This window comes from Marilutibacter penaei, from assembly GCF_014145395.1.
GTDB classification, from domain to species: domain Bacteria; phylum Pseudomonadota; class Gammaproteobacteria; order Xanthomonadales; family Xanthomonadaceae; genus Marilutibacter; species Marilutibacter penaei.
This window is the reverse complement of the sequence record NZ_JACHTE010000004.1, coordinates 225,238-281,323: the sequence shown is the minus strand read 5'-3', so window position 1 is coordinate 281,323 and position 56,086 is coordinate 225,238. Positions and strand designations below refer to the sequence as shown.

General features: G+C 68.2%; 51 protein-coding genes, 1 tRNA gene and 2 riboswitches (2 of these 54 running past the window's edge). Of the genes, 25 read left to right on the top strand and 27 right to left on the bottom strand.

Going from position 1 to position 56,086, the window contains the following annotated elements:
* From H4F99_RS07200 to H4F99_RS07190, 3 genes are all read right to left on the bottom strand, one after another.
* Nucleotides 1–1,129 carry the 5' portion of a sensor domain-containing diguanylate cyclase gene (locus H4F99_RS07200; RefSeq protein WP_182669047.1) on the bottom strand. The gene continues 578 nt to the left of window position 1, outside the view, so only the first 1,129 of its 1,707 coding nucleotides appear in the window; the start codon lies at nucleotides 1,127–1,129; its stop codon lies off the left edge, out of view.
* A 371-nt stretch (nucleotides 1,130–1,500) separates the two neighbouring features.
* Entirely contained in the window at nucleotides 1,501–2,514 is a 1,014-nt protein-coding gene (locus H4F99_RS07195) for a ribonucleotide-diphosphate reductase subunit beta (RefSeq protein ID WP_182669046.1), read from the bottom strand.
* Nucleotides 2,511–4,847: a ribonucleoside-diphosphate reductase subunit alpha gene (locus H4F99_RS07190; protein ID WP_220481078.1), complete on the bottom strand. Its 2,337-nt coding sequence runs from the start codon at nucleotides 4,845–4,847 to the stop codon at nucleotides 2,511–2,513. The genes H4F99_RS07195 and H4F99_RS07190 overlap by 4 nt, the downstream gene beginning before the upstream one ends.
* Nucleotides 4,848–5,213: 366 nt before the next feature.
* Nucleotides 5,214–5,452: riboswitch (cobalamin riboswitch) on the bottom strand.
* A 140-nt stretch (nucleotides 5,453–5,592) separates the two neighbouring features.
* On the opposite strand from H4F99_RS07190, the gene H4F99_RS07185 reads away from it, so the two are divergent.
* The 15 genes from H4F99_RS07185 (at nucleotide 5,593) to H4F99_RS07115 (ending at nucleotide 22,963) form a co-directional block, all read left to right on the top strand.
* A complete protein-coding gene (locus tag H4F99_RS07185) occupies nucleotides 5,593–6,768 on the top strand; it encodes a phosphoglycerate kinase (RefSeq protein WP_182669044.1) in 1,176 nt (391 codons plus the stop codon).
* Nucleotides 6,768–7,415, top strand: a complete 648-nt coding sequence (locus H4F99_RS07180; RefSeq protein WP_182669043.1) for an HAD-IA family hydrolase — start codon at nucleotides 6,768–6,770, stop codon at nucleotides 7,413–7,415. Before H4F99_RS07185 ends, H4F99_RS07180 begins: the two co-directional genes overlap by 1 nt.
* 158 nt (nucleotides 7,416–7,573) lie before the next feature.
* Complete coding sequence (gene pyk, locus H4F99_RS07175) at nucleotides 7,574–9,040, top strand: pyruvate kinase (protein WP_182669042.1); 1,467 nt, start codon at nucleotides 7,574–7,576, stop codon at nucleotides 9,038–9,040.
* Between the two features lie 208 nt (nucleotides 9,041–9,248).
* Nucleotides 9,249–10,259: a class I fructose-bisphosphate aldolase gene (locus H4F99_RS07170; protein WP_182669041.1), complete on the top strand. Its 1,011-nt coding sequence runs from the start codon at nucleotides 9,249–9,251 to the stop codon at nucleotides 10,257–10,259.
* A gap of 175 nt (nucleotides 10,260–10,434) precedes the next feature.
* Entirely contained in the window at nucleotides 10,435–10,614 is a 180-nt protein-coding gene (locus H4F99_RS07165) for a periplasmic nitrate reductase, NapE protein (protein ID WP_182669040.1), read from the top strand.
* Nucleotide 10,615: 1 nt separating this feature from the next.
* Nucleotides 10,616–11,134: a ferredoxin-type protein NapF gene (gene napF / locus H4F99_RS07160; protein WP_182669039.1), complete on the top strand. Its 519-nt coding sequence runs from the start codon at nucleotides 10,616–10,618 to the stop codon at nucleotides 11,132–11,134.
* Nucleotides 11,127–11,429, top strand: coding sequence for a chaperone NapD (locus tag H4F99_RS07155; RefSeq protein WP_182669038.1), 303 nt, complete (start codon nucleotides 11,127–11,129; stop codon nucleotides 11,427–11,429). The genes napF and H4F99_RS07155 overlap by 8 nt, the downstream gene beginning before the upstream one ends.
* Complete coding sequence (napA, locus tag H4F99_RS07150; RefSeq protein WP_182669037.1) at nucleotides 11,426–13,921, top strand: periplasmic nitrate reductase subunit alpha; 2,496 nt, start codon at nucleotides 11,426–11,428, stop codon at nucleotides 13,919–13,921. The genes H4F99_RS07155 and napA overlap by 4 nt, the downstream gene beginning before the upstream one ends.
* A 26-nt stretch (nucleotides 13,922–13,947) precedes the next feature.
* Nucleotides 13,948–14,565: a nitrate reductase cytochrome c-type subunit gene (locus H4F99_RS07145; RefSeq protein WP_246371429.1), complete on the top strand. Its 618-nt coding sequence runs from the start codon at nucleotides 13,948–13,950 to the stop codon at nucleotides 14,563–14,565.
* Nucleotide 14,566: 1 nt separating this feature from the next.
* Complete coding sequence (locus H4F99_RS07140; RefSeq protein ID WP_343064160.1) at nucleotides 14,567–15,166, top strand: cytochrome c3 family protein; 600 nt, start codon at nucleotides 14,567–14,569, stop codon at nucleotides 15,164–15,166.
* A 251-nt stretch (nucleotides 15,167–15,417) separates the two neighbouring features.
* Nucleotides 15,418–16,554, top strand: coding sequence for an efflux RND transporter periplasmic adaptor subunit (locus tag H4F99_RS07135; protein ID WP_182669119.1), 1,137 nt, complete (start codon nucleotides 15,418–15,420; stop codon nucleotides 16,552–16,554).
* Nucleotides 16,555–16,557: 3 nt separating this feature from the next.
* Complete coding sequence (locus H4F99_RS07130; protein WP_182669035.1) at nucleotides 16,558–19,695, top strand: efflux RND transporter permease subunit; 3,138 nt, start codon at nucleotides 16,558–16,560, stop codon at nucleotides 19,693–19,695.
* 131 nt (nucleotides 19,696–19,826) lie between these two features.
* On the top strand, nucleotides 19,827–21,269 hold the full coding sequence (locus tag H4F99_RS07125) for an amino acid carrier protein (protein ID WP_182669034.1): 1,443 nt from the start codon (nucleotides 19,827–19,829) through the stop codon (nucleotides 21,267–21,269).
* Between the two features lie 21 nt (nucleotides 21,270–21,290).
* Entirely contained in the window at nucleotides 21,291–22,130 is an 840-nt protein-coding gene (locus tag H4F99_RS07120; protein ID WP_182669033.1) for a TrmH family RNA methyltransferase, read from the top strand.
* A gap of 167 nt (nucleotides 22,131–22,297) precedes the next feature.
* Complete coding sequence (locus tag H4F99_RS07115; protein WP_182669032.1) at nucleotides 22,298–22,963, top strand: class I SAM-dependent methyltransferase; 666 nt, start codon at nucleotides 22,298–22,300, stop codon at nucleotides 22,961–22,963.
* 17 nt (nucleotides 22,964–22,980) lie between these two features.
* On the opposite strand, the gene H4F99_RS07110 is transcribed toward H4F99_RS07115, so the two are convergent.
* From H4F99_RS07110 to H4F99_RS07095, 4 genes are all read right to left on the bottom strand, one after another.
* Nucleotides 22,981–24,420: a M28 family peptidase gene (locus H4F99_RS07110; protein ID WP_182669031.1), complete on the bottom strand. Its 1,440-nt coding sequence runs from the start codon at nucleotides 24,418–24,420 to the stop codon at nucleotides 22,981–22,983.
* A 125-nt stretch (nucleotides 24,421–24,545) separates the two neighbouring features.
* The gene (gene mscL / locus H4F99_RS07105) at nucleotides 24,546–24,959 is read right to left on the bottom strand and encodes a large-conductance mechanosensitive channel protein MscL (protein ID WP_182669030.1); all 414 of its coding nucleotides are present in this window, start codon (nucleotides 24,957–24,959) and stop codon (nucleotides 24,546–24,548) included.
* A gap of 54 nt (nucleotides 24,960–25,013) precedes the next feature.
* Nucleotides 25,014–25,739, bottom strand: coding sequence for a fumarylacetoacetate hydrolase family protein (locus H4F99_RS07100; protein ID WP_182669029.1), 726 nt, complete (start codon nucleotides 25,737–25,739; stop codon nucleotides 25,014–25,016).
* Between the two features lie 40 nt (nucleotides 25,740–25,779).
* Nucleotides 25,780–26,073, bottom strand: a complete 294-nt coding sequence (locus tag H4F99_RS07095) for a hypothetical protein (protein WP_182669028.1) — start codon at nucleotides 26,071–26,073, stop codon at nucleotides 25,780–25,782.
* An 86-nt stretch (nucleotides 26,074–26,159) separates the two neighbouring features.
* Between H4F99_RS07095 and H4F99_RS07090 the strand changes: the two genes are divergently transcribed.
* Entirely contained in the window at nucleotides 26,160–26,519 is a 360-nt protein-coding gene (locus H4F99_RS07090; protein WP_182669027.1) for a Rieske (2Fe-2S) protein, read from the top strand.
* Nucleotides 26,520–26,534: 15 nt separating this feature from the next.
* On the opposite strand, the gene H4F99_RS07085 is transcribed toward H4F99_RS07090, so the two are convergent.
* From H4F99_RS07085 to thiS, 4 genes are all read right to left on the bottom strand, one after another.
* A complete protein-coding gene (locus H4F99_RS07085; RefSeq protein ID WP_182669026.1) occupies nucleotides 26,535–28,373 on the bottom strand; it encodes an SLC13 family permease in 1,839 nt (612 codons plus the stop codon).
* A 131-nt stretch (nucleotides 28,374–28,504) separates the two neighbouring features.
* Entirely contained in the window at nucleotides 28,505–29,251 is a 747-nt protein-coding gene (trmB, locus tag H4F99_RS07080; RefSeq protein WP_182669025.1) for a tRNA (guanosine(46)-N7)-methyltransferase TrmB, read from the bottom strand.
* Entirely contained in the window at nucleotides 29,251–30,045 is a 795-nt protein-coding gene (locus tag H4F99_RS07075) for a thiazole synthase (protein WP_182669024.1), read from the bottom strand. Before H4F99_RS07075 ends, trmB begins: the two co-directional genes overlap by 1 nt.
* Before the next feature lie 57 nt (nucleotides 30,046–30,102).
* A complete protein-coding gene (thiS, locus tag H4F99_RS07070) occupies nucleotides 30,103–30,303 on the bottom strand; it encodes a sulfur carrier protein ThiS (protein ID WP_182669023.1) in 201 nt (66 codons plus the stop codon).
* 185 nt (nucleotides 30,304–30,488) lie between these two features.
* On the opposite strand from thiS, the gene H4F99_RS07065 reads away from it, so the two are divergent.
* The 6 genes from H4F99_RS07065 to H4F99_RS07040 all read left to right on the top strand — a co-directional run bounded on the left by H4F99_RS07065 (nucleotide 30,489) and on the right by H4F99_RS07040 (nucleotide 36,356).
* On the top strand, nucleotides 30,489–32,300 hold the full coding sequence (locus H4F99_RS07065; protein ID WP_182669118.1) for an autotransporter domain-containing protein: 1,812 nt from the start codon (nucleotides 30,489–30,491) through the stop codon (nucleotides 32,298–32,300).
* A gap of 74 nt (nucleotides 32,301–32,374) precedes the next feature.
* Nucleotides 32,375–32,448 (top strand) — tRNA-Gly (locus H4F99_RS07060).
* An 89-nt stretch (nucleotides 32,449–32,537) separates the two neighbouring features.
* Nucleotides 32,538–32,999 carry an ATP-dependent zinc protease family protein gene (locus tag H4F99_RS07055; protein WP_182669022.1) on the top strand — a complete coding sequence of 154 codons (462 nt, stop codon included), beginning with the start codon at nucleotides 32,538–32,540 and terminating at the stop codon, nucleotides 32,997–32,999.
* 11 nt (nucleotides 33,000–33,010) lie between these two features.
* Complete coding sequence (gene rimK, locus H4F99_RS07050; RefSeq protein ID WP_182669021.1) at nucleotides 33,011–33,925, top strand: 30S ribosomal protein S6--L-glutamate ligase; 915 nt, start codon at nucleotides 33,011–33,013, stop codon at nucleotides 33,923–33,925.
* 405 nt (nucleotides 33,926–34,330) lie between these two features.
* Nucleotides 34,331–35,014 (top strand): response regulator transcription factor, encoded by a 684-nt coding sequence (locus tag H4F99_RS07045; protein WP_182669020.1) that lies wholly within the window; start codon nucleotides 34,331–34,333, stop codon nucleotides 35,012–35,014.
* Entirely contained in the window at nucleotides 35,001–36,356 is a 1,356-nt protein-coding gene (locus tag H4F99_RS07040) for a sensor histidine kinase (protein ID WP_182669019.1), read from the top strand. The genes H4F99_RS07045 and H4F99_RS07040 overlap by 14 nt, the downstream gene beginning before the upstream one ends.
* A 4-nt stretch (nucleotides 36,357–36,360) precedes the next feature.
* Here H4F99_RS07040 and H4F99_RS07035 read toward each other — a convergent pair whose 3' ends face one another.
* Nucleotides 36,361–37,065, bottom strand: a complete 705-nt coding sequence (locus H4F99_RS07035; RefSeq protein ID WP_182669018.1) for a hypothetical protein — start codon at nucleotides 37,063–37,065, stop codon at nucleotides 36,361–36,363.
* A gap of 115 nt (nucleotides 37,066–37,180) precedes the next feature.
* Nucleotides 37,181–38,020 carry a methylenetetrahydrofolate reductase [NAD(P)H] gene (gene metF, locus H4F99_RS07030; protein WP_182669017.1) on the bottom strand — a complete coding sequence of 280 codons (840 nt, stop codon included), beginning with the start codon at nucleotides 38,018–38,020 and terminating at the stop codon, nucleotides 37,181–37,183.
* Between the two features lie 115 nt (nucleotides 38,021–38,135).
* Here metF and H4F99_RS07025 point away from each other — a divergent pair, with 115 nt between their 5' ends.
* The gene (locus H4F99_RS07025) at nucleotides 38,136–38,693 is read left to right on the top strand and encodes a DUF3228 family protein (protein WP_182669016.1); all 558 of its coding nucleotides are present in this window, start codon (nucleotides 38,136–38,138) and stop codon (nucleotides 38,691–38,693) included.
* 67 nt (nucleotides 38,694–38,760) lie between these two features.
* On the opposite strand, the gene H4F99_RS07020 is transcribed toward H4F99_RS07025, so the two are convergent.
* The 7 genes from H4F99_RS07020 to metK form a co-directional block, all read right to left on the bottom strand.
* A complete protein-coding gene (locus H4F99_RS07020) occupies nucleotides 38,761–40,314 on the bottom strand; it encodes a DUF1254 domain-containing protein (RefSeq protein ID WP_182669015.1) in 1,554 nt (517 codons plus the stop codon).
* Between the two features lie 204 nt (nucleotides 40,315–40,518).
* The gene (ahcY, locus tag H4F99_RS07015) at nucleotides 40,519–41,982 is read right to left on the bottom strand and encodes an adenosylhomocysteinase (RefSeq protein WP_182669014.1); all 1,464 of its coding nucleotides are present in this window, start codon (nucleotides 41,980–41,982) and stop codon (nucleotides 40,519–40,521) included.
* A 57-nt stretch (nucleotides 41,983–42,039) separates the two neighbouring features.
* Nucleotides 42,040–42,134, bottom strand: a riboswitch (S-adenosyl-L-homocysteine riboswitch).
* A gap of 57 nt (nucleotides 42,135–42,191) precedes the next feature.
* On the bottom strand, nucleotides 42,192–42,938 hold the full coding sequence (locus H4F99_RS07010; RefSeq protein ID WP_182669013.1) for a proteasome-type protease: 747 nt from the start codon (nucleotides 42,936–42,938) through the stop codon (nucleotides 42,192–42,194).
* A gap of 67 nt (nucleotides 42,939–43,005) precedes the next feature.
* A complete protein-coding gene (locus tag H4F99_RS07005) occupies nucleotides 43,006–44,031 on the bottom strand; it encodes an alpha-E domain-containing protein (RefSeq protein WP_182669012.1) in 1,026 nt (341 codons plus the stop codon).
* Complete coding sequence (locus tag H4F99_RS07000) at nucleotides 44,031–45,470, bottom strand: circularly permuted type 2 ATP-grasp protein (RefSeq protein WP_182669011.1); 1,440 nt, start codon at nucleotides 45,468–45,470, stop codon at nucleotides 44,031–44,033. Before H4F99_RS07000 ends, H4F99_RS07005 begins: the two co-directional genes overlap by 1 nt.
* Before the next feature lie 384 nt (nucleotides 45,471–45,854).
* Nucleotides 45,855–46,634: an Ig-like domain-containing protein gene (locus tag H4F99_RS06995; protein WP_182669010.1), complete on the bottom strand. Its 780-nt coding sequence runs from the start codon at nucleotides 46,632–46,634 to the stop codon at nucleotides 45,855–45,857.
* A 183-nt stretch (nucleotides 46,635–46,817) separates the two neighbouring features.
* A complete protein-coding gene (gene metK / locus H4F99_RS06990; protein ID WP_182669009.1) occupies nucleotides 46,818–48,050 on the bottom strand; it encodes a methionine adenosyltransferase in 1,233 nt (410 codons plus the stop codon).
* Nucleotides 48,051–48,253: 203 nt separating this feature from the next.
* On the opposite strand from metK, the gene H4F99_RS06985 reads away from it, so the two are divergent.
* Nucleotides 48,254–49,075, top strand: a complete 822-nt coding sequence (locus H4F99_RS06985) for a UDP-2,3-diacylglucosamine diphosphatase (protein WP_182669008.1) — start codon at nucleotides 48,254–48,256, stop codon at nucleotides 49,073–49,075.
* Nucleotides 49,076–49,114: 39 nt separating this feature from the next.
* Entirely contained in the window at nucleotides 49,115–50,176 is a 1,062-nt protein-coding gene (locus tag H4F99_RS06980) for a metal-dependent hydrolase (protein WP_182669007.1), read from the top strand.
* Nucleotides 50,177–50,180: 4 nt separating this feature from the next.
* On the opposite strand, the gene H4F99_RS06975 is transcribed toward H4F99_RS06980, so the two are convergent.
* The 7 genes from H4F99_RS06975 to H4F99_RS06945 form a co-directional block, all read right to left on the bottom strand.
* Nucleotides 50,181–50,498: a hypothetical protein gene (locus H4F99_RS06975; RefSeq protein ID WP_182669006.1), complete on the bottom strand. Its 318-nt coding sequence runs from the start codon at nucleotides 50,496–50,498 to the stop codon at nucleotides 50,181–50,183.
* Nucleotides 50,499–50,645: 147 nt separating this feature from the next.
* Nucleotides 50,646–51,659 carry a tRNA dihydrouridine synthase DusB gene (gene dusB / locus H4F99_RS06970; RefSeq protein WP_182669005.1) on the bottom strand — a complete coding sequence of 338 codons (1,014 nt, stop codon included), beginning with the start codon at nucleotides 51,657–51,659 and terminating at the stop codon, nucleotides 50,646–50,648.
* A 118-nt stretch (nucleotides 51,660–51,777) separates the two neighbouring features.
* A complete protein-coding gene (locus H4F99_RS06965; protein WP_182669004.1) occupies nucleotides 51,778–52,113 on the bottom strand; it encodes a YegP family protein in 336 nt (111 codons plus the stop codon).
* 96 nt (nucleotides 52,114–52,209) lie between these two features.
* On the bottom strand, nucleotides 52,210–53,163 hold the full coding sequence (locus H4F99_RS06960) for a ribokinase (RefSeq protein WP_182669003.1): 954 nt from the start codon (nucleotides 53,161–53,163) through the stop codon (nucleotides 52,210–52,212).
* Between the two features lie 9 nt (nucleotides 53,164–53,172).
* Nucleotides 53,173–54,468 (bottom strand): nucleoside transporter C-terminal domain-containing protein, encoded by a 1,296-nt coding sequence (locus tag H4F99_RS06955; RefSeq protein WP_182669002.1) that lies wholly within the window; start codon nucleotides 54,466–54,468, stop codon nucleotides 53,173–53,175.
* Between the two features lie 85 nt (nucleotides 54,469–54,553).
* A complete protein-coding gene (locus H4F99_RS06950; RefSeq protein ID WP_182669001.1) occupies nucleotides 54,554–55,690 on the bottom strand; it encodes a GGDEF domain-containing protein in 1,137 nt (378 codons plus the stop codon).
* 43 nt (nucleotides 55,691–55,733) lie between these two features.
* A protein-coding gene (locus tag H4F99_RS06945) for a TMEM165/GDT1 family protein (protein ID WP_182669000.1) crosses the window boundary here: on the bottom strand, nucleotides 55,734–56,086 show its 3' portion. The gene runs 223 nt beyond the window's last position; only the last 353 of its 576 coding nucleotides appear in the window; its start codon lies beyond the right edge, outside the window — the gene reads right to left on this strand; the stop codon is at nucleotides 55,734–55,736.

The following is a 56,086-nucleotide window of genomic DNA, read 5'->3' as shown; positions in this document are numbered from 1 at the left end:
AGGCGGCCAGGCCGCGCTGCGAGTCGAGCGCCTGGCTGAGTTCGGCATACGCATCGTTGAGGCGGCCGGACAGGTCGCCGATGGCGTCGGCGACCGGCTGGAGCTCGTGGGGCAGGGTGCCGCTGTCGTCCAGCTGCACGCGCGAGCCCAGCGCAAAGTGGCGCAGGCCATCCAGCAGGCGTCCGGTGCCGCGGGCCAGGGCGCGCAACTGGAGCCAGGTGGCGGCAAGGATGCCGAGGCTGACCAGAAGCAGCACCGCGAACAGCGCCAGGCTGCTCTGGCCCACCGACATCAGCACCGGACGGTCCGGCGCGAACAGCACCAGCGTCCAGCCCGTGCGCAGACGCGTGCGCGCGATGTAGGCATTGCTGCCATCGAACACATTGCGCTGGAAGCGCGTCTGCGCCTGGTGCGGCTCGGCGTCGACCGGCAACAGGAGGCGGGCGTCCGTCACCTGGTCGAGAAACCCGTAGGGCAGGCCCGGGGTTGCATGGATCACCCGGTCGCGACGGTCGAGCAAAAGCATTTCGTAGCCCGCTGCGTGGAAGGCATCGCTGCGTTGGCGGACGAAGGTTTCCACGTGGATGGACGCGGACAGGACGCCCAACAGCCTTTCGTCCCGCACGATGGGCGTCGATACCGCCACCAGCGGCTCGCTGCTGACCACGCGTCCATGGAACGCGTCGGACACATGCGAACGCCGTGTGCGGAACGCCGACTGGAAGTAGTCGCGATCGCTCACGTTGGCAGCGGGTGATTTCAAGGCATCGGGTGACGGGAGCGGCGACGCCGCCTGGATCCAGCCATCGGTGTCCACGGCAATCGCGCTGCTCAGCCCGGGGTAGGCCCGTCTGAGCGTGACCAGCCGGTTGTCCCACTGCGCCAACGGTGGGTCGCCGGTCTGTGCGATCAACTGGACCGCGGACAGCCGGCTCTGGATGAACTCGTCGATGCCGTTCGCGGTCAGGCTTGCCGACAGGGCGGTGCGCTGGCCCAGCGCCTGCCGGTCACCCCGGTACTGCTGCCACAGCAAGACGGCGCTGAACGCCAGCGCGGGCACCAGCGCGGCGAAGAGCAGCAAGCGCGTGAAACGGCGACGCAGACTCCATTGGCGGGCAGAGTGGGCCAAGGATGCATCACACCCCCTGTGGATGAACCCCTTAAATTACCGCCGAGGCCGAAAGGCCCACAATCAGGCGATTCCCCATGCTGTCATTGATGTGACAGGCGTCTCGAACGGACCGTGAGGTACAGACGCCCCGCCACGTCAAGATAGCGCCATGGCCGCAAGGCGGCATGCGCGTTGCCGTCGCCGACGCGGGGCGGCATCCGTGCCGCCAGTCGTGCCGTTGGAACAGGGGATGTTCCGCTTCCTTGGTGGCATCCTGCCTTTGATGGCGACAACCGTGTCGCCATGGGGCTCCTGCCGGTTGGCATCCTGCCCGGTGGCGTCCTGCCACCGCACCCCCACGTCCGATGTGGCGGGCCTCCATTATTACGTCAGAATGCCGCATCGAAGGCCACTTCGCCGCTTACGCCGACCTGGTAGGCGGACACGCGGCGCTCGAAGAAGTTGGTGACTTCCTGGACATCCTGGAGGTCCATGAAACCGAAGGGGTTGCTGGCGCCAAAACGCCGTGGCAGGCCGAGTTGGGACAGGCGCTGGTCGGCACAATACTCGAGGTATTGCCGCATGTCCTTCAGCGAAAGGCCGACCACGCCGCCGGACAGCACGTCCTGGGCGAACTGCATCTCGCAGTCCACCGCCTCCTCCAGCATCCTGACGACCTGTTGTTTCAGTTCCGGGTCGAAGAGGGCCGGCTCTTCCTTGCGCACCGTCGCGATCACCTCGAAGGCGAAGGCCATGTGGCAGCTTTCGTCGCGGAACACCCAGTTGGTCCCCGAGGCCAGGCCATGCAGCAGCCCGCGCGAACGCAGGTAGTAGACGTAGGCGAAGGCGGCGAAGAAGAACAGGCCTTCGATGCAGCAGGCGAAACAGATCAGGTTCAGCAGGAACTGCCTGCGCTGTTCGACGGTCTCGATGCGCTGCAGCCCCTGGATCGAGTCCATCCACTTGAAGCAGAAATCGGCCTTGGCGCGGATCGACGGGATGTTCTCCACCGCCGCGAAGGCCTTCGCGCGCGCCACCGGGTCGGGCAGGTAGGTGTCGAGCAGGGTCAGGTAGAACTGCACGTGCAGCGCTTCCTCGTAGAGCTGGCGCGACAGGTACATGCGCGCCTCGGGCGCGTTGATGTGCTGGTAGAGGTTGAGGACCAGGTTGTTGGCGACGATCGAGTCGCCGGTGGCGAAGAAGGCGACCAGGCGCTCGATCAGGTGCTGCTCCGCCGGCCCGAACTTGTGGCGCAGGTCGTTCACGTCCAGCGAGAAGTCGACTTCCTCGACCGTCCAGGTGTTGCGGATCGCGTCGCGGTACATCTCATAGAACTGCGGGTAGCGCATCGGCCGCAGGGTCAGGTCGAAGCCCGGGTCGAGCAGGTGGGCGTCGTGGCTCATTGGCAGGCCTCGCAGGCTTCGGGGTTCTCGAGCGAGCAGGCGACGGCCTCGGCCGGGGCGACGCTGCTGACGGTGGACTTGGCGATCTTCGTCGCCGGGCGTGAGCGCAGGTAATAGGTTGTCTTCAGGCCCTTCTTCCACGCGTGCATGTACATCGAGGACAGCTGACCGATGTTCGGGCTTTCGATGAACAGGTTCAGCGACTGGCTCTGGTCGATGAATGCGCCGCGGTCGGCGGCCATGTCGATCAGCGAGCGCATCGGCAGTTCCCAGGCGGTGCGGTAGACCTGCCGCAGCGATTCGGGGATCGCGTCGATGCCCTGGATCGAGCCCTCCGCCATCTTGATCCGGTCGCGCAGCTCCGGTGTCCACTGGCCGAGCTGCTTGAGCTCCTCGACCAGGTAGCGGTTGACCACGATGAAGTCGCCCGACAGCGTCTCGCGCTTGAACAGGTTGGAGACCTGCGGCTCGATGCATTCGTAGCAGCCGGCGATCGACGCGATGGTCGCGGTGGGCGCGATCGCGATCAGCAGGGCATTGCGCAGGCCATGCTCGCCGATGCGTGCGCGCAGGCCGTCCCAGTCGAGCGCGGCCGAAGGCTCGACGCTCCAGGCCTCGAACTGCAGCTCGCCACGCGAGGCGCGGGTGTCGTCGAAGCCGGGGTGGCGGCCATGTTCCATCGCGATCTCGTTGGAGGCTGACAGCGCGTGGAAGTAGATGTGCTCGGCAATCTCGCGGGAGAGCTGGCGGGCCGGCTGCGAATCGAAGGGAAGGCGCAACTTGAAGAACACGTCCTGCAGGCCCATCGTGCCGAGCCCGACGGGCCGCCACTTCATGTTGGAGCGGCGCGCCGTCTCGATCGGGTAGAAGTTCAGGTCGATCACGCGGTCGAGCTGGCGCACGGCCAGGCGCACGGTCTCGGCGAGCTTTTCGAAGTCGAAGCGCCCGTCCTTGCCGTGCACCGGGCCTTCCTCGAACAGCTCCACATGGTGCGACAGGTTGATCGAGCCGAGGTTGCAGACCGCGGTCTCGTCCTGCGAGGTGACCTCGAGGATCTCGGTGCACAGGTTGGACAGGTGCACCACGTTGCCCTCGCGCAGGGTCTGGTTGCACGCGCGGTTGGATTTGTCCTTGAAGTTCATCCAACCGTTGCCGGTCTGCGCGAGCGAGCGCATCATCCGCGCGTACAGTTCGCGCGCCTTGACCTGCTTCTTCGCCAGGCCGGACGCCTCGGCCGCGCGGTAGGCGGTGTCGAAGGCATCGCCCCACAGGTCAGTCAGCTGCGGCACCTTGTAGGGGTCGAACAGCGACCAGTCGGCGTCGGCCTCGACCCGGCGCATGAATTCGTCCGGGATCCAGTTGGCGAGGTTCAGGTTGTGCGTGCGGCGCGCCTCGTCGCCGGTGTTGTCGCGCAGCTCCAGGAATTCCTCGACGTCGGCATGCCAGGGCTCCAGGTACACGCAGGCGGCCCCCTTGCGCTTGCCGCCCTGGTTGACCGCGGCGACCGACGCGTCGAGCGTCTTCAGCCACGGCACGATGCCGTTGCTCAGGCCATTGGTGCTGCGGATCAGCGAACCGTGCGACCGGATCCGGGTGTAGCTCAGGCCGATGCCGCCGCTGAACTTGCTCAGCTTGGCCACGTCCATGTAGCGCTTGTAGATGCTCTCGAGCGAGTCCTCCGGCGAGTCGAGCAGGAAGCAGCTGGACAACTGTTCGTGGGTCGTGCCGGAGTTGAACAGCGTCGGCGAGGACGGCATGTAGTCGAGCTGCGCCATCTTCCGGTAGAGCGCAAGCGCGTCGCCGACGTCTTCGGTCAGCGCACAGGCGATGCGCAGGAAGAACTGCTGCGGCGTCTCGATCACCGTGCGCGCGGTCGGGTGGCGCAGCAGGTAGCGGTCGTACAGGGTGCGCAGGCCGAAGTAGTCGAAGCGGTTGCTCAGGGCGTTGTCGATCGCACCGTTGAGCTTGCGGGCGTTGGCCTGCACGAAATCGAGCAGGCGGTCGTTGATGACGCCCAGCTCATGGCCGCGCTGCACCGACTGCGAGAACGCGTTGATGTCGATCGCCGCGACTTCCTTCTCGATCACGCCGGACAGCAGGCGCGCGGCCAAACGACCGTACTCGGGCTCCTCGGCGGTCAGCAGCGCGGCGGTGCGGATCGACAGCTCGTCCAGTTCACGGGTGGTCGCGCCGTCGTACAGGCCGGAGATGGTCCGGGTGGCGACGCGCATCGGGTCGACCGAATAGAGGCCTTCGGTGCAGCGTGTCACCGCGCGGACGATCTTGTTCAGGTCGACCGGTTCGCGACGCCCGTTGCGCTTGGTGACCGTCATGGTCAGGTTGGCGGCCGGGGGCGTCAGGGCGAACCCCGGGCTGGCCTCGCTGGACGCTGCCGCGGGGCGGGTGGGCGCGTCTGCGGCCCTGGCGGCCGGGGCGTCGGGTGTGGCGGTGGTCATGGCAGGCTCCAATGCAGGACGCACGGGTCGCCATCCCTCCCTCGGGGACGGCGCACGGGGGTCTGGTGGCGCCACGGCCTGTGCCGTCGCCCCGCCACGCCCCCGCGGGCGCGGAATCCACAGGGTGGAGCGGGGGTGTCGCAGGGGCCGAGACGGACCCCGGGGCGGCGGTCGGGCGACCGCCGCATGCCGCGACACCGACCGTCTCCCCCCGGAGACTCCCTGGCCGGTCACCGCGCGGCGTGCTTCGCGCGGCTGTCGGCAGGTCTTCGGGCTCTGGACGCGGCGCCCGGGGCGCCTCCTACTGGCCGTCGCTTCCCGGACACGTGGTGTCCAGTGCAATGACGGCGGTCGTTTCCACTACCGCTGCGGGGCAGCGCCGGCCTGGGTGCGCCTGCAGGGCGACACCGCACCGGACTTCCCTTTTAAGCCATCGCCCAGGCATTGCCTGCGGCGGCGGCACCGACATGCACAACATATACCGTTCCGGTGTTCCGTCAACCCCATATCTTGGGCTTGCTCCTGTGTCCGCCAAATTGGAGCGGATTTGCCCATGACTCCAGCCAGCCCGACAATAAGGGGCTATGCGCGTTCCGCGCCCCTCGTCCTGCCAGGAGCCCCCATGTCCATCCTCCGCATGTCCGACCTCGACCTCGCCGGCAAGCGCGTGCTGATCCGTGAAGACCTCAACGTGCCGATCAGCGACGGCCGGATCACCTCCGAGCAGCGCATCCTTGCGGCCCTGCCAACGATGCGCCTGGCGCTCGAGAAGGGGGCCGCGGTGATGGTCACGTCGCACCTCGGCCGCCCGACTGAGGGCCAGTGGAGCGAGGCCGATTCGCTGGCGCCCGTCGCGGCGCGCCTGTCCGAGCTCCTCGGCATCGACGTGCCGCTGGTCAAGGACTGGGTCGACGGCGTCGACGTGGCGCCGGGCCAGCTGGTCCTGCTGGAGAACTGCCGCATGAACGTCGGCGAGAAGACCGACGACGAGGCCCTGTCGAAGCAGTACGCCGCGCTGTGCGACGTCTTCGTGATGGATGCATTCGGCACCGCGCACCGCGCGCAGGCCTCCACCCATGGCGTCATCCGCGCGGCGAAGCTCGCCGCGGGCGGCCCGCTGCTGATGGCCGAGCTTGACGCCCTGGCCCAGGCGCTCGACAAGCCGGCGCGCCCGCTGCTGGCGATCGTTGCCGGTTCCAAGGTCAGCACCAAGCTGGAGCTGCTGTCCTCGCTGGTGGGCAAGGTCGACCAGCTGATCGTCGGCGGCGGCATCGCCAACACCTTCATCGCCGCGATGGGCCACAGCGTCGGCAAGTCGCTGGTCGAGATGGACCTGGTCGGTACCGCGAAGCAGATCATGGCCGACGCGAACGCCCGCGGTGCGAGCATCCCGCTGCCGACCGACGTGGTCGTCGCGCCGGCCTTCGCCGCCGATGCGCCTGCGACGGTCAAGCCGGTCGATGCGGTGGGTGCCGAGGACATGATCCTCGACATCGGTCCGGAGACCGCGAAGGCCTATGCCGCGTTGATCGCGGAGGCGGGCACCGTCGTGTGGAACGGTCCGGTCGGCGTGTTCGAGTTCGACGCCTTCGGCCACGGCACCGAGGCGCTGGCACGCGCGATCGCGTCCAGCCAGGCCTTCTCGATCGCGGGCGGTGGCGACACGCTCGCCGCGGTCGACAAGTACGGCATCGCCGATGACGTGGGCTACATCTCCACCGGTGGCGGCGCCTTCCTCGAGTTCCTGGAAGGCAAGGAGCTGCCGGCGGTCGCCGCACTCAAGGCGCGCGCGGCCTGATGGGCGACGCGCGCCCGACGCTGTTCTTCGACCTCGACGGCACCCTGATCGACTCGGCGGACGGGATCACCCGCTGCGTCGCGCATGCACTGAACGCGATGCAGCGGCCGGTGCCGGACGACGCGGCGCTGCGCCGCTGGATCGGCCCCTCGCTGCGCACCAGCTTCGGTCCGCTGTTCGAGGACGCTGCCGAGGTCGAGGCGGCGGTCGAACATTACCGCGATCGTTTCGAACAGGTCGGCTGGACCGAGCACACGGTCTACGCGGGCATCGCCGGGACCGTGGAAGCACTGCACGCCCGCGGCCACCGGCTCGCGGTCGTGACCGCAAAGAACGAGCCGCATGCGCGCAGAATCGTCGAGCACCTGCCCTTCGGCGGCCTGTTCGAGGACGTCATCGGCGCAACGCCCTGTGGCACGCGCAGCGACAAGCCGGAACTCATCGCCGAGGCGCTGGCGCGGCTGGGGCTCGATGCCGGCGACTGCTGGATGATCGGCGACCGGCGGATGGACATCGAAGGCGCGCGCCACCACGGCATGCGCAACATCGGCGTGCTCTGGGGGTTCGGTGGCGAGGCCGAACTGCGCGAGGCCGGCGCGGCCCGACTGGCGTCGACCCCGGGCGAACTGGCGGCACTGCTGGCCTAGCGCCGCGCGCCCGTCGCGCCGCGAGCAGGGGCCGGGCGCCGGCGTGGTCTGTTTTGACCGCGGACATTGCATACCACTTTCGCTTTTTTCCGCGGCGCACCCAAGGGCGTCGCCATGCTGTGCTAGCGTCGCCGGGTTCAATGCCCGATAGATGCCCGATGACCGACCAGCAGCGCCGCACCAAGATCCTCGCCACCCTCGGCCCCGCCACCGACCCGCCGGGCATGCTGGACAGGTTGCTCAAGGCCGGTGTCGACGTCGTCCGCCTCAACTTCTCGCATGGCGACCCGTCCTCGCAGCTGGCGCGCGCGGAAGCGGTGCGCGCCGCGGCCTGCCGGGTGGGCGTCGAAGTCGGCATCCTCGCCGACCTGCCAGGCCCGAAGATCCGCATCGAGCGCTTCGCCGAAGGCAAGGTCGAACTGAGCGCCGGCGACCCCTTCGACCTGATCGCCAGCGAGGACGCACCGGCTGGCAGCAACACCGAAGTCGGCGTGAGCTACCTCGAGCTCCCACAGGACGTCGCGCCGGGTGACACCCTGCTGCTGGACGACGGCCTGATGCAGCTGCGCGTCGACAGCGTCGAGGGCGCGCGCATCCGTTGCACCGTGCTCAACGACGGCGTGCTGTCGGACCGCAAGGGCCTCAACAAGCTGGGCGGCGGCCTGTCGCTGGGCGCGCTGACCGAACGCGACCGCGAGCTGATCAAGGTCGCCGCGGAAGCCGGTGCCGATTTCATCGCGGTGTCGTTCTGCCGCAACGCCGAGGACATGGAGGAGGCGCGCCGCGTCGCCCGCGAGGCAGGCAGCGAGGCGGCGATGGTCGCCAAGGTCGAGCGCGCCGAGGCCATCGAGAACCTGGTCGAGATCGTCGATGCGAGCGACGTGGTGATGGTCGCGCGCGGCGACCTGGGCGTGGAGATCGGCGACGCCGAGCTGCCTGGCCTGCAGAAGAAGATCATCAAGGTCGCGCTGGAGCGCAGCAAGGTCGTGATCACCGCGACGCAGATGCTGCAGTCGATGGTCGAAAGCCCGATCCCCACGCGCGCCGAAGTGCTGGACGTCGCCAATGCGGTGATCGACGGCACGGACGCGGTGATGCTGTCCGCCGAGTCCGCCGCCGGCCGCTATCCGGTCAAGGCGGTCGAGGCGCTGGTCCGCATCTGCCTCGGCGCCGAGCGCCAGTTCTCGCACGACACCGATTTCGAGGCCGCGCCGCGCAACCTGCAGCGCGTCGACCAGGCCATCGCGATGGCGACGATGTTCCTGACCGAGCACATCGGCATCCGCGCGATCGTCGCGATGACCGAATCGGGCGGCACCGCGCGCTTCCTCTCGCGCTTCCGGTCGGGCGTGCCGATCTACGCGTTCTCGCGCCATGCCGGTGCGCGCCGGCGCATGGCGATGATGCGCGACGTGTTCCCGATCGACTACGACAGCCGCGGCCAGACGCCGGGCGAGGCCGGCCGTGGCGCCATCGAGCGGCTCGTCAGGGTCGGTGGCCTGCAGGCCGGCGAACGCGTGGTGTTCACCAGTGGCGAGCGCATGGAGCACCGTGGCTCCACCAATACGCTGCGCCTGCTCGAGGTCGGTCCGGACGGGCAGGCCGTCGGTCTCGGCGAGCTCTAGCCAAAGGCATACCAGCGACGTACCTGTCCGGCTTCCCGGCATCCCCACGACCACGAAGGACGTATGGGCGGGACCGGTTCAGACGGGCTGGGCTGCAACTGGTATTGGATTCCGGGGTGTGGCCCCTGCAAGTCCTTGATTGCCCGTCCCGACGGGCGTCGGCGAGGTCTATAATGGCGGGCTTCCCACCCGCTCCCGCAGGAACCCCATGAGCATCGAACAGCTTGCCGAAACCGCCCTGGCCATGGTCGCCCCGGGCAAGGGCATCATCGCGATCGACGAGTCGACCGGCACCATCGCCAAGCGTTTCGCCGGCGTCGGCGTCGAGAACACGGAAGAGAACCGCCGCGCCTACCGCGAGCTGCTGCTGACCACGCCGAAGCTGTCCGACTATATCTCCGGCGCGATCCTGTTCGACGAGACCCTGCGCCAGTCGACGAAGGACGGCGTGCCGTTCGCGAAGTACATGGCCGACAACGGCATCATCCCGGGCATCAAGGTCGACAAGGGCGCCCAGGCGCTGGCCGGCTGCCCGGGCGAGCTGGTCACCGAAGGCCTTGATGGCCTGCGTGCGCGCCTGGAGGAGTACTACAAGCTGGGTGCCCGCTTCGCCAAGTGGCGTGCGGTCATCAACATCGGCGAGGACATCCCCTCCGGCACCTGCATCGACGCCAATGCCCATGCGCTGGCCCGCTACGCGGCGCTGTGCCAGGAGCAGGGCCTGGTGCCGATGGTCGAGCCGGAAGTGATTATGGACGGCAGCCACGACATCGACACCTGCTACGAAGTCACCGAGGTGACCCTGCGCTCGCTGTTCGCGTCGCTGTACGAGCACAACGTGATGCTCGAGGGCACCATCCTGAAGGCCTCGATGGTCCTGCCGGGCACCACCAGCGGGGATGACGCCTCGGTCGAGGAAGTCGCCGCCGCGACCCTGCAATGCCTGAAGTCCACCGTGCCGGCGACCCTGCCGGGCATCGTGTTCCTGTCCGGTGGCCAGAGCGACGAAGCCGCGACCGCCCACCTCGACATGATGAACCGGATGGGCCCGAACCCGTGGCCGCTGTCGTTCTCGTACGGCCGCGCGATGCAGCAGGCCGCGCTGAAGCTGTGGTCGCAGGACATCGCCGCCAACGTCGCCGCGGCGCAGAAGACCGTGTTCGAGCGTGCCCGCGACAACGGCCTGGCCGCGCTGGGCGAGTGGGTCAAGGCCGCGTAAGCCCGCCTTCGCTGCGTCCCCTGGAACGCCGGCCCCGTGCCGGCGTTCTTCGTTCCGGGCCTTCATGCATCCTTGACGCGGTGCCGACGCGGCCGTCATAGACTGGTGCCGCAGTCCCAGTCCGCCGGCGGGGTGGTTGCCGGCGATCCCCGCAAGGGCGTCTAGAGGGAGCGCAATGGGTACCTCCGGTAGCCAGGCCCGAACGGCCGAGCAACGGAAGGAGCAGCGGTCGGAGCTGGCCGTGTTCCTGCTGATCACCGTGGTGATCTTCCCGGTGATCGCGATCGGCCTGGTCGCGACGATGGGCTTCGCGATCTGGATCTGGCAGATCTTCAACGGACCCCCGACGGGCTGACATGGCGACCGCCTGCGCCCCCGATCTCCAACGCCGCGCGCTGCTGCGCGGGCGCTTCGACGGTGCCACGCCAGTACGACCGCCCTGGGCGCTGGGCGAACCCGGATTCCTCGAGACCTGCACCGGCTGCGACGCCTGCCTCCCTGCATGCCCCGAAGAGGTGCTGGTGCGCGGCGACGGCGGGTATCCCGTGTTCGATCCCCATGCAGGTGAATGCACGTTCTGCGCCGCTTGCGTCGACGCCTGCGAACCGGCCGCGTTGCGGCTTGAAGCCGGGGCGGCCCCCTGGTCCGTGCGTGCCGCCCCGGGTGATGCCTGCCTGTCACGCCACGGGGTGGCCTGCCAGGTCTGCGAGGACGCGTGTCCCGAGCGCGCGATCCGCCTGCCGCCGGTCCTTGGAGGCGCGCGCACGCCGCGCGTGGATCCCTTGGCCTGCACGGGATGCGGCGCTTGCGTGGCGCCGTGTCCGGTCGATGCCATCGCGTTGTTGACCAGCAACCCGGAGGTGGCCGGTGGCTGACGTGCATATCGCCAGTTTCATCGTGCAGCACCGGGTCGAGGCCGCGGCCGCGCTGGATGCGTGCATCGACGGAAACGCGGAGCTGTCGCTGGCGCGCCGCGACGGCAGCCGCAGCATCGTGCTGTGCGAGAGCGACGATCCGCGCGCGCTGATGGAGCGCATCGACCAGCTCCGCGACGTGCATGGCGTGCTGCAGGTGTCCCTCGTCTACCACCACGTCGAAGCCGACGATTCGCTGGATCAACCCCTTGGACAGGCGGCCGCGCCGCCGTCCGGACCCGGAGTGCCCGCATGACCATCACCCGTCGCGAATTCATCCGCAACAGTGCCGTCGCCACTGCCGCGGTTGCCGCTGGCATGTCGACCGGCGGCGGTGCGCAGGAGGTATTGCTCGAAGGCGATCGCACCGGCCTGAAGTGGGACAAGGCACCGTGCCGCTTCTGCGGCACCGGATGCGGCGTGAACGTGGCGGTGAAGGACGGGCGCGTGGTCGCCACCCATGGCGACGTACATGCCGAGGTCAACCGCGGCATCAACTGCATCAAGGGCTACTTCCTGTCGAAGATCATGTACGGCAGCGATCGCCTGACGCGGCCGCTGCTGCGCAAGAAGAATGGCGCCTATGCCAAGGACGGCGAGTTCACGCCGGTGTCCTGGGACGAGGCCTTCGACGTCATGGCCGCCCAGTTCAAGCGCGTGTTGAAGGAGAAGGGCCCCGAAGCGGTCGGCATGTTCGGATCGGGCCAGTGGACGATCTGGGAAGGCTACGCGGCCAACAAGCTGATGAAGGCCGGGTTCCGCAGCAACAACATCGACCCGAACGCACGCCACTGCATGGCCTCGGCAGCGGTGGGCTTCATGCGCACCTTCGGCATGGACGAACCGATGGGCTGCTACGACGACATCGAGGCCGCGGATGCCTTCGTGCTGTGGGGCTCGAACATGGCCGAGATGCACCCGATCCTGTGGACGCGGGTGACCGACCGGCGCCTGTCGCACCCGCACGTCAAGGTGGCGGTGCTGTCGACCTTCGAGCACCGGAGCTTCGAGCTGGCGGACATCCCGATGGTGTTCACGCCGCAGACCGACCTGGTGATCCTCAACTACATCGCCAACCACATCATCCGGACCGGGCGCGTCAACGAGGATTTCGTTCGCAGGCACGTGCGCTTCCGCAAGGGCAACGAGGACATCGGCTACGGCCTGCGCGAGGACCATCCGCTGGAGGTCGCCGCCGCGCACGCGAAGGATGCCGGTGGGGGCGAGGACATCGACTTCGATGCCTTCGCCGCCTTCGTCGCGCCGTACACGCTCGACCGGGCCGTCGAGATGAGCGGCGTCGAGCGTGGCTGGCTGCAACAGCTCGCGGAGCTGTACGCCGACCCCGACATCAAGGTCATGTCGTTCTGGACGATGGGCTTCAACCAGCACACACGCGGGGTGTGGGCCAACAACATGGTCTACAACATCCACCTGCTGACCGGAAAAATCTCGACCCCTGGCAACAGCCCGTTCTCGCTGACCGGACAGCCCTCGGCCTGCGGGACCGCGCGTGAGGTGGGCACCTTCGCGCATCGTCTGCCTGCAGACATGGAAGTGACCAATCCCGAACACCGCGCGCACGCGGAGGAAATCTGGAAGATCCCGCACGGCATCATCCAGGAGAAGCCGGGCTACCACGCGGTCGCGCAGAATCGCGCGCTGCGCGACGGTAAGCTCAATGCGTACTGGGTGCAGGTCAACAACAACATGCAGGCGGGCGCGAACATGCGCGAGGAGACCTGGCCGGGCTACCGCAACCCGGACAACTTCATCGTCGTTTCGGACGCCTATCCCACCGTCACCTGCCAGGCGGCCGATCTGGTGCTGCCCACGGCGATGTGGGTGGAGAAGGAAGGGGCCTACGGCAACGCCGAGCGCCGCACCCATTTCTGGCACCAGTTGGTGGATGCGCCCGGCGAGGCGCGCTCCGACCTGTGGCAGCTGATGGAGTTTTCCAAACGCTTCACCACCGACGAATGCTGGCCGGCGGATATCCTCGCCGCCCATCCCGGATACAAGGGCAAGAGCCTGTTCGAGGTGCTGTTCCGTAACGGCAAGGTCGACGCATTCCCGGCCGATGGGGTCGAGGCGGGCTATGCCAACGACGAGACCGACGCCTTCGGGTTCTACGTGCAGAAGGGCCTGTTCGAAGAGTACGCCGAGTTCGGCCGCGGCCATGGCCACGACCTCGCGCCCTTCGACCGCTACCACCGGGAGCGTGGCCTGCGCTGGCCGGTGGTCGACGGCAAGGAAACCCTGTGGCGCTACCGCGAGGGGGCCGACCCCTACGTCGAAGAGGGCGCGGGCTTCCAGTTCTACGGCCACAAGGACGGCCGCGCGATCATCTGGGCGCTGCCGTATGAGCCGGCCCCCGAGGTTCCGGACGAGGAGTACGACCTGTGGCTGTCCACGGGACGCGTGCTGGAGCACTGGCACTCCGGGTCGATGACGATGCGCGTGCCGGAGCTGTACCGCGCGGTGCCGTCCGCGGTCTGCTTCATGCATCCGGACGACGCGCGCGACCGGGGCCTGAAGCGGGGCGACGAAGTACGGGTAGTGTCGCGCCGTGGCGAGATGCGCACCCGGGTGGAGACGCGCGGGCGCAACCGGCCGCCTCGCGGGCTGGTGTTCGTGCCGTGGTTCGACGCCGCTCAGCTGATCAACAAGGTCACGCTGGACGCGACCGACCCGATCTCCAAGCAGACCGACTACAAGAAATGCGCCGTCAAGGTACTGGCCGCCTGACCGCGACGGGAAAGGGAGACAGGACGATGCAGAAGCAACGCGCGACCGGACCGACCTCCGCTGCCAGGCAGGGTGGCGCCCTCGGCGTCCAGATGGTGATCCTGGTGCTTGCCGCCGCGGTGGCGGTGTTGCTGGGCATCGTCATCGCGCTGTCGTTCAAGCTCGGTGACCGCAAGGAACGGGTCGAGCCCGCGACCGGCACGCCACCGCCGGTCGCCGAGCACGTCCTGCCGCACGGGCCGCAGCTCGATGCGATGCGCCGGGGGATCCCCGTCGACCAGGAAAGTACCCCCTTGCCGATGGCCCGGGTGATGAACGTCGACATCAAGCGCGAGCGCGCCTACCCGATGCAGCCGCCGACGATCCCGCACAGTATCGACAACTACCAGGTCTCGGTGAACACCAACCGTTGCATGCTCTGCCATGCGAGGCACAACGCGGCCAACTTCCAGGCGCCCCCGGTTAGCGTGACCCATTACATGGACCGCGATGACCAGTTCCTCGCGACCATTTCGCCGCGCCGCTATTTCTGCAACCAGTGCCACGTCGTCCAGACCGATGCGCAGCCGCTGGTGGCCAACGGCTTCATCGACATCGACACGGTGTTGGCGGAAGGCCAGCCCGTGGCCGACGGGGCGCACTGACGTGTGGGCACGCGCGAAAGCGGCGGCCAAGGGCTTCTGGGACACGTTCCGCAAGCCGAGCACGCATTTCAGCCTGGGCTTCCTGGCGCTTGGCGGCTTCATCGCCGGCATCATGTTCTGGGGGGGCTTCAATACGGCGCTGGAAGCGACCAATACCGAGACCTTCTGCGTCAGCTGCCACGAGATGAACGACAACGTCTTCGAGGAGCTGAAGACGACCATCCACTACAACAACCGCTCCGGGGTGCGTGCGACCTGCCCGGATTGCCACGTGCCCCATGACTGGACTGACAAGATCGCGCGCAAGATGCAGGCCTCGAAGGAGGTCTGGGGCAAGATCTTCGGCACCATCAACACCCGCGAGAAGTTCCTCGACGAGCGTCTGGTCCTGGCCACGCATGAATGGGCGCGGCTGAAGGCCAACGACTCGCTGGAGTGCCGGAACTGCCACGACTACGACTCGATGGACCTGACCCGCCAATCGCCACGATCGGCACAGATCCACCAGCGCTGGCTGGGGACCGGCGAGAAGACCTGCATCGACTGCCACAAGGGCGTCGCGCACCACCTGCCGGACATGTCCGGCGTGCCGCAGGGCTGAGCGCCACGCGCGGCGGGCGCGCCACCGGGGAAGGCGGGCTCGGGCAGTCCCATCCGCAATGCGATTGCCGTCACGTTGCGGGGTATGGCCCCGTCCTCACGGCATCGCGATGTGCACCGGTGTCAACTTATGGGACAGGCGGGCGTTAACAAGGGCGGCTAACGTTGCCGTTTGCCTGTGCCCGCCTGCCCGTGATCGAGTCCCGCATGCCCCCAGTCTCCCGATTCGCCTCCTTCCTCACCGTCTCGCGCATGGAGGGCGGCAGGGGCCGTGGTCCATGGCGGCGGCCGGCCGCCCCGTGGCTTGTGGGGTGGGTGCTTGCGGGATGCGTGCTGGCGGGATGCGGCGGGGCCGGGCCGGGCAGTGATGGAGAACAGGCGCCCCGGGCCACGCCGGTCACCACCCAGGTGCTCGAGGCACGGCCTTGGAGCGATACCATCCAGGCCCTGGGAACGGTCAAGGCCCGTGAATCGGTAACCGTGACCGCGAAGGTCAGCGAAGTGGTCCAGCAGGTGCACTTCGAAAGTGGCGACGAGGTCGCGGCAGGGGCTCCGCTGGTGACGTTGAGTGGCGAGCAGCAGCAGGCAGCGCTGAACGAGGCGCTGGCCGCCGCCGAAGAGGCCGACCGCCTGTTCCAGCGGCAGGGTGAGCTGATCGAGCAGAAGCTCATCGCCACCTCCCAGTTCGACGCCCAGCGCGCGATCCGTGACGCGGCGCGCGCGCGCGTGGCGCAGATCCGGGCCCAGATCAGCGACCGCGTGGTCCGCGCGCCGTTCGCGGGCGTGCTCGGCATCCGCCAGGTCAGCCCTGGCGCCCTGGTGACGCCGGGCACGGCCATTGCGACCCTGGACGACACGCACCGTGTGTTCGTCGACTTCCCGGTGCCCGAGCAGCAGCTCGCGCACCTGGCGGTCGGCCAGCCGCTCGCGGGGCACAGCGAGGCCTGGCCGGGGCGGGATTTCCCGGGCGTGGTCAGCACCATCGATGCGCGCATCGACCCCGCGACCCGCGCGGTCACGGTGCGCGGGGACTTCGACAACCCGGATCGCACGCTGCGGCCGGGCATGCTGTTGCAGGTAGTGCTGAGCCGGCCCGAGCGCGAGGCGCTGGTGCTGCCCGAGATCGCCATCGTGCAGATCGGCAATGCGTCGTATGTGTTCAGGGTCAAGGACGACGACACGGTGGAACGGGTGAACGTGCAGATCGGGGCGCGGCGCGAAGGCTTCGCCGAGGTCGAGGACGGGATTGCCGCGGGCGACCGGATCGTGATCGACGGGACCGGCAAGTTGCGCCCGGGCAGCCGCATCACGGAAGGCGGTGCGCGCCAGGATACGGAGGCGGCGGTCGAGATGCCTGCCGAAGGATCCGCCGACGAGCGCGAGGACTGACCCATGAATTTCTCGGAGCTGTCGATCCGGCGCCCGGTGTTCGCCACGGTGATGAGCCTGTTGCTCATCGTGCTGGGCGTGATGGCTTTCTCGAGGCTGACGCTGCGGGAGCTTCCCGCGATCGACCCGCCCATCGTGTCGGTGGACGTGACCTACCCGGGCGCTTCGGCGGCCGTGGTCGAGACCCGCGTCACCCAGATCCTGGAGGATGCGCTGTCGGGCATCGAAGGCGTGGAGACCATTTCCTCCCGCTCGGTCAATGGCCGTGCTTCGGTGACGATCGAATTCACCCTGGAGCGCGACATCGAGGCGGCCGCGAACGACGTGCGCGATGCCATCAGCGGCGTGGCCGACCGCATGCCGGACGAGGCGGATCCGCCCGAGGTCGAGAAGGCCGACAGCGATTCCGACACCGTCATCTGGCTCAACATGCGCAGTACGACGATGGACCCGCTGGAGCTCAGCGACTATGCCGAGCGCTACGTGGTCGATCGCCTGTCCAGCCTCGACGGCGTCTCCACGGTCCGCATCGGTGGCCAGCAGCGCTACGCGATGCGGGTGTGGCTGGACCGCGACGCGATGGCGGCGCGCGGCATCACGGCGAACGATGTCGAGGACGCGCTGCGCGCGGAGAACGTGGAACTGCCCGCGGGGCGCATCGAGTCCGGCGAACGCGATTTCACCCTCCGTCTGGCGCGCAGCTACCAGGCGCCCGAGGATTTCGCCGCGGTCCCCCTGCGCAAGGGCGACGACGGGTATGTCGTTCGGTTGGGCGACGTCGCCCGGGTTGAACTGGCGTCCGCCGAGCGCCGGGCGTACTACCGCAGCAACGGCGAGCCCAATATCGGACTGGGCATCAACAAGACCTCGACCGCGAACGCGCTGGAGGTTGCCCGGGCGGCGCGCGAGGAAGCGGAGCGCATCCAGCCCAGCCTGCCGCAGGGCACGGAGATCTTCGTCGCCTACGACAGCACGCTCTTCATCGAAGCTGCCATCGAGCGCGTCTACCACACCCTGTTCGAAGCCATCGTGCTGGTGCTGCTGGTGATCTGGCTGTTCCTGGGCAGTTTCCGGGCGGCCCTGATCCCGGCGGTCACCGTGCCGGTCTGCCTGGTGGCGGCGTTCATTCCGCTGTACGCCTTTGGCTTCTCCATCAACCTGCTGACACTACTGGCGCTGGTGCTGTGCATCGGGCTCGTCGTGGATGACGCGATCGTGGTGCTCGAGAACATCCAGCGTCGCACCGACCTCGGCGAACCCCCGCTGGTGGCCGCCAAGCGAGGAACACGCCAGGTCGCTTTCGCGGTGATCGCAACGACGGCGGTGCTCGTGGCGGTGTTCCTGCCGGTCGGGTTCATGGAAGGCAACACCGGCCGCCTGTTCCGCGAGCTTTCCGTTGCCCTTGCCAGCGCGGTGGCGATCTCGGCCTTCGTGGCGCTCACGTTGAGCCCGATGATGGCGTCGAAACTGGTGCGTCCGCACAGCGAGGGAAAGTCGAACCGCGTGCATCGCTGGATCACCGCCAGGCTGGACGGGCTGGCGGGGCGCTACCGGCGCTTCCTCGACCGGAGCGTCGAGCGACCATGGATCTTCGGCGCCTTGATGGTGGTGTCGCTGGTGGCCATCTATGGCCTCTTCCGCTGGCTGCCCTCGGAGCTGGCTCCGCCGGAGGACCGGGGCGTCTTCTTCGTTTCGGTGGTCGGGCCGGAGGGCGCGGGCTTCGACTACACGGTGGAGCAGATCAAGCAGGTCGAGGACGTGATGGCCGACCAGATCGCCACCGATGGCGATGCCAGCCGGCCGATCCAGCGTTCCAACACCCGCGTGCCGGGCGGCTGGGGCGCCAGCGAGGAAATGCACACGGGCAACGTGATCGTGTTCCTCCAGGATTGGGACAAGCGCGAAGCCAGCACCAACGACGTGGTGGAAGGGCTGCGTGGCGAGCTCGACAAGCTGACCGGCGTTCGTGCCTTCCCGCGCGTGCGGACGGGACTGGTGCGCAGTGGCGGACAGCCGCTGCAGGTGGTGATCGGCGGTCCCGACTACGAGCAGCTCGCGGAGTGGCGCGACCGCATCCTCGAACGGATGGACGGGAATCCCAACCTCTACGGCGCGGATTCGGACTACCAGGAGACCCGGCCGCAGATGCGCGTGCAGATCAACCGCCAGCGGGCCGCCGACCTCGGCGTCAGCGTGTCGGCGGTGGGGCGCGCGCTGGAAACGATGATGGGCAGCCGTCGCGTCACGACGTTCGTCCAGGATGGCGAGGAGTACGACGTGGTGGTGCAGGCCGACCGTCCGGCACGCGCCGCGCCGGCCGACCTCGAGGCGATCCAGGTGCGTGCACGCAATGGCGAACTGGTGCCCCTGTCCAACCTGGTGACACTGACCGAACTGGCCGAGGCGGGCAGCCTGAACCGCTTCAACCGCCTGCGTGCGATCACCATCAGCGCGGGACTGGTCGACGGCTATCGCCTGGGCGACGCCATCGAATGGGTCAACCAGGTGGTCGACGAAGAACTGCCGGAGTACGCCCAGGTCGACTGGAAGGGCGAGTCCCGGGAGTACCAGAACGCGGGCAGCGCGGTGCTGCTGACCTTCGTGATGGCGCTGCTCATCGTGTACCTGGTGCTGGCCGCACAGTTCGAGAGCTTCATCCATCCCTTCGTCATCATGCTGACGGTGCCGCTGGGTGTGCTGGGTGCGTTGATCGGGCTGGCGCTCTCGGGAGGCACGCTGAACCTTTTCAGCCAGATCGGCATCGTGATGCTGGTGGGGCTGGCGGCGAAGAACGGCATCCTGATCGTGGAGTTCGCCAACCAGCTTCGCGACGCCGGCCGCAGCCTCCACGAGGCGATCGTCGAATCCTCCACGGTGCGACTGCGTCCGATCCTGATGACTTCGATCGCCACCGTCGCGGGCGCCCTGCCGCTGGTGCTGGCCGGCGGTCCCGGTTCCGCCAGCCGCGCCACGATTGGCGTGGTGGTCATCGCCGGCGTCTCCTTCTCCACCTTGCTGTCCTTGTTCATCGTGCCCGTGTTCTACGTGCTGCTGGCCAGGTACACGCGTTCGCCCGACGCGGTGAAGCACGAGCTGGAGACGCTGGAGGCCGACACGCCCGAGGCCGGCGGACTGGCCTGACGCCGGCGGCGCCCAGGGCCACCCCGGCGCCGCCCGTCCACGTCCTCCATGATTCCGGGTATCGTGGGCGCTGTTTCGGGGCGACCGCCCTGTTTTGCCGCGCACGGCGGCCTTTCTGGGGAGAGAGCTAGGTGGAAGCACTGGTCACGGCACTCAACGACATCATCTGGAGTCGCGCACTGATCTACCTGTGCCTTGGCGCGGGGCTGTATTTCTCGATACGCAGCCGCTTCATGCAGGTGCGCGGTTTCGGCGAGATGATCCGGCTGCTGTTCTCGGGGCAGTCGTCGCGGGCTGGCGTGTCATCGTTCCAGGCGCTGGCGATGTCCCTGTCCGGACGCGTGGGCACCGGCAACATCGCCGGCGTCGCCACCGCGATCACGTTCGGCGGTCCCGGTGCGGTCTTCTGGATGTGGGTCGTGGCCTTCCTCGGTGCCTCGACGGCCTACGTGGAATCGACGCTTGCGCAGATCTACAAGGAGAAGGACGAGAAGGGCCAGTACCGCGGAGGGCCTGCCTACTTCATCGAAAAGGCGATGGGCCAGCGCTGGTACGCCTGGCTGTTCGCGCTGGTGACGGTCATCGCCACCGGCCTGCTGCTGCCGGGCGTGCAGGCCAACAGCATCGCCCAGGGGATGCAGACCGCGTGGGGCATCGAGCCGTGGATCACCGCGACGGTGGTGGTGCTCGCACTGGGCTTCATCATCTTCGGTGGCGTGAAGCGCATCGCGCACTTCGCCCAGGTGGTGGTGCCGTTCATGGCCGCTGCGTACATGGTCATCGCGCTGGTCGTGGTGGTCATGAACGTGCAGATGCTGCCCGACATGGTCGCGCTGATCTTCAACAGCGCCTTCGGCCGCGAAGCCGCGTTCGGTGCGGTGGCGGGCCTGGCGGTGGAGTGGGGCGTGAAGCGTGGCATCTATTCCAACGAAGCCGGGCAGGGTACCGGCCCGCATGCGGCGGCCGCGGCCGAGGTCTCGCATCCGGCGAAGCAGGGCTACGTGCAGGCCTTCTCCGTCTATGTCGACACCCTGCTGGTCTGCTCGGCCACGGCCTTCCTGATCCTGTCGACCGGGATGTACAACGTGCAGGCCCCGGACGGCAGCATGATCGTCAACGAACTGCCGGGGGTGGAGGCCGGTCCCGGATACGCGCAGGCGGCGGTCGAGACCTTCCTCCAGGGCTTCGGGGCGCCCTTCGTCGCGCTGGCCCTGCTTTTCTTCGCCTTCACCACCATCGTGGCGTACTACTACATGGCGGAAACCAACGTCACCTACATCAACCGGCGCGTGCACCGTCCGTGGCTGACCCTGCTGCTGCGCATTGGCATCATGGCCGCGGTGGCCTACGGGGCGGTGAAGAGCGCGGCGCTGGCATGGGGGCTGGGCGACATCGGCGTTGGCCTGATGGCGTGGCTGAACATCATCGCCATCCTGATCCTGCAAAAGCCGGCCTTCGCCGCGCTGCGCGACTATGAGCGGCAGAAGAAAGCGGGGCTGGACCCGGAATTCGACCCGGAAGCCCTGGGTATCCGCAATGCGGATTTCTGGGCCGAACGGAAGGCCTCGCAGTGACGCGCAGGGGCGCGGTCGGCCATGGCTGAGTCCGGCTCCCCCTGGGGGCGTGGCAACCGGCGAGAGCGCGACCGCACCGGTCGCGCCGGGAAGCGTCCGGTGACCGACGCCGGCGCCCCCGACGCACCGGGTACGGCGCGCGAACTGCGCCTGTACGGGCTCAACGCCGTGCGGGCGATGTTCGCCAGGCGTCCCGACGCCCTGCGCAAGCTTTACCTCGCCGAATCGCGTATCCCCGATCTGCAGCCCCTGCTGAAATGGTGCGCGGCCCACCGCGTGGGGTATCGGGTGGTCGACGAGGACGACCTCCGCCGGCTTGCGGCAAGCGGGCACCACGAAGGCGTGGTGGCGGACGTCCTGCGCCCGCCCGCCCTTGCCCTGACGGACTGGCTCGCGTCGCTGGCGCCCGGCCCGCACCTTGCGATCTGGCTCGATGGCGTCGGCAACCCCCACAACTACGGTGCGATCCTGCGCTCGGCTGCGCACTTCGGGGCGTCTGCCATCCTGCTGCCGCGGCACTCGACGCTCGCGTTGTCGGGGGCGGCGTCCCGCGTTGCCGAGGGCGGGGCGGAGGCGGTGCCCGAGGTCCGCATGGGGCGTCCCGAAAACGCCGTGGCCCAGTTGCGCGGTGGCGGCTTCCAACTGGCCGCGACGGTCGTGGCCGGGGGGAGCAGCGTCTTCGACGCGGTACTCCCGGAACGCCTCGTGCTGGTAATGGGGGCGGAGGGCAGCGGCATGGATCGCGACTTCGCCCAGGCCTGCGATCTGCAGCTGTCGGTCCCGGGCACGGGCGCGGTGGAAAGCCTCAACGTGGCGGCCGCCACGGCCGTCATGCTGGCTGCGTGGCGGATGCGTCACTGAGTCCCGGCGCCATGCGATGGGGGGGGCTCGAAGACTGGGCGCGTGACGCAGGGCGCGTACGAGCGGCCGAATCAGCGGCCATCCAGCAGGCGCTGGAGGGTTCCCACGTGGCGGGCGCCTGCATCCTGTGTGGGTCCGGACGGGGTTTTGATTCCGGTGCCAATGGGATGGCGGACGGCCTTCGCGAGGGGCTCGGCTGCCGTGGCTGCGGCTGCAACGCACGCCAGCGGGCCGCCGCGCAGGTGTTGCTGGACGCCCTGGGTTCGCTCCCGGCCCGGGCCACGGTGCGGTCCACCGAGCAGGCCAGCCGCCTGCACCTGGCATTGCGCCGCCGGACGCGGTTGGTGGGAAGCGAATACCTGCGCTCGGGGTGGCAGCGGTTGCGACTGACCGGCTGGCTGTGGCGGCAGGGTGCGTTCGAACTCGCGCGGCATGGCGACGCGACGGCGCTGGCCGACCCGGACGCGCGTTTCGACGGCGTGCTCAGCCTCGACGTGCTCGAACACATTCCGCAGCCGGATCTCGCGCTCCGTGAGTTTGCACGGGTCCTGCGCCCGGGCGGGACGCTGGTGCTCACCGTCCCGTTCTACGAGATGCAGGCCGGCAACCGGCGCATCGCCGAACTGGCGGGGGATGGCCGTGTACGGCACCTGGGCATCCCCGAGTTCCACGGTGACCCGCTCAGCGGCGGCGTCCCGTGCTTCCATCACTTCGGCTGGCAGTTGCTGCAGGACCTGCGCTATGCCGGGTTCACGCAGGTCGACGCGTGCCGGGTCCAGGACCCGGTGCACGGAATCCCGCAGGGCCAGTGGGTGATCCACGCACGACGCTAGCGCATCGTGCGGGCGCGTCAGTTTCCGTCGCCGGCCTCGGCCGTGGGCGCGCTTCCGAACCCGAAGTCGTCCGCGCTCTCGACCGAAGCGGCCAGATAGGCGAACACCGCGTACGCGGCGACATTCTGCGCGAGGGCCGCCGGGTCGATCTTGTCGAAAGTGTCATCCGGCGTGTGATGCAGGTCGAAGTAGTCGCTGCCGTCCTGGGCCAGTCGCGCCCAGGCCAGCCCCTTGGCGGCGAACGGCGAGATGTCGGGTCCCGGGCCGCCCTGGCCCGGCAGGTGCTCGATCCCCAGCGGCGCCAGCGCTTCGGCGATCGCGGTGTCGGCCGGTGTTGCATAGGCGGGTGCCGAGCTGGAATACCCGTAGATGCGACCGGCGCCGAAGTCGCTCTCCGCACCGATCAGGTGCTGGCGGATCTCGCCCAGGTGGGCCTCGGCATAGGCTTTTCCGCCGTACAGCCCCTGCTCCTCGTTCGCGAACGCCACCACGCGGATGCTGCGCGGCGGACGGACCTGCATCTGGCCAATGAGGGCGCCCGCGGCCATGGTGATGCCGACACCGGCGCCGTCATCCACGGCACCCGTGCCCAGGTCCCAGGAGTCGAGATGCCCGCCGATCAGCACCACCTCGTCGGGCCGCTCGCTGCCATTGATCTGGCCGATGACGTTCTGGGAGGTGTACTCGCCATCCCAGCCGCAATCGAGCGCAAGGCGGATGCGCGCCGGCCCGCGCGCGAGCAGCCGCGCCAACTGGTCGGCGTCGGGGACCGACAGGGCGGCTGCGGGAACCGGGACCAGGCCTTCGTCGAACCGCGTGATGCCGGTGTGCGGGTTGCGATGGGAGTCGGTACCCGCGGAGCGCATCACGTAGCCGATGGCGCCGGCGCGTATTGCAGCCGAGGGTCCGCGGCTGCGCACGCGGCTGCCCGGGCCGTAGCCGGAACCGTCACGGCTGCGCTCCATGCGGTAGTCGATGAAGGCGATCTTCCCGGCCAGCGAGCCGGCAGGGGCCGCTTCCAGCGCATCCAGATCGGAGAAGCGGATCACTTCGCCCTCGACGGTGCCGGCAGGGCTTCCGCCCAGGGCCGTGACCGTCAAGGGCTGCGCGTTCGCACCGAGTACGGAGGCACTCTCGCTGCGGCGCACCCACTTCGGGAAGGTCACCGGCTCGGTCCAGACCTTGTCGTACCCGAGTTCCTTGAACTTCGCCGTCGCCCACTCGACCGCGCGCGCATCGGCTTCGCTGCCGGCCAGGCGTGGGCCGACCTCGGTGGTCAGGGACTCCACGATGCGATAGCCCAGGTCGCTCTCCAATGCGCGCTCGCGCAGGCCCGCGACCACGTCCGTGGCTTCGACGGGGACATACGTTTCGGTTTCGCCGGCGTGCAGCGTCGAAGTGGCGAGGGGGGCCGAGACAAGCAGGGCGGCGGCCAGGGCCAGCAGGGTCGAACGCATCGGGGTCTCCACGGGAGCCGGCCGTGGCCGGGAACAGGCGAAACGCCGAGCATACCAACCCCGGCGGCACCGGCCGGGTGTCTCAAGTCATGGCCACGCCCGACGGGTGCGGGCTGTCCTGCTGCTTACTTCTTCAGCGCGTCCCGGATCTCGCGAAGCAGCACGATCTCCTCGGCCGGCTCGGCCGGGGCTTCCTCCGCGGCCTCTTCCTTCTTCTTCAGGCGGTTGTAGCCCTTCAGGACCAGGAAGATCACGAAGGCGATGATCAGGAAGTCGATGACCGTCTGGATGAAGGCGCCGTACGCGACGGCCACCTCGGCGACTTCAGTCCCGGCGGCATCGACGCTCGCGGGCGTGAGCACGTACTTCCAGTCGCTGACGCTGGCGCCTCCCGTCAGGCCGCCGACCAGCGGCATGATGATGCCGTCGACCAGTGCGGTGACGATCTTGCCGAACGCCGCGCCGATCACCACCGCGACGGCGAGGTCGATCACGTTGCCGCGTGCGATGAATTCCCTGAATTCGGAGATCATGCCCATGTGCGCCGCTACCGTTGGAGGGGACCGACAGGCTACCCCAACGGGGGCGGAAGGTCAGCGCGGCGGCAGGATACGTCCCTTCAGCGGCGGCAGGCCATCGAGCCGCGCCTCGTAGTGGTCGCCGGACTGCAACGGGCCGACCCCGGCCGGCGTCCCCATGAACACCAGGTCGCCCGCCCGCAGCGCATACAGCGTGGAGAGGGACTGGAGGATGTCGGTGACGCTCCAGATCATGTCGTCGAGCGATCCCTGCTGGCGCGTCGTCCCATTGACGTCGAGCGACAGGCGCCGACCCGCCAGCGGACCGGCGCGGGTGGCGTGCACGAGCGGACCGACCGGCGCGGCCTCGTCGAAGGATTTTCCGGTATCCCAGGGCAGGCCCTTGGCCTTGGCGGCGGCCTGCAGGTCGCGACGGGTCAGGTCCAGGCCCAGCGCGTAACCGAATACCAGCCTCGCTGCGGCTTCCGCGGAAAGCGGCTCGGGTGGCGCATCTTCGCCGAGGGCCACCACCAGCTCCACCTCGTGGTGGAGATCGGAGGTGCCGGGGGGGTAGTGCACGTCGCCCCCGTTCACGATCGCATCCGCCGGCTTGAGGAAAAGCGTGGGCTGACCGCGTCGGGACGGGTCCGTCGGCGCGCTGGCGCCCATTTCCCGCGCATGGTCGGCGAAGTTGCGGCCCACGCAGTACACCCGGCGCACCGGGAATCGATCGCCGGTGTCGCGGCCGTCCGCGAAGACGGGGATGCGCGTGGGGGCCGGCGGCTGGATCACGTCGCCCATGCAGGGGGATTCCGGTGTGGCGCCGCGGGGCGGCGGGGATTCAATGGGCGCGCGGCAGTCGTGGCGCGTCCACCACGCGATACTCGCCTTCGACCACGCGTGCGTCCCGTGCCAGCGGTTGCCCGCGGCGTCGCCACAGGCGGTACAGCAGGCCCGCCGCGATCATCGCCGCACCCAGCACCACGCTGAACATCACCAGGACGAGCAGCACGGCGAGCCCGACGATTCCGAAGACGGCACGCAACCACCGCTGGCGCGGCTTGCGGGGAGAGGCGGCTGCGCTGACGCGCGAACGGAACCAGGTCGGGTCGAAACGGAAGCTCTGGGCGGACATCCAACGGGTCTGACACAATGCGGCAACATCGCCGTGGGCGGAGTATCGGGCGATGCCCGTGTGACCGTGTAAGGGATTCGTTAAGCATGAGTGACGAGGTTCATGTTCCCGCCGATGCATCGCCACTGGTCGCGTGGTCGGCCTTGCCGGACGGTGCGCTGGTGGAGGTCGCAGCGGTACTGGATGGCGATGCGGAGTCCCTCGTGGTGATGCGCGAGGGCGATGCAGTGCGTGCATGGCTGAACGTATGTCCGCATGCGGGCCGTCGCCTGGATTGGGCGCCGGGGCAATTCCTGCGGAGCAAGGAGGGCCTGCTGGTCTGTGCGGCGCATGGGGCGAGCTTCGAACTGCAACGTGGCGAATGCGTCGCGGGCCCGTGCCGCGGCGATGCCCTGCGCGAGGTGGCGCTCGAGGTCCGCGATGGTGGCGTGTGGCTCGCGCGCTGAGCGGCCGGGCGTCACTCAGAACAGCAGGTTGACCATCAGTACCGCGATCGTGGTGTACACAAGCGACAACGGTGCGCCGATCTTCCACAGTTCCTTCGCGGTATAGCCGGCCGGACCGGAGATCATCGAGATCACCGGGTTGGACGCCGTCATGAAGTTGTTCGAGGCCGACAGCGCCACGATCAGCGCGAAGGCGGTCGGGCTGCCGCCTGCCGCGAGGGCGATGTTGATCGCGAGCGGCACCACCACGATGGTCGCGCCCACGTGGCTGATGACGAGCGAGAACGCGGTGGTCAACAGGCCCAGCAACAACTGCATGATCCATATGGGCGTGCCATCGGGCAGTTGCTCGATGCTGTGCCCCGCGACCCATGCGGCGGCGCCACTGGAATCCATCGCCCAGCCCAGCGGGATCAGGCAGGCCATCATGAAGACGGTTTTCCAGTTGATCGCCGAGTAGGCTTCGTCGATGTGGATCACCCCGGCGATCAACATGCCGGCGACGCCGGTCATCAGCGCCAGCGACACCGGCAGCCGGGAAGAAAGTGCCAGCAGCATGGCCACGGCGAAGATGCCCATCGCCAGCTTGAACTTGTGCGGGCGCTGCTCGCCTTTCGGGTAGTCGGTGACGACCACCAGCTCCTTGCCGGCCGCGGCCTTGGCGAGGTCCGTCCAGATGCTGTGCAGCACCAGCATGTCGCCGGCGCGCAACGGCTGGTTGCGCACGTCCTCGCGGAGGACCGTCTTGTCGCGGTTGATCGCCAGCAGGCTGATCCCGCGCTGCTTGCGCAGTTCCAGCTCGCGTCCGGTCTTGCCGATGAACGCGGAGGTGGGCGGGATCACCGCTTCCGAGATCCCGGCGCGGCTGGGATTGAACAGGTCGCCGAAGTTGCGCAGGCGCGAGCTGAGGCGCAGGAACTGGTTCTGGGCGAAATCCGCGACCTGCTGCTTGGGCCCCATCGCGCCCAGCACGCTGCCGACCCAGATGCGGGTTTCCGCCGGCGGGGCCAGCCGTTCTTCGTTGTCGCTCTTCAGTGCCAGCAGGAGTGGCGCCCCGTGCAGGGCCTCGGCCTCGCCCAGGGACATGCCCACGAGCGGGCTTTCGGCGGTCACCGTGAGTTCGTACACATCGCCTTCGATGCCGTAAGCCTTCGCGAAATAGCTCTGCGTGCGCGCCGGGGTGACGCCCTTGCCGCTGTCCTCACGCTCGAGCTTGTGGCCGAAGAAATGGAAGTAGGCGAGTGCCGCGGCCAGCAGGGTCAGGCCGATCGGCAGCGGTGCGAACATCTTCAGCGGTTCCAGCGTGGCCGCACCCGAGGGCAGGTTGCTGTTGGCCGCGACCAGGAGGTCGTTGAGCAGGATCAGGGGCGAGTTGCCGACCATCGTCAGCGCGCTGCCCATCATGATCGCGGCCGCGATCGGCAACAGCAGCCGCGGCAGCGACAGGCCGGTACGCGAGGACAGGCGGGAGGCCACCGGCAGGTACAGCGCCATCACCGCCGGGTTCTGCATGAACGACGAATTGAGGCCCGCGATCGCGCCCGTCAACAACATGAGTCGCTGTTCGACGCCGTGCGCCCGTCGCAACAGCCATGCGGCCAGGCGGTTGAGCGCCCCGGTTCGGTCGAGTCCGGCGCCGAGGATCATCGTGGCGATCACGCTGATGACGGCCTGGCCGGAAAAGCCATTGAACAGTTCGTCCGGTGCGACAAGGCCGGACAGGCCCAGCATCACCAGGACCACCAGCGCGACCACGTCGGCGCGGATGCGCTCGAACAGGAACATCACCATCGTGAAGCCCACCAGTCCGAGCACGAGCTTCATGTCGGTGGTGAGCGTCAGCGCGGTGTCCATCAGGGTCGGGTCAGGAAGTCGCGATCAGGGGCGGGGGGAACGGACGGCCTGCGACGGCCACCGCCCGGTGAGTGTGGCGGGGGCCGCGTGAGGCGTGCGTGGCCGCGTACCGGAGCGAAGCCGTGAGGGGGTCACGTGGCGTCCACGCGATCGTAGAGCAGGTCCCACACGCCATGCCCCAGCTTCTGTCCCCGCGTCTCGAAATGGGTCTGTGGCCGCCATGCCGGGCGGGGCACGGCGCCGCGCATGCCGGCGCGGTTGCGAAGTCCCGGGGTGGCATCGAGTACGTCCCACATATGTTCCGCATACTCCTGCCAATCCGTGGCGAGGTGCAAGCGGCCGTCGTCCCGCAGCTTTCGCACCAGCAGGTCGGCGAAGGGCCGCTGGACCAGCCGCCGCTTGTGGTGGCGCTTCTTGTGCCAGGGATCCGGGAAGTAGATGCGGATCTCGTCGAGCGTTCCGTCCGCGACCTCGCGCTCCAGGACTTCCACCGCGTCGTGGTGGTAGATGCGCACGTGGTCGCTGCCGTCGTCGGACAGCGCATTGAGCAGCCGGCCGACACCAGGCGCATGGACCTCGAGGCCGATGTAATCGCGCGAGGGATCCTGGCGGGCGGCGAAGCGCAGGGCCTCGCCGTTGCCGAAGCCGATTTCCATCACCTTCGGCGCGGGACGGCCGAACAGGGCGTCGAAGTCGCGGGGTTCGCCGGTGTAATCGATCCCGAAGCGCGGCCAGGCCTCGTCGAACGCGCGCTGCTGCGCCGGCGTGAAGCGGCCTTGCCGCAACACGAAGCTGCGGATCTGGCGCTGGCCTTCGTGCACGGTGAAGGGCTTTGGCGGCGCCTTGCCGGGGCCCGGGCGGTCGTCGCTTCCGCCCATCAGCCGATGAGTCCGTCCACCGGGCTGGACGCAGACGCGTAACGCTTGCGGGGGATGCGGCCGGCCTTGAACGCGGCTCGGCCCGCTTCCACCGCGAGCTTCATCGCATGGGCCATCAGCACCGGATCGCCCGCGCCGGCGATCGCGGTGTTCATCAGCACGCCGTCGCAGCCGAGCTCCATCGCAATGGACGCATCCGATGCGGTGCCCACGCCTGCATCGACGATGATTGGCACCTGGGCGTTCTCGACGATCTCAAGCAGGTTGTAGCGGTTCTGCACGCCCAGTCCCGAGCCGATCGGCGCGGCCAGCGGCATCACCGCGACGCAGCCGATCTCTTCCAGCCGGCGGGCCAGGATCGGGTCGTCCGAGGTGTAGACCATCACGTCGAAACCGTCCTTCACCAGGGTTTCGGCCGCGTCGAGCGTGGCGACGACGTCGGGGAACAGGGTCTTCTGGTCGCCCAGTACTTCCAGCTTGACCAGTGCGTGGCCGTCGAGCAGTTCGCGGGCAAGCCGGCAGGTGCGCACGGCGTCCTCGGCGGTGTAGCAGCCGGCGGTGTTCGGCAGCAGCGTGAACCGGTCGGGCGGCAGGACGTCGAGCAGGTTGGGTTCGCCCGGGTGCTGGCCGATGTTGGTGCGTCGGATCGCGACGGTCACGATCTCGGCGCCCGCGGCATCGGTGGCGGCGCGGGTTTCCTGGAGGTCCTTGAACTTGCCGGTGCCGGTGAGCAGGCGCGAGGCGTAGGTCTTGCCCGCGATGACGAGCGGGTCGGTACGAAGGGGAGCATTCATCCGCGCATTATCGCACCCCGGCGGGGGCACGCGATCGCCGGATGGTCGCAGGCGGTGTCAGCCCCCGCCGAGGGCGTGCACGATCTCCACCCGGTCGCCTTCGCCCAGCCGGTGCTCTTGATGCCGGCCACGCGGCACGATCTCGCCGTTGACCTCCACCGCCACCCGTCGCCCGGCCAGCCCTTCGTCGCTCAGCACCGCGGCGATGGTGGCGTCGCTCGCCACCACGCGCGGTTCCCCGTTGATCGTGATGTCCATACCTGCATTTTCCCGCGAAGCGCGTGCCGTGTGAAGCGACGCCGGGCCATGACGCACTGCGGCGTGAACCCCCGGTGCCGGCGTGCTTGGATATCTCCATCCGCTGGCGTATGTGCACGTCGCGGAACGATGATGCCCGCCCGCCTTCCCACAGGACTTCCATGAAGACTCCCGCCCGTACCGCCCTGGCCGTAGCGCTTGCGCTGGCGGCCGCCCCCGCGTTCGCCCAGACCTTCTCGCAGACCGTGTTCTTCGGCGACAGCCTGACCGATTCCGGGTATTTCAGGCCGGCGCTGGTGCAGCAGGCCGGCCCCTCCGCGGCGATCCTCGGCAAGTTCACGACCAACCCGGGCCTGGTGTGGTCGGAGTACCTGGCCGATTTCTATGGCGACGAGGCTTATGCCGCGAACCAGGGCGGCAGCAACTACGCGGTCGGCGGTGCCCGCGTCGGCACCGATTCCAGCGGCGCGCTCGGGCCGATCCCGTCCATCGGCACCCAGGTCGGCAGTTACCTGGCCAGCACCGGTGGCCGCGCCGATCCGAACGCGCTGTACACGGTGTGGGGCGGTGCCAACGACCTGTTCGCCGTGACGGCGGGCGCACCGGCCGACGTCACCATCGGGACCGCGATCACGCAGCAGGTCGGGCTCGTCGGGACGCTCCAGGGTGCCGGCGCCCGCTACGTGCTGGTGCCCACCATCCCGGACCTTGGCGTGACGCCGTCGTTCATTGCCCAGGGAGCACTGGCGCAGGCGCAGGGCACGCAGCTTTCGGTGGCGTACAACAACGCCCTGTTCTCCGGCCTGTCGGCCGCAGGGTTGCGGGTCATTCCGCTGGACACCTTCAACCTGCTGCGCGAAGTGACCGGCAATCCCGGCGCCTACGGCTTCAGCAACGTCACCGGCACCGCCTGCCAGCCCCAGATCACGGCGCAGTCCGTCACCTGCTACCCGGCCACCTACGTGAGCCCGGACGCAGCCGACACGTATGCGTTCGCCGACGGCGTGCACCCGACGTCCGCGGCCCATCGGATCATCGCCGACTACGCGATTTCGGTGATCGAGGCGCCGCGCGTGGCCTCGCTGATGCCGCACGCCGAGGAGACCACCGGTGCGATGCGTGCGGAGCGCGTGTTCGCCCAGCTCGAGGGGCGACCCGACAGCGAGGGCATGCGTGCGTGGGCGGATGTCCGCGGGGACTACCAGAAGTTCGACGAGGACGCCGGCCTGATGGTGGACGCGGAAGGAAACGGCCCGGGCCTGTCGGCGGGCCTGGACTGGCGCAGCGGCAGCCTGGTCTATGGCGGCTTCGTCGGCTATGGCACCCAGTCGCTGGATTTCGGGAGCCGGTTCGGGGAGTTCTCCTACGACGACACCACCCTCGGCGGCTATCTCGGCTGGCGCGGCGAGCGGGCCTGGGTGAGTGGCCAGCTGGGCTACACCTGGTCCAGTTACGAGTTCGACCGCAAGGTCGAACTGGGTCCGGCGACGCGTCGCCACCGCAGCGAGGCGGATGGCAGCAACCTCACCGTCGCGGTGCAGGCCGGTTACGAATTCGAGCACGGTGCCCTGCGCCACGGCCCGGTGGCATCGCTGGTGTCCCAGACCATCGAGATCGACGAGATGGTCGAGGACCACCCCGACATGGCGACGTCACTCGCCTATGCCGGGCAGGACCTCGACACGCTGGTCGGCAGCGTGGGCTGGCAGGTCGAGGTCGAGGCCAGCGCCTCTTTCAGGCCCTATGCGCGCCTGAGCTGGGAGCATGATTTCGAGGAAGAAGAGGGCGCCGAGGCCTTCGCGCGGATGCAGTCGCTGCCCAACGCCGCGCCATACGCGGTGCCGGGGCTGGAGATCGACGGCGACCACGGTACGGTCCTGCTGGGCGCGCGCGCGCGCTTCGCCGGGCTGGAGGCGGATTTCGGCGTGACCGGCGCGGTGGCGCGCGAGGGCAGCGAGAACCTCAGCGCCTTCGTCAGCGTGGGCAAGGGGTTCTAGTCCAGGGCGGGCGCGTCGCCCGGCTGCCGCCCGCATTGCCTGCCGCGCCCGGTGCAGCGTAGACTTCGCGCCATGCGGGTGTAGTTCAATGGTAGAACCTCAGCTTCCCAAGCTGATGGCGTGGGTTCGATTCCCATCACCCGCTCCACTTTCAGGCGGCGGCTTCGACCTTGGGGTCGGGGTCGCCGTTGTCGTTCAGGGGCGTCCCGCCCGCCGATCGCTGCCAGGGAGACGACGATGAGCGAGCGCCTGCCGAACGCACGGATCGTGGTGGGGTGGCGGGAGTGGGTGGCGCTGCCGGGGCTGGGCCTGGATGCGGTGAAGGCCAAGGTCGACACCGGGGCCCGGACGTCCACGCTTCACGTCGATCGCCAGTGGCGATTCTTCGAGCAGGGTGCCCCCTGGGCCGGCTTCCTGCTCTCGCCGGGGGTGGCCGGCCAGGCACGCGAGGCCGTCGCGCCCATCCTGGACGAACGCGAGGTCACCGACTCCGGGGGGCGGACGACCCGCCGCGTGTTCCTGCGGACCTCCCTGGTGCTGGCCGGGATCGAACGGGAGGTTGAAATCAACCTGTCCGACCGGGCCGGCATGCTGTTCCCGATGTTGATGGGCCGCACCTCCCTGGCCCGTGTGTTCACGGTCGATCCGGCACGCTCCTTCGTGCATGGCCGTCCGCCGGACGTCCTCCCTTCTTCCTGACCGGTAGCTCCATGAAACTTGCGATCCTTTCGCGCAACGCCAAGCTGTACTCGACCCGACGGCTGGCGGAGGCGGCGCGCGAGCAGAACCACTCGCTGCGCGTGCTCGATCCGTTGAGGTGCTACATGCGCATCGCCTCGGACGGGTTCCAGATGCACTACAAGGGAAAGACGATGGCCGGGTACCACGCGGTCATCCCGCGGATCGGCGCCTCGGTCACCCGTTACGGGTCCGCCGTCCTGAGGCAGCTGGAACTGATGGACGTCTATACCCCGAACCCCTCCGACGCCATCCTGCGCGCGCGCGACAAACTGCGCAGCCACCAGATGCTGGCCGCGCAGGGGATCGGGCTGCCGGTCACGGTGTTCGGCGACAACCCCGATGACACCACCGACCTGCTGTCGATGCTCGGCCCCCCGCCCCATGTGATCAAGCTCAACGAAGGCACCCAGGGCGCCGGCGTGATGCTGACCGAGAAGCTGTCCGCGTCGCGCAGCGTCATCGAGGCCCTGCGCGGCCTGTACGCGCAGTTCGTGGTGCAGGAGTTCATCGAGGAAGCGAAGGGCGCGGACCTGCGCTGCTTCGTGATCGGCAACCGCGTGGTCGCGGCCATGAAGCGGGTGGCGCCGCGCGGCGACTTCCGTTCCAACCTGCACCGCGGGGGCAAGGCGCGGGGCGCGAAGGCCACCGTGGCCGAACAGGAGGTGGCGATCCGCGCGGCGCGCGTGCTCGGGCTGGGCGTCGCCGGCGTGGACCTGATCCGCGCGAAGCGGGGCCCCCTGGTGCTGGAAGTGAACGCATCGCCGGGCCTGGAAGGCATCGAGGATGCCAGCGGCGTCGACGTGGCGGGGGAGATCATTGCCTATGTCAACGAGCGCTACCGGCGGCGCGCCGCCAAGCGGGCGGTCGCTTCACGCCGCGGATGATGCGGCACGATGGCTGCCTGTTGGCGGATTTTGTTGGTTTTTTAGGTGAAGTTTGATGGGCAATGACATCGGCACCGCTCTTTAACAGCCCTTTAATCGATGCTCGCGTAGCCTTGCTCGGGCCGCAACTCGACCCGGTCTAAGGTCAGTCCTCGGAATCCAGCGGGTTACGGTATCGGGGCAGTACAAGCCAGACTCTTGCCCAGGCGCGGTGTCCCGCGTCCTGGGCTTTTTGTTGGCGCGCCGCGCCGGTGCCAGCGACGTCTGCACGCCGCCTGCACGGCGATCGGCGCCGGCTCTGGCAGAATCGTGGAATGGTAGGCGGGATGGCCTGTTCAGGAGCCCGTACGATCCCCGGTGGCCCACCGTCCGCACCGGGGCCCGATCCCCTCAAGGAAAGGCGAGATGCGCATACTCGTGATCGAAGACAACCAGGACATCGCTGCCAATCTCGGCGATTTCCTCGAAGACCGCGGCCACACCATCGACTTCGCGGCCGATGGCATTACCGGTCTGCACCTGGCCGTGGTCCATGATTTCGATGCCATCGTGCTCGACCTCAATCTGCCGGGCATGGACGGGCTGGAAGTCTGTCGCAAGCTGCGCAACGACGCGCGAAAGCAGACGCCGGTGCTGATGCTCACCGCCCGCGACAGCCTGGACAACAAGCTCGCGGGCTTCGACTCCGGTGCGGACGACTACCTGATCAAGCCGTTCGCCCTGCAGGAGGTCGAGGTGCGCCTCAATGCCCTGGCGCGGCGCGGACGGGGCGTGCAGACCCGCGTGCTCACCGTCGGCGACCTGGAATACAACCTGGATACCCTCGAGGTCCGCCGGCAGGGCAAGCTGCTCCAGCTCAACCCGACCGCGCTGAAGATCCTCCAGGCGTTGATGGAGGCGTCGCCCGCGGTGGTGACCCGCCAGGAGCTGGAAACCCGCGTGTGGGGGGAGGAACTGCCGGACTCCGACAGCCTGCGCGTGCACATCCACGGTCTGCGCGCGGTGGCGGACAAGCCCTTCGAGACCCCCCTGATCCAGACCCGCCACGGCATCGGCTATCGCATCGCCGCGCCCGATGAGCGCGACTGAGGAGGGCGCCCCGCGCCGCCGGCGGCGGCGTTTCCGTCGCCAGCTCCGCAGCCGCATCATCCTGGCCTTCGTGCTGCTGGGCTTTGGCCTGACGGCGCTGTTCGCATGGGCGACCAACTACACCCGCAACAAGGTCGAGAACCAGCTCGTCGAGGAAATGCTGACCCGCAACATCTCCGAAGCGGCGCGGCAGATGGACCTCGATCCGGAAAACCCCGATTTCCAGCTCGACGTCAACCAGTTCAGGGCCTACGTCTACACGCCGGACAAGTTCGAGCTGGTCCGCATCAACAAGCCGATCTGGTACGACCTGCAGGACGGGATCCACACGGTCACCGAGCGCGACGAGGACGGCACCGATCGCGTGCTCAAGATGGCGGTGCGCAAGCGCCCGGATGCGTGGTTCTTCCTGACGTTCGACATGAGCCAGGCCGCGCAGGGCGAGAAGCAGTTCAACCGCGCCATCATCGGCGTGGTGGTGGTGTTCACCTTCCTGTCGTTCTTCGTGGGCGTGTGGTCCGCATCGCGGGTGATGAGTCCGGTATCGGAACTCGCGACACGGCTGAAGGAGTCCGGGGACAGTGCCGAGCCCCAGCAGCTGGCCAGCCACTTTCCCGACGACGAAGTGGGCCAGCTCGCCGAGGCGCTGGATGACTATTCCGCGCGCCTGACCGAGGTGGTGCAGCGCGACCGTGAGTTCAATGCCGACGTCAGCCACGAACTGCGGACGCCCCTTGCGGTCATCAAGGGGGCGGTCGAGCTGCTGCTGTCGAATCCCGACCTGGACAGCAAGTCGGAAGTCCGGCTGTCGCGCATCCAGCGTGCCGAGGCGCAATGCACCGATCTCATCAGTGCGCTGCTGCTGCTGTCGCGCAACGAACGGGGGCACGGCAATACCGACGTGGGCCGTGTCGCCGAGCAGCTGCTGGATGCGCACCGTGCGCAGATCGCCGGCAAGCCACTGGACCTGCGGATCGAAGGGCATAGCGAATTGCACGTCGACGCGCCGGAGGCCGCCGTGTCGGTGGCACTGGGCAACCTGATCGGAAACGCGGTCAAGTACACCAAGGAGGGCGAGGTAATCGTCCGCCTGCATCCGGACTGGGTGGAAGTGATCGATTCCGGGCCGGGGCTGAGCGCCAAGGACGCCGCCATGTTGTTCGAACGCGGCTACCGGGGCACCCATGCCGGCCATTCGCAGGGAGGCGGCATCGGCCTGTCCATCGTCCGGCGGTTGTGCGACCTGTACGGCTGGGAGGTGCGGGTCACCCCGGGCGACCGGCAGGGCGTGGTCGCGACCCTGTCCTTCGAGCCGGAGGGTGCCGGCTCCGCCGAGGCGTGATTCCTCAGTCCCGGATCCACCAGCAGCCGAAATGGCGCGTCAAGCCGAAGACGGTGGTCGAGGGCGTGCTGCCATTGGCCAGGGTCTGCACGAGCTTGATGCCGGTCGGGCGTGGTGGGCGCGGGGAGGTCGGGAGCGGCGCCACCGACACGGCGTCCGGCGCCAGCGTTTCAGGCGCCCGTGCTTCAGGCACCGCGCCCGCTCCCGCCGGGGCGGCTTCCGGCGTTGCGGACGCCGCGCCATGACGGCTCGCGAGGCGCTCGGTATAGGGCAGCGGGTCCGGGTCGATACCCGCGGCGGCGTCGGGTGTCGGCATGGGGGGCGGAGGCAGTGGCGGGGGATCCGGCTCCGGATACACGGGGACGATGTCCACCAGCGGTCGACTGGCGATCCGGTCGAGACGCTCGACCGCGGCATACGCCGTGCGCGAGGACATGCCCGTCCAGTGGTAGACGCCGGCGAGCCGGTTGGCATCGCCGGCATCCAGCGCGAGCGACATCTCGAACACCAGTTCGTCGATGCTGGCCATGCAGCGGGTACGCACCGCATGCGCGTTACGGCCAGTGCCGGGCTCGCGGATGCGCTCGACGGCCCCGAGCGTGCTGCATGGCTTGTCGGTGAAGATGGTGCTCCCGTCGGGCGCGGTGCAGCGACGCACCTCGGCCGCCACTGGACCGGTCACGCCCATCCCGGCCAGGAGCACGGCCATGCTCGCGATGCAGCGGACATGGGGCGAACGGCGGGGGGGACGTGCGGGCATGCTTCCAGCCTAGCGGGCGGGCTGGCCTGCCGGAAGGGACGCCGGCCAGGGCACGCGGTGCGGTTCAGGCCAGCTGCTGGAGCACGCTGACCGTCGGCTTGGCGAGGTTGAGCGTATAGAAGTGCAGGGAAGGGGCACCGCCTTCGATCAGCCGGCGGCACAGTTGCGCGACCACCTCGGTGCCGAATGCGCGGATGCTCGTGACATCGTCACCATATGCCTGCATGCGCTGGCTGATCCAGCGAGGGATCTCGGCGCCGCACAGTTCGGAAAACCGCCGGGTCTGGCTGAAATTCGAGATCGGCATGATCCCCGGCACGATCGGAACGTCCACGCCTGCCGCGCGCGCGTCGTCCACGAAACGGAAGTACGCGTCGGCGTTGTAGAAATACTGGGTGATCGCGCCGTTCGCCCCCGCATCGACCTTGCGCTTGAAGTGCGTCAGGTCCGCGTGGGCGTCGCGTGCCTGCGGATGCGTTTCCGGATAGGCCGCGACTTCGATATGGAAGTGGTCGCCGGTCTCGTCGCGGATGAACCGGACGAGGTCGTTGGCGTAACGCAGATCGCCCGGGCTGGCCATGCCGGAGGGCAGGTCGCCGCGCAGGGTGACGAGTCGCGTCGCGCCGAGCGCCTTGTAGAGCTTCAGCATCCCGCGGATCTCTTCGCGCGAGCCGCCCATGCAGGTGATGTGCGGTGCGGCGCTGAACCCGTGCTCCCGGGCCAGGCGCTGGATGGCATCGGGCGTGTGGCTGAGCGTGGATCCGCCGGCGCCGAAGGTCACGCTGACGTACTCCGGCGCGTAGGCCTTGAGCCGGGCCGCAGTGCGGTCCAGTTGGGTGCGCTGCTCGTCGGTCTTGGGCGGGTAGAACTCGAAGCTGATCGGCGTACGGGTCGAAAGGCTCATCGTGCGGGCGCTCGGCCGTTGGAGAGTCGGAAGTATATCTCTCTATCGCGATGAATGGAAATAATGGGACCCTCGTCTCCGCGGTACCCTGTGATGCCCCATGGGTTCCGCCTGCATGTCGATCCGCCTGACCGATTTCGCCCGCACCCGCCTTTTTCCGCGCGAACCGCGTGGCAACACCGTCCAGGACTGCAGCCCGGAACAGTTCGAGCAGCGCTTGAACGAGGAGCGCCCGGTTGCCGTGCTCGACGGCTATGCGCCGTTCTGCAAGCTGCACGTGCACCGGAACTGGACCTCGACGCGCTGCCTGACCGTGCCGGTCACAGACGAAAACCGGCACCTGCTGCGTTCCGCCTACGAGGCGCGTTCCCGGCAGGAATTGCCGGTGCTGGTGCGCTGGTTCGAAGGCGTCGAGCCGCCCGTGGCCGATTACCTGGTGGTGATCCTGTACAGCGCCGCGCAACTCGCGAAGGAGGGCAGCCCGATCGATCGCGAGTGGGGCGTGGTCGGTTGCCTGTACACGAGCGAGCCCGCGGAGATCCCGATGGCGCCGATCACGATGATGCGCAACGCGCTGGGCGTCGACGAGGGGGGCTCGGGGGTGCCGATCGACCGGGACGCGTACCGGCGCGCGGTCGAGTTCTGGGACAACAACGCCAACTGGCGGCCCTAGGCGGTCGACGGGTCGATGCCGTCGAAGCGGCATCGACCCGGTGAGTGGCGTGCGGACTGCCCGCCGGTCAGTTCGCCGACACGCGCTCGATCGTGGGCGGCACCCAGGTACCTTTGGTGATCGCTTCCTGCGGCCAGTAGGCCCGGATGTAGAGCGAGAAGTCATCCTGCGGGGCCGGCAGCCAGTTCGCTTCCTTCTCCCCACCCGGATTCGTGGCCTGCACGTAGAGGGTCAGGCTACCGTCGGGGTTGTTGACGAGCGCCTTGTTCTTCGTCCCGAGCGAGAAGCGGTTCAGCGCGTTGGGGTGGAAGAAGTGCTGCTTGTTGTACAGGGTCAGCGACCAGAACCCCTGCACCGGAGGCAACTGCCCCGCGGGGAAGGTGACGGTATAGGCATTGGCGCCATTCAGCCGCTCGCCTTCACCGTCGAAGTCGGCGCCGAAGTACATCGTCTCATCCGGCACGTTCGAGAACATGTTGCCCTTGGCCGTCGCCGTGCGCTGGAAATAACCGAAGCCGAACCGGGCGGCATTCTTCTGGGTCCGCCATCCGCTGCCTGCTTCGACGCCGTTGTTGCGGAACTCGAACATCGGCGCGATCACCGCATTCTCGGTCTGCATGGCCGTCTCGGTCAGGGCCTTCTTGAGTTCCGGATTCTTCTGGGCGGCGTCCAGGACGAAGCGGATGGACTCGTAGAGCGCTTCCTCGCCAGGCAATGGTGGGGTCTCCTCCATGACCGTCGGCAGGACGTCGAAGAAATCCTCCGGGACGACCCACTGTGTCTCCCCGTCGCCGCCCGCATTGGGGTTGGGGATCGTGGGGGATTCGGACCAGTCGGTCGTTCGCATCTCGCCCGTGAACTCGGACAGCGGGTACGCCATGACCTGGTCGATGAGTGGCTGGATTGCTTCGCGATCCTCGGCGGTATCGTCCATGAACACGCGCGGGAACACGGCGCCGAGATTGGTCTGCGAGCGGTAGACCTCGACGATGCCGTCGGGGACCGTACCGTCCCATCCAGGCCCGGCGAGGAGGTAGGCACCGGGCTTCGTCCCGTACTGGATACCCATCTTCGCGAACGAGTCGCTACGCTGGTCCACCACCTGGTACACCCAGAACCGATCGCCGAAATCGGGGACCTGGACCACGACCGCGTCCTTGTCGAGCGACAGGAAGCCAGCGCCGTAGACGACGTCCTGGTTTGGCGACGTGACGAAGCGCTGCTCCGGTGCCAGGTAGTCCGACAGCATGCTCAGCTGGTTCAACGGCGCCACCGGCAACACACCGCCGAGAAGCCCGGGGTGGGGCGCGGTTGCGAACAGTGTCTGGCGATTGTGCATGTTGACCAGAGGCCAGCCCCAGATGTACGCCATCTGTCCGATCGCCGCGGCGTATTCGGGAGAAACGGGTGCGCCTGCAACAGGCTTGGGCACGTCGGCCGCCGTGCCGGGCGCGACCACCTGTCCGGCGGGGACCTCGGCGCTCGCGGCGTCAGACGGGGGAGGGGAGGATGCCTGGGGTGCAGGCTTCGCCGCGGTGTCCGTGGGCGTGGTGTCGTCCGGTGCCTGGCTGCAAGCCGAAGCGAGCACCAACGCCATGGCCAGTACAAGGGGTTGCTTCATCATGAGGTGGAGGTCCCTGCATCGTGTCGATGGATGATGGCACGGCACCGCGTGGCGCCGTGTGCCGGAACGATGCTGCCATGTGCGAATGGCCTGGTTGTTAATGCACTGTCACGAAGCCGTGCCGGTAGCCGGCTCGGCGTCGCAAACGGAAACGGGCGCCGAGGGCGCCCGTTCCGGATCATCGATCGTGCCTGGCTTCGCTCAGTAGCGGTAGTGCTCCGGCTTGTACGGACCGTCGACCGGCACGCCGATGTAGTCGGCCTGTTCCTTGCTGAGGCGGGTCAGCTTCACGCCGATCTTCTCCAGGTGCAGGCGCGCGACTTCCTCGTCGAGCTGCTTCGGCAGCAGGTAGACCTTGTTCGCGTACGCCTCGCGGTTCGCCCACAGGTCGATCTGCGCCAGCGTCTGGTTGGCGAAGGAGTTGCTCATCACGAAGCTTGGATGGCCGGTGGCGCAGCCCAGGTTGACGAGGCGGCCTTCGGCGAGCAGGAAGATCGACGTGCCGTCCTTGAAGGTGATCTTGTCGACCTGCGGCTTGATGTTGGTCCGGGTCGCGCCGTCCAGGGCATACAGGGCATCGACCTGGATCTCGTTGTCGAAGTGGCCGATGTTGCAGACGATCGCCTGGTCCTTCATCGCCTGCATGTGCTCGACGGTGATGATGTCCTTGTTGCCGGTGGTGGTGACGTAGATGTCGCCGCGGCCCAGCGTGCTCTCGACGGTATTGACCTCGAAGCCTTCCATCGCCGCCTGCAGCGCGCAGATCGGGTCGATCTCGGTGACCACGACGCGGGCGCCGTAGGCACGCAGCGAGTGCGCCGAGCCCTTGCCGACGTCGCCGTAGCCGCAGACCACGGCGACCTTGCCGGCCAGCATCACGTCCATCGCGCGCTTCAGGCCGTCGGCCAGCGATTCGCGGCAGCCGTACAGGTTGTCGAACTTGGACTTGGTGACCGAGTCGTTGACGTTGATCGCCGGGACCAGCAGCTTGCCGTCCTGCGCCAGCTGGTACAGGCGGTGGACGCCGGTGGTGGTCTCCTCGGAGACACCCTTCCAGCTTTCGACCACGATGGTCCAGAAGCCCGGGCGCTCGGCCTTGACGCGCTTGAGCAGGTTCTTGATGACCTGCTCCTCGTGGCTGCCCGAGGCGCTGTTGACCCAGCTTTCGTCGCCATTCTCGAGCTCGAAGCCCTTGTGGATCAGCAGGGTCACGTCGCCGCCGTCGTCGACGACCAGCTGCGGGCCAAGGTAACCACCCTTGCCGTCGGGGAAGCTCAGCGCCTCGAGCGTGCAGTCCCAGTATTCCTCGAGCGTCTCGCCCTTCCAGGCGAATACGGGCGTGCCAGAAGCGGCGATGGCCGCGGCGGCGTGGTCCTGCGTGCTGAAGATGTTGCAGCTGGCCCAGCGCACGTCGGCGCCGATGTCCTTCAGCGTCTCGATCAGCACCGCGGTCTGGATCGTCATGTGCAGCGAGCCGGTCACGCGCACGCCCTTCAGCGGCGCCTCGGCGGCATGCTTGCGGCGGATCGACATCAGGCCCGGCATCTCGTGCTCGGCGATGTCGATTTCCTTGCGGCCCCAGTCGGCCAGCGAGATGTCGGCGACCTTGTAGTCACCGTCCTGGGAGAATTGCCTGGTGGAAGCGGGCTTCTGTACAGCGTTCATGTGGACTCCGGTTCTGTGCGCCCCGGCGGCCGTCGGCCGTCACGGAGGCGGGGGTTCGCAGACCGGGCGCCGTTGCTGCATGGAGAGCCGCTCGCCGAGCCTGGCCGGCGGCCCGCATTGGCGGTCACCCGGTCGCAGCGCCCCTCGGCGGGGCAGGTCGACATTCTACCGCGAGTGCGGTGCCATGGCGTCTGGCCACGAGCGGGCGTTCAGCCGCTGCAGTCGTCCATCCAGGGGGCCGGGGGCAGCGCATTCAGCGCAATGCGCAGCGCGTCGTTCCATTGCCGCTGCAGCGTGAGCAGGTAGGGGTCGGTGTCTTCCAGCCGGTGCTGGATGGGGGATCCCAGGCTGTCGCGCCGGTACACGAGCAGGTCGAGCGGGGGGCCGACCGAGAGGTTGGACCGCATGGTCGAGTCCATCGATACGAGCGCGCATTTGCTGGCCTCGTGCAACGGCGTGGCCGGTACGACGACGCGATCGATGATCGGCTTGCCGAAGCGCGTCTCGCCGGTCTGGAAGTAGGGCGTCTCGCGCGTGCTCTCGATGTAGTTGCCTTCCGAGTAGACCAGGAACAGCCGGGGCGCCTCGCCGCGGATCTGCCCGCCGACGATGAAGCTGCCCGTGGGATCGATGTCGCGGGCGCGCAGGTAGGCCTCGTCGCGGCCACGGACCTCACGCATGCAGTCGCCCAGCAGCTGGGCGACGTCGACCATCGACGGGGCGTTGTGCAGGCCGGGCCGGTCGGGCTCGTGGCGCGCGCGCTGTTCGAGCAGATTGAGCACGTTCTGGGTCAGCGAGAGGTTGCCCGACGACAGCGTCACCAGCAGGCGCTCGCCCTCGGCGCCGAACGTGCGCATCTTCCCGGCGCTGCGGAGGTCGTCGACGCCGGCGTTCGTCCTCGAGTCGGACAGGAACACCAGACCGTCGTCGAGGTTCATTCCGATGCAGTAGGTCATGGACGGTTCGCGCGGCGGACGGGGTCGGCGCTATTGTGCCGCGGGCATCGGGCGGGGCAAGCCTGCCTCACGGTCGCGGACCCGACTGCGACTGGGTCTGTGATGCGCCGCGAGGCCATGCCGGTACCGGCGTCACTTCATCGTCCGCCGACATGAACTGGCGATGGATCTCGTCGCCGAGCCGGACCAGTCGCGCCATCGCATCCTGCAACCAGGCCTCCAGCCCGCTCTCCACGATCTCGTCCAGGCGGGCGTACTGGACCTGGGCGGCGAGCGAACCGGCCTGCCGCACCACCTCCAGTCCGTCATGCCCCGCGAGCGACTGCAGGACCTCGTGCAGGCGCCCCACGCAGGTGCGCAGCGAGCGCGGGTTGCCGCCATTGAGCAGCATGAGCTCTGTGACGGTGACGGGGTTGACCGAGTCCCGATAGAGGCGGCGGTAGGTCTCGAAGGCCGACAGCGACTGCAGCAGGGCACTCCACTGGAAGTACTCGACCGCGTCGCGTACCTCGCGGCTTTCGGCCAGGTCGGCGTCGCTGCCGACCACGTCGAGCATCCGGATGGCCCAGTCCGCCCGTTCGATGAACGTCCCGAGGCGCAGGAAGTGATAGCCCTCGTCGCGACCGAGCGTGCCGATCATGACGCCGCGGAACGAGGCGGAGCAGTTCTTGATCCACTCCAGCACGCCGCTGATGCCCTCGTTGCGGATCCGGGCCGCGTCGATGCCGCGCATCTCCAGCCAGGTCGCGTTGAGGTCCTCGTACATCTCGGCGGTGATCGCCACCCGTTGTGCCCGTGCGTTCTCGCGCGCGGCATGGAAGGCGTGGTGGATCGACGAGGGGTTGTCGGGCGACAGCAGCAGGAAGTCGACCACGGTTTCCCCGTCGATCCGGTCGTGGCAGGACTCGAAGCGATCCGCCACCCCGAGCGCCTCCAGCGCCCGGCGCCAAGGCGCGGCCTGCGCCTTGCCGCGGTCCAGGCGCTCCGGCAGCATCGCGATGCGCTGGGTGACATCCAGCAGGCGGGCGGTGTTCTCGGCGCGCTCCATGTGGCGTGCCACCCAGTACAGGTCGTTGACGGTCCGGCACAGCATCAGCGGGTTCCTCCCGGAAGCGGCGCGTCGGTGTCGAGCACCCAGGTGTCCTTGGTGCCGCCGCCCTGCGACGAGTTCACCACCAGCGAGCCTTCGCGCAGCGCCACCCGTGTCAGGCCGCCAGGCATCACATGGATCTTCTCGCCCGAAAGGATGTAGGGGCGAAGGTCGATGTGGCGGGGCGCGAGCCCGCTCTCGGCGAAGGTGGGGCACGTCGACAGCGACAAGGTCGGCTGCCCGATGTAGTTGTCGGGATCGTCCAGGATGCGCTGCCGGAACGCCTCGATTTCCTCCCGGGTCGAGGCGGGGCCCACCAGCATCCCGTAGCCGCCGGCGCCGTGGACCTCCTTCACGACGAGCTCGGCGAGGTTGTCGAGCACGTACTGGCGCTCATCGGGATTGCGCAGCTGGTAGGTCGGTACGTTGTGCAGGATCGGCTCTTCGCTCAGGTAGAAGCGGATCATCTCCGGCACGAACGGGTAGACCGATTTGTCGTCGCCGACACCCGTGCCCGGCGCATTCGCCAGGGTGACGTGGCCGGCCCGGTAGGCATTGAAGAGGCCCGGCACGCCCAGCATTGATTCGGGGCGGAACACGTTCGGGTCGAGGTAGTCGTCGTTGATGCGGCGATAGATCACGTGCACGCGCTGGGGCCCGCGGGTGGTGCGCATGTAGACCATGTCGTCCCGCACGAACAGGTCCGCACCCTCCACCAGTTCCACCCCCATCTGCTGGGCCAGGAACGCATGCTCGAAGTACGCTGAATTCGCCGCTCCCGGCGTCAGTACCGCGACCACCGGGTTGTCGATGCCGACCGGGGCTGCCTGCCGGAGTATCTCGAGCAAGGCATCGGGATAGCGCTCGACGGGCGCGATCTGCTGGCGCGAGAACAGCTCCGGTATCAGCCGGGCCATCATCCGCCGGTTCTCGAGCATGTAGGACACGCCGGATGGCACGCGCAGGTTGTCTTCAAGCACGTAGTACTCGCCATCGCCGGCGCGGACCAGGTCGATCCCGGACACGTGGGAGTAGATGCCGCCCGGTACCTCCAGGCCCTGCATCTCCTTCCGGTATTCGCTGTTGCCCAGCACCAGGGCCTGCGGGACGCGTCCTTCCTTGAGGATGCGCTGCTCGCCGTAGACATCGTCCAGGAACAGGTTCAGTGCATGGACGCGCTGGCGCAGGCCGGCTTCAAGCATCCGCCACTCCGACGCGGGCAGGATGCGCGGCACGATGTCGAACGGGATCAGGCGCTCGTTGCCCGACTCTTCGCCATAGACGGAGAAGGTGATGCCGACGCGGGTGAAGGAGATCTCCGCCTCGCGCCGCTTGCCGGCAATGACGGCTTCGGGCGTGCCGCGTACCCAGTCGTCGAAGGCGTGATAGTGCGGCCGGACCTGGCCGTCCGCATCGTGCATCTCGTCAAAGCCGTCGGGCATGGCGTGCTCCGCGTCTGGATCGGGGAACGCAACGAACCGGGAGTCGGGGGAGGGCCGGAGGCGGCCGGGCACCTGCATCGCTGGAGGCGCCCGCGAGTCCGTCGCGAATCACCATCTAACACGAGCCAGCGGCAAGGCCACATGAAAACGGGCCGCACAGGGCGGCCCGTCGGCGCTCATGGACTCGCCGTTACGCGCTCCATGCCGGGTAGCGCAAGGCTCCGCGCCCAGGCTTCCGTACGCGCCGGAGGGTGCGCATCCGCGCACCGGAGATTACGTTGTTGGATTTTTTCGGAGCTGTATCCAAGCGCCCTCAAGGGTGACACCTAGCAGCGTGACGCAAGCCGTCAATCAGGCCATCTTCCCGCGGGGGTAGAAGTCCGCTCAATCGACGTTACCCGGGACGTCAGCGGGATACAGCCGAAGGCGGACCACTGCGTCCGAGCCGTGTGCAGCATGAGATCCAGACCGCGCCTCTTCGCCCCATCCTTCGAGACGAACCATCCTGTCCGGCAGGTTGGAGACCAGCAGGATGCCCTGGGCGTCGGTCACCCCTGAGAATTGCACTCGGTGGTCCGCTTCGAGGGCGACGCGAACCGTGACACCAGGAAGGGCATGGCCGTGCTCGTCCTCCGTTCGCACCTCAAGTACGTTATCCCCCGCCCAAAGCGATCGCTCTACCTCCAGCGGAAGGCCACCGCTGTCCTCCGCCCACAACGCAATTCGATTGGGCCCATTCACGAGGATGGTTCCAGAAACACGCACGACGGACTCAGAAACGCTGATTGCAGTGGCTGGCTGGGGCACGCCGTTCCGATACAGCTTGATAGAGCGCGGGTCTGGGTTGAAGGTGTCACCTGACAACCGGAACGAGAGCGTCGCACCAGTGGAATTGAAGGCGTAGGGATTTGCGCCCTCCAGCAGCACCGGAAAGGGGGAGAAGGGCCCTTCTACCTCGCTCTCATCGGGTGTCCCGACGGCTGCTCGCGATGACGCCAAATGGACGGGCAGCACCTGGGCGGCTTCGAGGCTATCCGATCTCGCCGCGGCCGGCGAGCGTGTGGGTCCGCTTTCGATTGCCGCGGTGGTGGGCGCAAACAGAATCGCAACCAGTAGAGCGTGGAATCGTGTCGTGGCGGTGCGTTCTGGCCACAGGTCCTTCATGTGTTCCTCCTTATGGTCGAGCGCACAACCGACCTGCTCGGAAAGGCATGCATCAACTCTCCTTGGCGTGCGGCAGCATCACCCTCCGGCATTCACTGGGCCGCCCCTGTAAGCCTTATCACATATCCACATGAAAACGGGCCGCACAGGGCGGCCCGTCGGGTATCGAAGTGGCAGGTGCGCTTACAGCTTCGCGGCCTTGCGTAGCTCTTCCGCCTTGTCGGTCTTCTCCCAGGAGAAGGCCGTGGCGACCTGCGTGTTGCCCGCGCCGTCGACGTAGCTGACTTCCTTCGGCTTGCGGCCGAAGTGGCCGTAGGCCGCGGTCTGCTGGTAGATCGGGTGGATCAGGTCGAGCATCTTCACGATGCCGTAGGGGCGCAGGTCGAAGTGCTTGCGGATCAGCTTCTCGATCTTGTCGTCGCTGATCCGGCCGGTGCCGAAGGTGGTGACGGAGATCGAGGTCGGCTCGGCGACGCCGATGGCGTAGCTCACCTGGACCTCGCACTTGTCGGCCAGGCCGGCGGCGACCACGTTCTTGGCGACGTAGCGCGCCGCGTAGGCCGCGGAACGGTCGACCTTCGACGGATCCTTGCCCGAGAACGCACCGCCGCCGTGGCGAGCCATGCCGCCGTAGGTGTCGACGATGATCTTGCGGCCGGTCAGGCCGCAGTCGCCCACCGGGCCGCCGATCACGAAGATGCCGGTCGGGTTGATGTGCACCTTGTTCTTCGGCAGCGCGTCGAGCCACTTCTTCGGCAGCACCGGCTTAAGGATATGCTCGCGCACCGCTTCGACCAGGTCCTTCTGCTTGATGCCCGGGTCGTGCTGGGTCGACAGCACGACGGCATCGAGGCCGACGATCTGGTTGGCGTTGTCGTAGCGCAGGGTGACCTGGCTCTTGGCGTCCGGGCGCAGCCACGACAGCGGGGAGTTCTTCTTCTTGCGGACCTTGGCCTGCTGCTCCACGAGGCGGTGGCTGTAGTAGATCGGCGCCGGCATGAACTCCGGGGCTTCGTTGCAGGCGTAGCCGAACATCAGGCCCTGGTCGCCCGCGCCCTGTTCCTCCGGCTTCTTCTGCTTCTTCGCGCTGCCGTCGACGCCCGCGGCGATGTCCGGCGACTGCTTGCCGAGCATGTTGATGATCGCGCAGGTGTGGCCGTCGAAGCCGACGTTGGAGTTGTCGTAGCCGATCTGGTTGATGACCTTGCGGGTCAGCTCCTCGATGTCCACCCACGCCGTCGTGGTGACCTCACCGGCGACGATCGCCGCGCCGGTCTTCACCAGCGTCTCGCAGGCCACGCGGGCGCGTTTGTCCTGCGCGAGGATCGCGTCGAGGACGGCATCGGAGATCTGGTCGGCGATCTTGTCCGGATGACCCTCGGACACGGATTCGGAGGTGAACAGGTAGCTGGACATCAGGTCTTTATCCTTTGATTCGGATAGAAGGATGGCCGGAAATGATACCGGACCGGCCGCCAGCGTGCATTGTGCCCGTTCCGGATGTTTCCTGCGGGTTAAGGATCCGGGCCCGGAATGTCACGCGACTGTCGCGGTGTCGCAACGCCACTGCCTTGGCCGGGCGGCACCATGCAGGTCCAACGGCCCGCCTGGGGATTGCGATGAGCACGCGACCGTTGTCCCGGATGCCCGAGCGCCACCGCACGGTCTTCATTTCGGACGTGCACCTGGGTTCGATGCATTGCCATGCCGCCGAACTGGCGGATTTCCTCCATCGACTGCGCTGCGATCGCCTTTACCTGGTCGGCGACATCGTCGACCTGTGGTGGATGGCACAGCGTCGCGCGGTCTGGAAGCAGGACCAGCACCGGGTGGTGGAGGCGCTGCATGCGCTGGCACGGGCCGGCACCGAGCTGGTGTACGTGCCTGGCAACCACGACCGTCCGATACGTCGCTTCTGCGGCTTGGTGCTGCCGCGCATGCAGGTCAGGCGGCGGGCGGTGCACGTGACCGCCGACGGCCGGCGGCTGCTGGTCATCCATGGCGACGACTACGACGGCAGCACGCAGTTCGGTGGCCTGCAGGAGCGGCTCGGCGACTGGCTGTACTACCGCATCCTCACCGGCAACCGCTGGGTCAACCGGCTCCGCCGGATGGCCGGCATGCGCTACTGGTCGATGGCTGAGTTCCTGAAGCGACGGAGCGGCGCGGCGGAGCGCTACATCGCGCGCTTCGTCCAGGCCGGGCTCGATGACGCTCGCCGGAGGGGCCTGGACGGCATCGTCTGCGGCCATATCCACCGGGCCGCACTGTTCGAGCGCGACGGCTGCATCTACGCGAACGACGGTGACTGGGTGGAGAGCCTGACCGCGCTGGCCGAAGCGCCGGATGGCAGCCTCAAGCTGCTGACCCATGCGGGCGAGACATTGGCCATACTGCCCGCGCGGCCGCTGCCGCCGAGACCCCTGGCACGGGCGGCCTGACGTCTTCGCCGGCCGCACGGGTGCGGGTAGCATGCGCGGATGGATTCGCTGACCCAGATCGTCCTTGGCGGTGCCCTCGCCGCTGCCATCGCGCCGGCTGGGCATCGCCGGGCCGCGTTGCTGGCGGGTGCCGCGCTCGGCACCCTGCCGGACCTCGACGTCCTGCCCATCAACCTGCTGACCGACGACCCGGTGCAACGGATGACCCTGCATCGCGGCCTCAGTCATTCGCTGCTGGTGCTGCCCTTCGTGGCCTGGGGGATATGGGCCTGGTGCAGGGGGCGCGGCGGACGCGTCGCCGAATCGCCGCGGCGGTGGTTCTGGGCCATGCAGGCGGCGTTGTGCACCCATCCCCTGCTGGATGCGTTCACGGTCTATGGCACGCAATTGCTGTGGCCGCTGCCGGTACGGCCGACGATGTGGTCCAGCGTGTTCATCGTCGATCCGCTGTACACGGTATGGCTGCTGTGCGCCTGTGTCATCGCGTGGTGGGCCCGGGCGCGACCCCTGGCACGGCAGGCATTGATGGCGGGCCTCGTCGTCAGCAGCCTGTACCTCGGTGCGTCCCTGCTGGCGAAGCACGCGGTCGAGGACGCCGCGAAGGCGGTACTGGCCGAACGTGGCCTGGAGGATGCGCCGCGGTTCTCGGTGCCGATGCCGTTCAACATCCTGCTGTGGCGGGTGGTGGTGATGACGCCCGAGGGCTTCCTCGAGGGCGAGCGATCGCTGGTCGCGGACCGTGCCCCGATGCGCTTCAGCGCGCATGCGTCGGATACGCGGGGGCTCCTCGCGGTCGCGGACTATCCCGCGGTGGCACGCCTGCGCTGGTTCAACCACGGCTTCATGAAGGCGGAGCAGCGCGACGGGAAACTGGTGTTGTCGGACCTGCGGATGGGCGCCGAGCCCGACTACACGTTCCGGTTCGCCGTTGCCACGAAGGATGCGGACACGTGGCGGGAAATCCCGCCGGAACAGATGGCATGGCCGTGGCAGGCGAGGCAGCGGCTGGCCTCCATGTGGACCCGCATCTGGAACGAGCCCGGCAGCCCGGCAGCGCCGGATGCGGTGCCGGCTTCGAGCCGGCCGGCACCGCACGGATGAGGGATCAGCCGGCCTCGCGCGCCGTACTGGACGGCGAGAGCTGTACGACGACCTCCTGGCCCTGGCGATCAACGAGCACCACGGGCTCGCCGTCCATCAGGCGCTGGTGCTTCTCGGCCCCGATGGCACGCGTGAACTGATCGAGCGAACGCTGGTAGGAATAGCGGTGCTCGGCGAAGGCGGTGCGGTTGCCGAGCACCATCTGCACCTTGCGTTCGCTCAATCCGGTGACATCCGACAAAGTGCCGACCGGATCGTCGTTGGCGGCGGCGGGGAAGGCCGCCATCGTGGCGAGCACGAGGGTAGCGAACTTGGCATGCATGGCAGTCTCCTTACGCCGGGATGCGGCAGCGGGGGTACTGCCGAGGGGGAGCATCCCGGCAGGGATATTCGGCCACGTCCAGCGGTGATGCACATGAGCCAAAGGCACGGGTGACTTCTGGCGCCATCGCCGGCGCGGTACCGCGGCTCAGGCGGCGGCCGACAGATCGAACGGCGCGCCGGCTTCCAGCGCATCGAAGTAATCGGCGGTCAGGCCGAGTTGCTCGCTGGCCGTTGCAGCGCGGTTGACCACGGCGCGGAACGCGTGGTTCTCGGGCCGATCCCGGGCGTACCAGCCCAGGTGCTTGCGGGCGATCCGGACACCGGCCTCTTCTCCATAGAAGGCATGGAGGTCGGCGAGATGTCCGAGCAGGACCTCGCGCACCTCCCGCAGGGTCGGTGCAGGCAGCGTCCTGCCGGTGGCGAGGTAGTGTGCGATCTCCCGGAAGATCCAGGGGCGGCCCTGGGCCGCACGGCCGACCAGCAGCGCATCGGCACCGGTGTGGCGGAGCACCTGCGCCGCCTTCTCGGGCGAGTCGATGTCGCCGTTGGCGAACACGGGGATGGACAGGGCCGCCTTGACCTCGGCGATGGTGTCGTACTCGGCGTTACCCCGGTACTGCTGGTCGCGCGTACGCCCGTGCACGGCGAGCGCGGCGATGCCGCTTGCCTCGGCGATGCGCGCGATCTCCAGTGCGTTCTTCCGGTCGGCGGCCCATCCGGTCCGGATCTTCAGGGTCACCGGCACGTCCACCGCACCGACCACCGCCGCCAGGATCCGGGCCACCAGGTCCGGTTCGCGCATCAGCGCCGAGCCCGCCCAGGCGTTGCAGACCTTCTTCGCCGGGCAGCCCATGTTGATGTCGATGATCTGGGCGCCCTGCGCGACGTTGTGGCGAGCGGCGTCCGCCATGGTCGCAGGCACCGTACCGGCGATCTGCACGCTGACCGGTGCGGGTTCACCCGCATGGTCCATGCGGTGCCGGGATTTGGCGGTGTGCCAGAAGCGCGGGTCCGAGGTGGTCATCTCCGACACGCACAGCCCCGCCCCCATGCGCTTGCACAGGATCCGGAAGGGCTTGTCGGTCACGCCCGCCATCGGCGCCAGGACGAGGCGCGGCGAGATCGCGTGCGGGCCGATTCGGAGGGTGTCGGCGGCCATGTCCGCCATTGTAGCGGTGGCGGACCCGGCGGCGCCGATCCGCAGCAGTGCGGCTTGGGGATCGGCCGGCAGAAAAGGCCCGGCACGGAGCCGGGCCAGGAGACGCCTGTCTTCGGGATCAGGCGGTCTTGTCGTTCAACAGCGCCGAGGGCGCGTGGACCATCACCGATTGGATGCCGTTGTCGCGGGCCGAGGGGCTGCTGTACAGCTGGCTTCGCCCGATGACCTGGCCGTTCGAGGCCTTGAGCGTGAAATAGGGGCGGTCGTCGGATGCGGTCAGGCGGTCGAAGTTGGTTTCCTGCTCGCTGTGCGTACGTACCGACTCCACGCCGTTCATGCAGGAGGCCTTGGCCGTGTACCCCTCGCTGGTGAGGATGACCTGGCCGTTGCCGGCGAGGAGGTTGAACTGGAACTCACCGTTGGTACGGGTCGTGATTTCGAACTTGCCGGCCATGCTCTGCCTCCCTGAAAGTGTGATCAACGCCCCATTTATGGGGTGGTGGGGGCAGATTATGTGAGTTTCTGTTAATTGGAGGTTAAGAAATACCTGTCAGCCGGCACAGGCGCCAAAGCGGCCGGCGACGTCGATCGCGAGGGGCATGGCAAGCGCGGCCCCGGGTGTTTCGGTGGCCAGTGAGGCGTATCGCACGGCCTGCAGCAACATGCCGCGGTCGACCGCGCGCTGGACGGCCAACGCGGCGGCGAGGGCCCCGTTGAAGGCGTCGCCCGCGCCGGTCGTGTCCACCGTGTGCACCCGGGGGGCGGAGACCCGCAATGGCGACCCGTCCACGGGGGAGAAGAACACGCCGGCCGCGCCCAGCGTGACCACGACATCACCGCGTGGCAGGAACCTGCGCGCGACGGCGTGGAGGGCGTCGTCGTCGAGGGTGGAAAGTGCGTCCGCCTCGACGTCGATGCCATGCCGCCGGGCCAGGTGGGCCGCGAGCTCCGTTTCGTTCGGCGTCGCGATGGACGTCGCCGCCCACAGCTCCTGGGGTATGTCGACGTTGGCAGGGGCGGGGTTCAGGACGGTGAGTCCCCCCTGCGCCCGGGCGCGCTCGAACGCGGACAGCACGGCGGCACAGGGGACCTCGCACTGGGCAAGCACGACTGCGGCATCGGCCAGCAGCTCCGCCCGTCCCTGCACGAAGCCGGCATCGAGCGCGTCGTTTGCACCCGGCCCGATCACAATGTGGTTGCGGCCCTCCCGGTCAACCTGGATCCCGGCGGTCCCGGTCGGTGCGTCCGACGGCTGTGCGTGCAGATGGATGCCCTCGTCGCGCGCGAGCATGCGCGCGAGTTGTCCCCCGAGGTCGTCGCCGAGCGCGCAGACGAAGTGGGTGGGCGCACCAGAGCGGGCCGCGGCGACGGCCTGGTTGAACCCCTTGCCGCCCGGGCCCGAGGTATAGCACCCCTGCAGCGTTTCGCCGGCCCGGGGCAGGGATTCGACACGCCACACGTGGTCCACGTTGAAGGAACCGACGACGACGACCGGGCCAGGCATGTTCCGTTCTCAGGCGAAGTGGGTAAGCACGCCGGCGATGGTCGCGGTCATCAGGGTCGCCACCGAGCCGCCCAGCACCGCCCGCAGGCCGAACTTCGCCAGGTCCTGCCGCCGCTCCGGCGCGATCCCGCCAATGCCGCCGATCTGGATGGCGATGGAGCTGAAATTGGCGAACCCGCACAGGGCGTAGGTCGCGATCAGCCGGCCCTGCGGCGTCAGGGTCACCCCCTCGGCGGTACCGTTCATGATCTCGCTGAGCTGCATGTACGCCACGAACTCATTGAGTACGACCTTGGTGCCGATCAGCCCACCCACCGTGGTCGCGTCTTCCCAGGGCACGCCCACGACCCACGCGATCGGCGCCAGGACGTAACCGAGCAGCGAGGAGAGGTTGGTGGGCCTGCCCAGCGCCGCTTCCAGCCCCGTCACCTGTCCCAGCCACTCCAGCGGAGCATTGATCAGTGCGATCAGGGCGATGAACGCGAGCAGCATCGCACCGACGTTCAGGGCCAGCCGGAGCCCATCCGATGCGCCCGCGGCAGCGGCGTCGATGACGTTCCGGGTGGTCTTCTCCATGTCCATGCGCACCGAACCCAGCGTCAGGGGCTTGCCGGTCTCGGGCACGAGGATCTTCGCGATCACCAGCGTCGCCGGCGCGGCCATGATGCTGGCGGTGATCAGGTGCTTGGCGTAGTACGCCTTCTGCACGGGATCGCCCCCGCCCAGCATCTGCACGTAGGCGGCCAGGACCCCGCCGGCAATCGTGGCCATGCCGCCGATCATCAGCGTCAGGAGCTCGGATTCGGTCATCCGGGCGATGTAGGGCTTCACCACCAGCGGCGCCTCGGTCTGGCCGATGAAGGCGTTTGCGCAGACCGAAAGTGTTTCCGCGCCCGACACCGGCATCACCCGGGTGATCGCCCATGCCATGCCCTGGACGATCCTCTGCATGACGCCGAGGTGGTAGAGCACGCTCATCAGGCTGGCGAAGAAGATGATGGTGGGCAGCACGTGGAACGCGATGACCATGCCGAAGCGGTCCAGGTCCATCAGGTTGCCGAAGATGAAGCGGGAGCCTTCGTTGGTGAAGCCGAGCACGGTGACGAACCCCTGGGAGAGGGCGTCGAACACGCGCGCGCCCCAGGGGGTCAGCAGCACGAAGCCGGCGATCAGCAGCTGCAGGCCAAGACCGATGCCGACCAGGCGCCAGTCGACCTGCCTCCGGTTTGCCGAGAACAACCAGGTGATCGCCAACAGCACGACGAGGCCGAACAGGCCGAATCCGACCCGGGAAAGGATATCCACTGCGTAGCCCCTGTTGGCGCGGTGAGGAAGGGTGTGGGCGCCAGACTAGTGCAGCGGCGCGAGCAGCGGCAAGCCGCGGCGGCGTTCAGGCCTCGCGTGCGACGACCCGGTCGCGGCCGGTCTGCTTGGCGCTGCGCAGGCGCTGGTCGGCCCGCCGCAGCAGTGCCGAAAGGGTGCGGCCGTCGTGCGGGTAGCTGGCCAGGCCGGCGCTGAAGCTGAGGTGCAGCGCGTCGCCGCCGCGCTCGGGGCGGTAGGGCTGGTCGCCGAGGATGCGGCGGATCGCATCGACCCGTTCCCAGGCCGTCCCGACCGGCTTGCGCAACACAAGTACGAACTCGTCGCCGCGCACTCGGGCCAGCCACTCGCCGCCGTCGATCATCTCGCCCAGTGCCGTTACCACGTGCCGGAGCACGCGGTCCGCCTCGGCGTGCCCCACTTCATCGTTCAGGCGCCGGAAGTGGTCCAGGTTGATGAGTGCCAGGGTGAGGCTGCTGCCGTCTTCGTCCGCCGATTCGAACAGCCGGGGGATGCGGTGGATCAGCCAGGTGCGGTTGGGTAGGCCGGTCAGGCCGTCGGTCCCCGACATCTGCACCAGCTGTTGCATGCGGTAGACGATCATCGAGGTGACCAGCGTCACCATCACCAGCAACAGCATCCGTTGCGCCTGGCTGCCCAGGGTGACGGTGCCGTAGTCGCTGGAGATCAGCTGCTCGGGCGAATCCACGTACAGGAAGGTCGCGGCGACGAGGCCGCCGTATTGCAGCAGGGCCAGGGTCCCGGCCATCAGCACCACGCGCCCGTCGTTGCGCAGTCCGGTCAGGAGGATGGCCAGTACGTAGCCGCACCAGACGATCAGGCTGTTGAGTCCGGCCGGGAGGTGCTGGCGTGCAAGCAAGAGGAGCACCAGCGTGGTGACGCTGACGTCGAAGGCGGTCGTCGCGAACGGCAGCCAGCGGAAGTTCCTGCGACGTCGCGAGAGCGCCAGCCAGACCTGGGCGAGCACGTTGATCAGGACGGCACCGGCGAGGCCGATCAGGTTCTCGTCGATCCGGCCGCCGCCCAGCAGGTTGACCAAAGGCAGCAGCAACAGGAGCACGGCCACGACCGCACGCAGCCGCGCGACCAGCACTTCGCCGCTCGCGCCGATCTCCAGCATGATCTCGTCGGGACGCGACGTCAGCGTCGTGACGATGGCCTTGAGTCCGCGGTCCGTTGCCAGCATGCGAGTTCCCGTCGTGAAGGCGAGAGGATAGCCGCTGCGGCCCTCAGGCCGTCAATGCGCGCCAGAGCGCCCAGGCGCCCAAGGCCAGGAACACCGCCGCGGCGGCCCGTCGCGCGGCCTTCAGGGGCAGGCGTGCGGAGAAACGGCTGCCCAGCACGACCACGGGCACGTTCGCCAGCATCATGCCCAGCGTGGTCCCCAGCACGACCTCCCAAAGGGGCGTGTACTTCGCCGCCAGCAGCACCGTGGCCACCTGGGTCTTGTCGCCGATCTCGGCGAGGAAGAACGCGATCGTCGTCGCGACGAAGGCGTTGCGTGCCGGGACCCGCTCGCCTTCGTCCAGCGTGTCGGGCTTCAACGTCCACGCGGCGACGGCCAGGAAGCTCACGGCGACGA

What these genes read in the sequence shown, in the direction of transcription:
- rimK (WP_182669021.1), top strand. Translation starts at nt 33,011, where the DNA reads ATGAAACTTGCGATCCTTTCGCGCAACGCCAAGCTGTACTCGACCCGA.
- H4F99_RS07000 (WP_182669011.1), bottom strand. Translation starts at nt 45,470, where the DNA reads ATGCCCGACGGCTTTGACGAGATGCACGATGCGGACGGCCAGGTCCGG.
- H4F99_RS07045 (WP_182669020.1), top strand. Translation starts at nt 34,331, where the DNA reads ATGCGCATACTCGTGATCGAAGACAACCAGGACATCGCTGCCAATCTC.
- trmB (WP_182669025.1), bottom strand. Translation starts at nt 29,251, where the DNA reads ATGGGCGGAAGCGACGACCGCCCGGGCCCCGGCAAGGCGCCGCCAAAG.
- H4F99_RS07095 (WP_182669028.1), bottom strand. Translation starts at nt 26,073, where the DNA reads ATGTCCGCCCAGAGCTTCCGTTTCGACCCGACCTGGTTCCGTTCGCGC.
- H4F99_RS06985 (WP_182669008.1), top strand. Translation starts at nt 48,254, where the DNA reads ATGAGCACGCGACCGTTGTCCCGGATGCCCGAGCGCCACCGCACGGTC.
- ahcY (WP_182669014.1), bottom strand. Translation starts at nt 41,982, where the DNA reads ATGAACGCTGTACAGAAGCCCGCTTCCACCAGGCAATTCTCCCAGGAC.
- pyk (WP_182669042.1), top strand. Translation starts at nt 7,574, where the DNA reads ATGACCGACCAGCAGCGCCGCACCAAGATCCTCGCCACCCTCGGCCCC.
- H4F99_RS07180 (WP_182669043.1), top strand. Translation starts at nt 6,768, where the DNA reads ATGGGCGACGCGCGCCCGACGCTGTTCTTCGACCTCGACGGCACCCTG.
- H4F99_RS07170 (WP_182669041.1), top strand. Translation starts at nt 9,249, where the DNA reads ATGAGCATCGAACAGCTTGCCGAAACCGCCCTGGCCATGGTCGCCCCG.
- H4F99_RS07115 (WP_182669032.1), top strand. Translation starts at nt 22,298, where the DNA reads ATGGCGGACGGCCTTCGCGAGGGGCTCGGCTGCCGTGGCTGCGGCTGC.
- H4F99_RS07110 (WP_182669031.1), bottom strand. Translation starts at nt 24,420, where the DNA reads ATGCGTTCGACCCTGCTGGCCCTGGCCGCCGCCCTGCTTGTCTCGGCC.
- H4F99_RS07035 (WP_182669018.1), bottom strand. Translation starts at nt 37,065, where the DNA reads ATGGCCGTGCTCCTGGCCGGGATGGGCGTGACCGGTCCAGTGGCGGCC.
- dusB (WP_182669005.1), bottom strand. Translation starts at nt 51,659, where the DNA reads ATGGCCGCCGACACCCTCCGAATCGGCCCGCACGCGATCTCGCCGCGC.
- H4F99_RS07130 (WP_182669035.1), top strand. Translation starts at nt 16,558, where the DNA reads ATGAATTTCTCGGAGCTGTCGATCCGGCGCCCGGTGTTCGCCACGGTG.
- H4F99_RS07165 (WP_182669040.1), top strand. Translation starts at nt 10,435, where the DNA reads ATGGGTACCTCCGGTAGCCAGGCCCGAACGGCCGAGCAACGGAAGGAG.
- H4F99_RS06960 (WP_182669003.1), bottom strand. Translation starts at nt 53,163, where the DNA reads ATGCCTGGCCCGGTCGTCGTCGTCGGTTCCTTCAACGTGGACCACGTG.
- H4F99_RS07190 (WP_220481078.1), bottom strand. Translation starts at nt 4,847, where the DNA reads ATGACGGTCACCAAGCGCAACGGGCGTCGCGAACCGGTCGACCTGAAC.
- H4F99_RS07195 (WP_182669046.1), bottom strand. Translation starts at nt 2,514, where the DNA reads ATGAGCCACGACGCCCACCTGCTCGACCCGGGCTTCGACCTGACCCTG.
- thiS (WP_182669023.1), bottom strand. Translation starts at nt 30,303, where the DNA reads ATGGACATCACGATCAACGGGGAACCGCGCGTGGTGGCGAGCGACGCC.
- metF (WP_182669017.1), bottom strand. Translation starts at nt 38,020, where the DNA reads ATGAGCCTTTCGACCCGTACGCCGATCAGCTTCGAGTTCTACCCGCCC.
- H4F99_RS07135 (WP_182669119.1), top strand. Translation starts at nt 15,418, where the DNA reads ATGGAGGGCGGCAGGGGCCGTGGTCCATGGCGGCGGCCGGCCGCCCCG.
- H4F99_RS07120 (WP_182669033.1), top strand. Translation starts at nt 21,291, where the DNA reads ATGGCTGAGTCCGGCTCCCCCTGGGGGCGTGGCAACCGGCGAGAGCGC.
- H4F99_RS07020 (WP_182669015.1), bottom strand. Translation starts at nt 40,314, where the DNA reads ATGAAGCAACCCCTTGTACTGGCCATGGCGTTGGTGCTCGCTTCGGCT.
- H4F99_RS07075 (WP_182669024.1), bottom strand. Translation starts at nt 30,045, where the DNA reads ATGAATGCTCCCCTTCGTACCGACCCGCTCGTCATCGCGGGCAAGACC.
- H4F99_RS07090 (WP_182669027.1), top strand. Translation starts at nt 26,160, where the DNA reads ATGAGTGACGAGGTTCATGTTCCCGCCGATGCATCGCCACTGGTCGCG.
- H4F99_RS07055 (WP_182669022.1), top strand. Translation starts at nt 32,538, where the DNA reads ATGAGCGAGCGCCTGCCGAACGCACGGATCGTGGTGGGGTGGCGGGAG.
- H4F99_RS06950 (WP_182669001.1), bottom strand. Translation starts at nt 55,690, where the DNA reads ATGCTGGCAACGGACCGCGGACTCAAGGCCATCGTCACGACGCTGACG.
- H4F99_RS07005 (WP_182669012.1), bottom strand. Translation starts at nt 44,031, where the DNA reads ATGCTGTGCCGGACCGTCAACGACCTGTACTGGGTGGCACGCCACATG.
- H4F99_RS06995 (WP_182669010.1), bottom strand. Translation starts at nt 46,634, where the DNA reads ATGAAGGACCTGTGGCCAGAACGCACCGCCACGACACGATTCCACGCT.
- H4F99_RS07010 (WP_182669013.1), bottom strand. Translation starts at nt 42,938, where the DNA reads ATGACCTACTGCATCGGAATGAACCTCGACGACGGTCTGGTGTTCCTG.
- metK (WP_182669009.1), bottom strand. Translation starts at nt 48,050, where the DNA reads ATGTCCAGCTACCTGTTCACCTCCGAATCCGTGTCCGAGGGTCATCCG.
- napA (WP_182669037.1), top strand. Translation starts at nt 11,426, where the DNA reads ATGACCATCACCCGTCGCGAATTCATCCGCAACAGTGCCGTCGCCACT.
- H4F99_RS06980 (WP_182669007.1), top strand. Translation starts at nt 49,115, where the DNA reads ATGGATTCGCTGACCCAGATCGTCCTTGGCGGTGCCCTCGCCGCTGCC.
- napF (WP_182669039.1), top strand. Translation starts at nt 10,616, where the DNA reads ATGGCGACCGCCTGCGCCCCCGATCTCCAACGCCGCGCGCTGCTGCGC.
- H4F99_RS06965 (WP_182669004.1), bottom strand. Translation starts at nt 52,113, where the DNA reads ATGGCCGGCAAGTTCGAAATCACGACCCGTACCAACGGTGAGTTCCAG.
- H4F99_RS06975 (WP_182669006.1), bottom strand. Translation starts at nt 50,498, where the DNA reads ATGCATGCCAAGTTCGCTACCCTCGTGCTCGCCACGATGGCGGCCTTC.
- H4F99_RS07025 (WP_182669016.1), top strand. Translation starts at nt 38,136, where the DNA reads ATGTCGATCCGCCTGACCGATTTCGCCCGCACCCGCCTTTTTCCGCGC.
- H4F99_RS07100 (WP_182669029.1), bottom strand. Translation starts at nt 25,739, where the DNA reads ATGGGCGACGTGATCCAGCCGCCGGCCCCCACGCGCATCCCCGTCTTC.
- H4F99_RS07145 (WP_246371429.1), top strand. Translation starts at nt 13,948, where the DNA reads ATGCAGAAGCAACGCGCGACCGGACCGACCTCCGCTGCCAGGCAGGGT.
- H4F99_RS07185 (WP_182669044.1), top strand. Translation starts at nt 5,593, where the DNA reads ATGTCCATCCTCCGCATGTCCGACCTCGACCTCGCCGGCAAGCGCGTG.
- H4F99_RS07040 (WP_182669019.1), top strand. Translation starts at nt 35,001, where the DNA reads ATGAGCGCGACTGAGGAGGGCGCCCCGCGCCGCCGGCGGCGGCGTTTC.
- mscL (WP_182669030.1), bottom strand. Translation starts at nt 24,959, where the DNA reads ATGGGCATGATCTCCGAATTCAGGGAATTCATCGCACGCGGCAACGTG.
- H4F99_RS07085 (WP_182669026.1), bottom strand. Translation starts at nt 28,373, where the DNA reads ATGGACACCGCGCTGACGCTCACCACCGACATGAAGCTCGTGCTCGGA.